This window comes from Pseudoduganella violacea, from assembly GCF_014191875.1.
GTDB lineage: Bacteria > Pseudomonadota > Gammaproteobacteria > Burkholderiales > Burkholderiaceae_D > Rugamonas > Rugamonas violacea_A.
Window position 1 is genome coordinate 230685 of sequence record NZ_JACHXD010000008.1, and the last position, 53159, is coordinate 283843.

The window sequence follows — 53159 nt, forward strand, 5'->3', positions numbered from 1 at the left end:
CATCGTGGGTGACGATGACGAAGGCCGTGCCGGAAGTGCGCGACAATTCCAGCATCAGCTCGAAAATCTGTTCGGCCGTGGAGTGGTCTAGATTGCCGGTCGGCTCGTCGGCCAGCACGCAGGCTGGTTGGGTAACGAGGGCGCGGGCCAGGGCCACGCGCTGGCGCTCGCCGCCGGACAGCTCGCCGGGCACGTGGGTCACTCGCTTGGCCAGGCCGACGCGCGCCAGCATTTGCTGCGCCTGTTCCTGCGCTTCGGCGCGTTTCACGCGACGTATCATCAGCGGCATGGCGACGTTGTCCAGCGCAGTGAATTCGGGCAGCAGGTGGTGGAACTGGTAGACAAAGCCCAGCGACTGGTTGCGCAGGTCGCCGCGCGCCGTTTCATTCAGGCTGGCGAAGTCCTTGCCGAGCAGCGATACGCTGCCGCTGGTTGGCGTATCGAGTCCGCCCAGCAGATGCAGCAAGGTGGATTTGCCCGAACCCGATGCGCCAACGATGGCAACGCGCTCGCCGCGCCGCACTTCAAAGTCGATGCCCGACAAAACCGGCACCGAATAACTGCCCTGGGTGAAGGTCTTGCCCAATCCCCGGCAAGCCAATACCGGCGCGCCGTTCATCATTTCATTACTCATAGCGCAGCGCCTCCGCAGGTTTGACCCGTGCTGCCCACCAGCTCGGGTAGATGGTTGCAAGGAAGGCCAGCGCAACCGACACCACGCCAATCACCGCTACGTCCGGCCAATGCATGTCCGAAGGTACGGTGCTGATGTAGTAAATATCGCTCGACAAGAACTGCACCCCCAATAGTTTTTCAATAAACGGTACGATGACATCGATATTCGTGGCGACCAGCACACCACCGGACACGCCTATCAGCGCGCCCAGCACGCCCACCAGCGCCCCCTGGATCACAAAGATCTTCATGATCGAACGCGGCGAGGCGCCCAGCGTGCGCAGGATGGCGATGTCGGCCTGCTTGTCGGTCACAGTCATCACCAAGGTCGATACCAGATTGAAGGCGGCCACCGCGACCACCAGCGTCAGCACCACGAACATCATGCGCTTTTCGATCTGCACAGCGCCAAACCAAGTGGCGTTCAGCTGCGACCAGTCGCGCACCGTCAGGCTGGATGGAACCATGCGCTGCAATTCCTGCGCCACTTCCGGCGCGCGGTGCATATCGGCCAGGCGCAGGCGCAAGCCGGCCGGAGCATCGATACGCAGCATTTTCTGCGCATCCTCGATATGGATGAAGGCCAGCGTGGCGTCGAATTCGGGATGGCCGGCGCGGAACAGCGCCGCCACCGTGAAGGAGCGCATGCGCGGCACCAGGCCAGCCGGCGTGACCGTCCCCTTGGCCAGCGCCATCGTCACCTTGTCGCCCACCGTCACATGCAGGGCACGCGCCAGATCGACACCCAGCACGATATTGAACTCGCCGGAACGCAAGGAATTAAAGCTGCCCTGTTTTACCTGCCCGGCCAGATCGGAGACATTCGGTTCCCGCTCCGGCAGCACGCCGCGCACCACGGCGGGACGCAGCTCGGAGCCGCCGTGCAGCAGCATGGCCTGGGTCTGCACGAAAGGCGCGTAGCCTTTCACTTCGGGATGCTTGCTCAGCGTCTTGGCCTGTTCCTGCCAGTCCGGCATGCTGCCATCCTTGCTGAATACCTCGACATGAGCCAGCACCGACAGCATATGGTCGGTCACGTCCTTGCGGAAGCCGTTCATCACCGACAGGATGATAATCAGCGCCGCCACGCCGAGCGCGATGCCGCTCATCGAAATCAGCGAGATAAAGGAGATGAAGCTATTGCGGCTGCTGCGTTTTCCGGCGCGCGTGTAACGCAGGCCGACCAGCCATTCATAAGGGAGATTGCGGATCATGCTCATGGGCTTATGCCTCTATTATTCGTAGCGCAGCGCGTCAGCCGGCTTGACGCGGGCGGCGGCCCAGCTGGGGTACAGCGTGGCGACCAGGGACAGCGCAACCGCCGTCACGCCGATCACCGCCACATCGGGCCAGCTCAGCTCCGATGGCACGGCACTGATGAAATAGATTTCCTTGGACAGGAATTTGAAGCCCAAGACCTGTTCGATGAATGGCACGATCACATCCACGTTCGCGGCCAGCAGCACGCCGCCCGCCACGCCGAAGACGGTTCCCAGCACGCCCACCATCGAACCCTGCACCACGAAGATTTTCATGATGGCGCGTGGAGAAGCGCCCAGGGTGCGCAGGATGGCGATATCCGCCTGCTTGTCCGTCACCGTCATCACCAGCGTGGCCACAAGATTGAAGGCCGCCACCGCCACGATCAGCGTCAGAATGATGAACATCATCTGCTTCTGCATGCGCACGGCGGCAAACCAGGTGGCGTTCACCTTGGTCCAGTCGCGTACCATGAAGTCGCCGTTCAAGGTCTGGCGCAGCTCGAAAGCCACTTGCGGCGCGCGCTGCAAGTCGGCTACACGCATGCGCAAGGCCATGGGGCCAGGCGTTTGCAGCAATTGCTGGCCATCTTCCAGGCTGATGAAAGCCAGACCAGAATCGAATTCGTTGTGGCCGGCCTCAAACACGCCCGCCACGGTAAAGCTGCGCATGGCGGGCGCCGCGCCGGACGAGGCCATCGCGCCCTGGGCCAGCGCCATGCCGACCTTGTCGCCGATTTTCACTTCCAGCGCTTTCGCCAGCTCCGCGCCCAACACGATATTGAAGGAGCCGGGCTTGAGTTCATTGAAACTGCCCTGCTTTACCTGGCGCGTCACTTCGGAGACGGTGCCTTCCAATTCGGGCAGCACGCCGCGCACGATGGCCGGGCGCAGATTGTCGCCGCCATGCACCAGCATGGCCTGCAGTTCGACGAAGGGGGCGGCGCCGCGCACCTCGGGATGCTGTTTGGCCTGGCGCGCCACGGCCTGCCAGTCCGGCATGGCACCGCGCATATCGTAGGCTTCCACATGGCCCAGCACCGACACCATGCGCTCCGTGACCACTTTCTGAAAGCCGTTGTAGACCGACAGCACGACGATCAGCGCGGCCACGCCCAGGCCGATGCCGCTCATCGAGATCAGCGAAATAAAGGAGATGAAGCTATTGCGTCCGCTGCGCTTTCCGGCGCGCGTGTAGCGCAGGCCGACCAGCCATTCGAAAGGCAGATTGTTAAAAATACTCATGAATCAGAGCCAGCTGAAGACGCGAAGCCCGCAGTGTGCCATATAAATGTCCGCCCATGGCTTAAAGTATAAAGTTTCACCAGAGAAACCCTGACAAAAGCGGTTTTCCGGCCCGGTGCTATCCACTACAATGGCGGGATGGCTTCTACCACCGTCGTACTTCCCTTCGCGCTTCCTCCCCCGGAACTGGCAACTGATCTGACCCGCGTTTTGCAGGCGCCCGCGCTGGCGGCCCTGGTTGCGCGCCACAGCTTGCGTAAATTACACGCTTTCGATCCGGCCGACCGTGTGCTGCCGCACGAAAGCTGGCTGGCGCGCGCGCTCGGCTCGGGCCAGGGCGCGGCGCCGCTGGCCGCCGCCGCGCTGCGCGGTTTTGGGCTGGAACAGAGCGAGGGCTATTGGTTCATCGTCCACCCGATCCATATCCAGCTGGCGCGCAACCATCTGCTGATGGCCGATCCACGCCAGTTGCGCCTGGACGAAGCCGATTCGCGCGCCCTGTTCGACGCGGCCCGGCCGTATTTCGAGGAAGTGGGCAAAACCCTGCTGTATGGCGACGCCGAAACCTGGTTCATGCGCGCCGACGAGTGGAGCGTTTTGCGTACCGCCTCGCCGGATGCCGCCGCCGGCGTCAATCTGAGCGACTGGATGCCGGAAGGGCCGAATACCCTGGCCTTCCGCAAGCTGCAAAATGAAATCCAGATGCTGTGGCATGAGCATCCGGTCAACCAGGCCCGCGAAGCGCGCCGCCTGCCGCCCGTGAACTCCTTCTGGATGTGGGGCGGCGCTGCCGCTCCCGCGCCGCAAGCGCCGCTGAAACTGGCAAGCTGCGAATGTCCGGCATGGCTGGCCGCGCTGGCGCCTGCCGGTGCGCGCGCCGCTTCCGCCGCCAACGTGCTGGCAGCGCCCGACAGCGTGACAGTCCTGGGCCAGCTTATCGCGCCCGGCCTGGGCGGCGACTGGTCCGCCTGGCTGCTGGAGATGCAACGCCTGGAACAGGAGTGGTTCGCGCCGCTGCTGGCGGGCGTCAAGGATGGCCGCATCGGCAATCTGACCCTGATCCTCGGCCGGCGCGACAGCTGGCTGGAAATCCGCACCAATAAACTGGCGCAGCACAAATTCTGGTGCGCGCCCAAGCTGAAGAATCTGCACACATGACCCGTATCGCCATTCGTCCCTGCCCTTTCCGCGAATCGGAAATGCTGCGCCAGGGCGGCATCCATCCCGTGCTCGCGCGCCTGTTTGCGGCGCGCGGCTTGTTCGACCCGAAAGAGCTGTCCAGCGAGCTGGCGGCCCTGATCGCCCCAGCCGGCCTGCTGCATATCGATGCCGCCGCCGCCTTCCTGGCCGACTCCATCGCCGCCAACAAACGCATGGTGATCGTGGCCGACTACGACTGCGACGGCGCGACCGCCTGCGCCACCGCCTTGCGCGGCCTGCGCGCCATGGGCGCCGACGTCGACTTCATCGTCCCTAACCGCTTCGAGTACGGCTATGGACTGACGCCGGAAATCGTGGCCCTGACCGCGCGCGAAAAGACGCCGGACATCATCATCACCGTCGATAACGGCATCGCCAGCATCGAAGGCGTGGCCGAGGCAACGCGGCGCGGCATTGAAGTCGTCATTACCGACCACCACCTGCCCGGCGATTCGCTGCCCGACGCGCGCGTCATCGTCAATCCCAACCAGCCGGAATGCGGCTTTCCGTCCAAGCATCTGGCGGGCGTGGGCGTGGTGTTTTACGTGCTGCTGGCACTGCGCGCCGAACTGCGCCGCCGCGGCGTCTTCGACGCGCAAACCCAGCCCAAGCTGGACAGCCTGCTCGACCTGGTGGCGCTGGGCACCGTGGCCGACGTGGTCAAACTGGACCCCAACAACCGCATCCTGGTGGCGCAAGGCCTGAAACGCATGCGCGCCGGCCGCATGCAGCCCGGCGTAGCCGCCCTGTTCCGCGTGGCGGGACGGCAGGCGCGCAGCGCCAATCCCTTCGACCTGGGCTTCGCCCTTGGCCCGCGCCTGAACGCGGCCGGCCGCCTGGAAGATATGTCGCTCGGCATTGAATGCCTGGTCACGGACGACGAGGACCGCGCCTGGCAACTGGCGCAGGAACTCAACGAGATCAATATCAAGCGGCGCGAGATCGAGGCGGATATGCAGGATACCGCCATGCTGCATCTGGACGATTTCAGTCCGGCCGACAGCAGCACCATCTGCGTCTTCGATGAATCGTGGCACCAGGGCGTGATCGGCATCGTCGCCTCGCGCCTGAAGGAAAAGTTTTACCGTCCCACCATCACCTTCGCTCCGGCGGGCGACGGCTGGATCAAGGGCTCCGGCCGGTCCATCCCCGGCTTCCACCTGCGCGACGCGCTGGACCTGGTGTCCAAGCGCGCGCCCAGCCTGATCGACAAGTTCGGCGGCCACGCCATGGCCGCAGGCTTGAGCATCCGCGCCGATGCGCTGGATGCCTTCACCCAGGCCTTCGAAGCCGTGGGCAGCGCCTGGCTCAGCGAGCAGCAGCTGGAACGCGTGGTGGAAACCGACGGCCCGCTGGATGACAACTGCTACACCACCCAGTTCATCGAGCTGCTGGATGGCCAGGTCTGGGGCCAAGGCTTCGCGCCGCCCGTCTTCTGCGACGAATTCCGCGTGGTCAGCCAGCGCATCCTCAAAGAGCGCCATTTGAAGCTGCTGCTGGAGAAGAACGGCGCGCGCTACGACGCCATCTGGTTCGGCCACATCGACTCGCTCGGCGACCGCGCCCGCGTCGCCTTCCGCCTGGACGCCAACGAATACAACGGCGTCACCAAGGTGCAGCTGCTGGTCGAGCATGCCGAACCTGCCTAATTAGGCAAGCAGATAGCGAACCTCTCCATACTCTGCACCGGAAAGGAATGAGTCCACACCCAAGCGACTTCCCCGTCCCAGCACTGCGCCGCGGATATCTTCGCGGCGCAAAGTCAACCTCATCTCACAGCTCAGCAAGCCAAGAGAGAGCTTGCGCACCATCGTTCGCAGAGCCGCCGCACCATCGCTGCCTGGCAGAAAACGATTGAAATCATCCTGCGTCAGCGGCCCAGCGTGCAGGCGTAAGCGCCGATCGCGGCGCCAGATGCGCTCTCCCAACGCGGCGTTTTCGCCAAGGACGCAGTTGTCCATGCCAAGACCGTTGCGTGTTTCAGCATTCAAGACTTCCCAACTGCCGGCAAACTGCTCAACACGAAGAGGGATGCCGAAATGCGCGCTTAGCATCTGGGCCATTGATGCCCCCGAGTTGGACGGCCGACGTAGGATCGCGGCGTAAAAAGCCTGGACTTCGTCTTTCTCAGTTGCGGCGGCCAGCGCCAGCATTATTTTCAGGAAACCGGTGTCGGATAGCGCTTCCGGGCGGTAGCTGCTCCAGGCCTTGAAGAATAGCGGCAATGCGCGGGCCGAGAATATCTCGATAAAGGCCTGCGCGCCGTCGTCGTCGTTCATGGCGCCGCGTCCAGCGGCGAGACGCTCGGTGTAGTGCAGCGGCAACGCCCCGCCGACACCCAGCATACTCATGAAGGCGGCTGTTAATTCAAGGCTGCCGTCGTCAGCTCGTTTCAGGACTTCGATTTCCGATCCTGGGAAAGCCAGCGATCTACTGCCCTTACAGTGCAGCGCTGGAGATCCGCAACGAAGCTTGCGGACTTCCAGCAGGCGCATGGCCTGGCTGAATTCATAACGCTGCGGCTCGCTCAGCAGGCACTCGATCAGCGCAGGCTCAGGTTTCCATTGCGGGGTGGGCATCGCAGCAGCTCCTCTCCGGTGGCGGCCGATACAACGGTCAATTGCGTAAAGCTGTTCAGGTGTACTTGCGTGGCGAGAAAGTGTTCGATTACCTGCGCGAATAAATGCAGGCCACTGCCTGCATAGGAACTTTGATCAAGCGTCATGCGGATAGCGAAACCTTGTACCGGCCACGCGCCGTGGCAGTCGCTCAAGGAAGCCTGCGCTGGCTGCCATTCGATGCTGACGATGCCTTCCACTAGCCGTCGCGTACTTGGCGATTGAACGGGATCGAACAGGGATAATATGGCGGCAAACTGCTGCGCATCCATCCGCTGCAAACCGCGCCCACTGCGGCTTAACAAGGCCAGCAAACGCCATTCGTTTTGCGCCTCCAGGGGCGCTGGACGCAGTGGCGACGGCTGGCCAAGTAGTTGCAGACGCTGGCCGGTATCATCGCGCAGGTCGCCGACCAGCCGTCGTGGCAAATCCGCATTGCAGCAGAGAAGATCGATGGAGGCTGCGGCGCAGCCCTCTCCATCAAGATCGATACTGCCGTCGGACAACGCGATGCGCATACCGGAGCGCCCTGCGCATCGATGGGCGATCCAGTACCGTCCTTTCGCCTCTTCCTCGCCATGGCTTTGGCGGAAGAATGGGCGGTAGATATCCACCTTGCCGCAGGCCGTCGCCATGCGCACCGAGTCAATGGCGAATATCTCGCCGGCCGATGGCGGCAATCCGCTCGGCTCAAGCTCATACTCGCTACGCATATGGGTCACGCTGATTGGGTTTGCCGCACGTGGAAAGAGATTGACGACAGGTGTGGCGCCAATTCGCAAATTGTCGGCCGACAGAGTTCCAAGCACCTGCGCCGGGCTCGCCTGGCGCTGCGCGTCGGGCAGCAGCAGATGCAAGATAAGGCGCCGGCCTGGATAGTGGCGCAAGGCGGCGATATCGAGATCGATGAAGTTGAACTTCTGCGGAAATGAAAAGTATTCCTTCAGGAGGCGTTCCCCCTCGTCCTCGCCGGGACAACGCGGCAGCAAGGCCTCATCCTCCGCGAAGCCTACCGAACGCAGGGGAATGGATGGAAGTGGGTGCCAAAGCCCGTCCCGGGTTTCCACGTAAGCCAGGCGCGCCTTGAGGAAGAAGGCATCGCGCAAGGCGGCGCAGAACGAAGCTTCTCCGTCCAGATATATGCGCAAGCACTCCTGCCCAGATCCCGGCAGCTCCTCGATCGTGATGCTGATGAGGGATGAGAATACCGGCAAATCTGGCTTGTCCGGCCGGGCCACGTAAGCGGCGGAAGCAATCCGCGCAGGGCTGACGCAAACGTCGTACACGGTGCGGAAGCAGCAAGCCACACTGTCCACCGGCGCCGACTGCAGCGTTGCGCCACGGGGGAGTGCGGCGCCCTGCCCGTCCAGGCAGACGATGGCGCAGGCAGGAAATGGACGCCAATGCTGTGGATACAGCATCTGAAACAAGGCGCTGATGAACCGTGGATAGTCGTCATCGAGGCGCTTGGCGATGCGGGCATTGAGCATGGCCACAGCCTGCGCCAGGCGGTCGGCATGGGGATCGACGGCCGCGCCATCATGCGCCAGAGCGCCAGCCAAGCCAGGATAGCGCGCGCCGAACAACGGGCTGGCGTGGCGCAGCGCCAGCAGTTCCCGCTCCAGATACGGCAGAAGTTGCTCCATAAGACGCCCTCGAAAGATATTCTGATTCAACATCTCCATACTGGCAGCTGGCGGCACTTAGAATATTGATTTACAGCAACAAGACACGCTTGCAGACACTCCGGATATGGAGTATAAAGAATTCAGAACCGGAGAAAATCATGTATTCCGCCTATTCCTACCCCAAGAGTGCCTTTGAACCCAGCTTCCCGGTGGATCTAAATGCCCGGGAAGAACGCGAAAGGCTGTCCAAAACCGCGCTGAAAGGCTTTTTCAAGCTGGTGGCAGCGTGGAAGCTGCGCGATGAAGATGCGCGCGAATTGCTGGGCGGCCTGTCCAGCAGCTCCTTCTACGAATGGAAGAAGAATCCCGACCGGGTGCTCGAAGTGGACCGCATCACCCGCATTTCCTACCTGGTCGGCATCTACAAATCGCTGCACATCATTTATGGCGACAAGCTGGCCGACGAATGGGTCTGCCTCGCCAACAAGAATACGATTTTCGGCGGCCGCACACCGCTGGCCTATATGCTGGCCGGCGGCCTGCTCTCGATGCAGACGGTGCGCAAGCTGCTGGACGCGCGGCGCGGAGGGCTGTAATTGCTGCGCGCCGCCACCCCGCCACTACGCCTGCTGCGGCAATTCGACACCTGCCGCCTGATCCCGTCGCGCTATGCCGATGTGGAGGATTCCGTTCTCAGCCCGCTAGCCGAGAACGACGCCGAACTCCAGGATCTGTTTGACCTCGATAACGCCACCAATGCGCGCCTGCTGGCCGAACATGGCGGCGCGCCCGGTATCGGCGTGGGCGAGCTGGTGGACCGGGTTCCCAACTTCCGCATCATCAACGCCGCCTTTACCTATGCGCGGCCGGAAGGCAGCCGCTTTAACGACGGTGAACGGGGCGCATGGTATTGCGCGTTTGAGGTAGAAACGGCGCTGTCCGAAGTCATCTTCCACAAGACAGTGGAATACGCCGAGATCGAGCGCTTCGACGACAGCGTGCGCTATCAGACCATGCTGGCCGATTTCACCGCCGAATTCCATGACATCCGCGGCGAGAAAGCGTATATCGCCTGCCTGGCGCCGGACAGCTATATCGATTCCCAGCATCTGGCGGCGCAACTGCTGCATGCCGGCTCGATGGGCATTATCTATCCCAGCGTGCGGCGCGAAGGCGGCATCAATCTGGCCTGTTTCCGTCCCGCGCTGGTGGGGAATGTTCGCAAAGGCCTCTCCTATCGGTTAACATGGGAGGGTTCGCCGACGCCGCGCGTCGAGGCGATTTAACCGATTCAAGAGCAAGCAATGCAAACCAAGCCAGAAAAAGACACCGAACTCCGCGACAAAGTTAACCGCGAAACCGCCCGCCTGCCATGGTCGGAGCTGATCAAACATTTCGCCGCCGGCACGGTGGTGTGGGTGGCCGACGAGCTGGACCTGGTCGATGTCGCCGTGCGCATCTCCCACGACGACAAGCAGAATATCGCCACCTGGATGGCCGAAGGCAAAATCGCCAAGGTCAATGATCAGCAGGCGCAGACCTGGCTGGAAACCAATGCCAATCTGTGGGCTTGCGTGGTCAGCCCATTTATCCTGGTGCAGCAGGAAAAGCGCAAGGTGCACTAGCCGGCGCTACAGCTAAGCGTTACGATTTCTTCTGCTTTGGCTGCCGGAAATTAGATTGTCGAACGTATTTCTCATACCCGGTGCCATCCTCAATCCCGCTTACCCAATGCCCACTGGATTCAAGAAAAGCAACCATGCAACCAGTTCCCCCATATGGGTAGCCATGAGGATGAAATACTAGCTTGCATCGACTATCTTCACATGGAATGGAGACAAGCTGGTAGTCTCCATTCAAGAAGGCATCGAGCATCGACTCAAGATGCCACTTCGGCGTAAGCATCGCGGGGGAATATCGAATTTCGATGGGCGTGGAAAACCACTCGTCATTCCATTCCTGCGCTTCCTCTGCGGATGGACTCCAGAAATAAGATCGGCCTATTCGGCATGAAGCTTCTCCAAGCGATACATCATTTCTTTTGCGACGCCAGCATTGGGAGATCCAGCGAACTTCCTGATGAGAGCAATAGCATCTGCTGTACCGATATCGGCCAGTGCATGACTGAACCATTTCGCGATGACCTCAGGCTCGGAACTGGTGTAGTCAAACATCTGAAAATCACCTTCCAAAATCTGTCGAATATACGGCACACTGGACGGACAACGGAGTTCTTGAATGTCCCGGGAATCTCCTGATGGAGTTCGTGGCCTGGCATCACCAATAATGTGTTGAGTGCCTCGGCTCTTACCAATGGGGCCTCAATCGCTCGTATAAATTCCAGCAGCGCGTACGAAGCCGCCCAATCATCCGCTTTTATTGCGGCCGCCATTTCTTGCGAAATATAGTCATTAACAGCATCAGGGGCAATGCCTGGAATCAGGTCTTGCTTCAACACGTCATTGCTGCGCTCATTCAGGAGTTCCCGTATTCGCTTTTCAATCATCTTTCACCAAATAAGCAAGTCAGTCCCGCTATCTTCATCACGGTTCGGGTGTTTGGTGGCGCAGGGCATGCGCCGCTTCCTTCATATAGATTTCGTACTGGGCTTCATTGCGCTCAAAACCCATGCTGCCTTCGCGCAGGGCCAGTGCCATTTGCAGCATGGCTCCGGGATGCTCCAGCGCTGCCGCTTGTTCGATCCAGCGCCGCGCCGCCGTTTCGTCGCGGCGGACACCTTCTCCGCTCAAAAGCATATTCGCGTATAGGAACATAGCCTGCGCCACCCTGCCCTGCGACGCTTTCTCCAGCCAGCGCGCGGCGGCGGCGCTGTCGCCCGCCACGCCCATGCCGTTGCGGTACATCAGGCCCAGATAGTAGGCTGCTGCGGCATCCCCCTCTTCCGCCGCAACCTTCAACAGGGAAAAGGCGCGCGGCCAGCCTGCGGGCGAAGCTGCCGGGCCGCGCAGCAGCGCCCGGGCTTCATCCAGCGCAGCGATTGCGCTTGGGGCGGCAGGTGCTGCAAGCGCGGTGGCATGGGCCAGACCTGCGCTGGCGGCAAGCAGCAGCGCTGCAATGCGCTCTTTCATTTCGACAGGTCGATAGCGTACAGGGCGAAGCCTTTGCCCATGCCGTCATCGGTTTGCAGCTGTGTGATGTGGTCCAGGCCTGCGGCGCGGGCCAGGTCCAGCTTCTCCGGCGCGGAATGGAAGACGACCGGGCCTTTGGTCTGCAGCTTGCTGAAGCGCCAACTGCGGGAGCTGCCGTTACTGGCTCGGTTCAAGCCTTTCGCCGCCTGGATATAGGCGATCAGGATTTCGCGGTTATTGTCCGGCGCGGCGAAGATGGTTTTGCTGCCGTCCAATCCGGGGAAGCCGCCACCGCCGCTGGCGCGGTAGTTATTGGTGGCGACCAGGAATTCCTGCGATGGATTGAGCGGCTGGCCTTGGTAGCTCAGCTTTTTCACGCGCTGGCCGGCGGGTTGGCTCAGGTCGATTTCGTAGCTCACATCGGGACTGCTCAATACGTCGAAGTTATAGCTTGGGTAGCCGGTGTTGACCAGCTCCTGCGGCGTCGCCAGCTTGGGATCGATGGTGTTGAAGCGCTCGGCGGAACGCTCCAGCCATGCTTTCAGGCCCGCGCCGTCGACCTTCACGCCGTATAGCGCGTTGGGATACAGGTACAGGTCAGCCGCGTTATTCAGCGCCACGCTGCCCGCCTTCACGTCCGTGTAGTCGCTGACGCCCGCCGTGCCGGCCTTGAATGGGGAGGACACCGACAGCACCGGCAGCCGCGCCAGTTCCGGCATATTCGCCTTCACATGCTTTTCCAGATAGGCGGCCTGCGCCTGATTCACGATCTGGATGGCGCTGACATCGCCCACATCGGCGAAATAGGTACTCATGCGGAAATCGGTCGTACCAACCGGCGTTTGCACATATTTGATGGTGGCGGCGTGTTCGGCGGCGATCAGCGGCGCGACTGCCGGATCGGCTTCCACATAACGCTTGTCGCCAGTCTGGATCGGACGCGCTTCCACCGTGGTGGCGCCGCGCTCGACGCTCCAGCCCTTGCCGTCATGGCGCAGACGCAGGGCGATCACGCCCAGGTGCTTACCCCACAGGTTCGCCATCACGGTCGGCACGCCATTGACCGTGCCCTTCACCTTATCCACGCCGGGCAGATTGAATTGCGGCACAGTGCTGGTGGCGTTGGGGAAGACTTGGTGCGAGTGGCCGATCAACATGGCGTCCACGCCCGGCACTTGCGACAGATACCAATTGCCGTTTTCCATGGTCGGAGAATAGGGGCTGTTATCCAGGCCGCCGTGCGAAATCGCCACCACCAGATCGGCGCCGTGGGCGCGCATCTCGGGAATGTATTTCCGTGCCGTTTCGCGCACGCCTTCGGTATAGATGCGCCCTTCCAGCCAGCGCTTGTCCCAGGTCAGGATGGTGGGCGGCGCAAAGCCGATGATGCCCACCTTCAGCGCCAGCTTGAGCGGCTTGCCATCCGGGCCGGTTGCGGTGATCTGCTTGTCGATGATGTGATAGGGCTTGAACAGCGGCTGGCGCGTTTTCACGCTATACACATTGGCCAGCACCTGCGGGAAGGCAGGACCGGCGCAGCGCGGCTTGGCCGGGTCCACGCTGTCCACGTCAAAGCGGTTGCCCGTCACCTGGCTCAGATACGCCAAACCGTAATTGAATTCGTGGTTGCCGATGCCGGCGCCCTCCACGCCCAACTGGTTCATCACTTTGTAAATCGCCAGCGTCTGATCGCAGGCCAGCGGCGCGACCAGCGCCTGGTAATCAGCCAGCGCCGTGCCCTGGATGGTGTCGCCATTGTCGAGCAGCAGGGTGTTGGCGAATTCGGCGCGCGCCTGGCGGATCAGCGTGGCGGTGCGTTCCAAGCCGATCGATGGTTCCGGCGCCAGCTTGTAATAGTCGTAGCTCGCCACGTTAGCGTGCAGGTCGGTGGTCTCCAGCAGGGCCAGCGTGGTTTCGCTGCCAGCCGGAACCGGCGATGGCGTCAGCGTCGAGCAGGCCGACAGGAGCAGGGGCAGAACGGGAAGGCAGGGTAGGAGGCGCATGCTTAATTAATAACAGCCGGTTACAGGATGGTCAGCATGATACGCAGGGCTGCGGGCCAGAACAAGGCGCCAGCCCCCTGCCCGACCGACAGTCAAGTATTTAGGACCGGAAACTACCATTTCTTACAGGTTTGATCCCGACTGTCGGAAAATCTTACATTTTATATGTAGGAAAAAATTACATTTTTATAAGTAGTTGATCCTAAAAAAGAGACATGCAGATGGCACGTCTCTTGCTCGGGAGGCCCCCGGCGCGTTGTTTAAAACGCCATCTTTCAGGCACATCTATTTCCGAGAGGGTTCCTTGTGACCATACTTAATCTATTACGCAAAAAGGCTTGTAACTATCTTTTACCAGCCGCGCTGATCGCTGCCGCCTTACCCGGGCAGGCAGCAGTAATCAATCTCTCCGCCGCCACCAGTTCCGTGGCGGTCGGCCAAAACTTCAATGTGGACTTCCGCATCAGCGGCTTGACTGGCGCCTTGGGCGACTCGCTCAGCGGCTTTGACCTGACCGTGCTATTCGACTCCAAAGTCCTGCAACTGACCGGTTTCAGTTTCATCGATTCCAATGGCGCGAATCAGCTCGACTTGGCCGAAGCCGCATCCTTCGGTTTTCTCGGCGATGCGAAGGTATCCGGCAACCTTATCGATGTCTTCGGCTTATCGGGCAATAGCGCCCTCGTGCTGGACTCCGCCCAAACCGACGCCTTCCGCTTCCTGAGCCTGAACTTCAAGGCGCTGGCGCCCAGCGCAGGCGCGGTAGTCAAACTCGACACAGTTGACCTTGATATGTTGTTCATCGATAGTGGAGCCGGCTACCTCCCTATCAGCTTTGACAACGAAGGACTGGAGATCGCCATCGGCCAGAACACCCAGGTGCCAGAACCCGGCACTTTGCTGTTGCTGCTGGCTGCCCTACCCGCATTGCTCCTGGCGCGCCGCCGTGGCGCGGCTGCTCTGGTCTTGAGCGCCGGTCTGGTCGCCACCGTGCCTGCATCGGCCAAGCAGCCAGCACCGGCCCAGGCCAGCAAAGACGCTTCCGCCCCCGCCGCCAAAGCCGGCGATGCCGTCAACGGGCAAATCCTGGAGATCAAGGGCCAGCGCGCCCAGATCCGCTTGAGCAATGGCAGCGTGCAGTGGGTGTCGCTGGATGCCCCGGTCGGCAATCTGCTGGTCGGCGCCAAGATCAGCGGCAAGCTGGTACAGGGCGGCGACACGCTGCGCCTGACCAATATCTCCATTTCCAACTGACGGCCATCCTTTTCGGAGCTAATAATGCGATTGAATATCACAGCGCTCTGGCTGGCGTTGGCGGCATCGTTTGCCGCCGCGCCGGCACTGGCGCAGACCACGTCCCCCTTCACCCCGCCCGAGGAAAAACTCGGCATCTATGTCGCCAATTCCGGCCCCGGCCTGGATACCGGCTGCACCTATCGCGGCGGCGGCCCCCTGCTGATCAAGATTCCCGTCCCCAAGGTCGTCAACGACAAGCAGTTGAACCCGGACGGCACCCTGGCCGACGCGGCCAAACTGGTGAGCAATGGCGTGCTGTCGGCCCAGGCCACGATCCGCTTCCCTGTGTACGATATCGATGATAAGGCGCAAAATCCCGGCATCGCGCCTGAACTGGACCGCGTAAGCTTCAACGGCAAGTTCAAGAAAACGCTGGAAGGCTTTAACAACACCTGGACCGACGACAGCATCATCGTGCCGATCGAAGAATTGAAGTTCGGCCAGGACAACGAGCTGCGCATCGATATCGACACCGGCAACACCACGGAGGAATGGTGCATGGCCGTGGACTGGGTTTCCATCGAATTCGAAGCCACGCCGCCCTATGTGCTGGCGCATGGCATCTGGGCCGACCGCGGCACCTGGGATGAGGGCGAGTCGCCCGGCGTGCTGGCCGCGCTGGAAGAACGCGGCGTGCTGGTTGACCGCTGGTCGCTGGGCGTGGCGCAGAACGGCAACGGTTCGGTGGCGGCCAACGCGGCCGAGCTGAATACCCATATCACCGACTACCTGAAACCGCTGAAAGCCGACAAGGTCCATATCATCGCCCACAGCAAGGGTGGCCTGGACTCGCAGGGCTTGCAGGCGCTGGGACCGGAGTTCGAGATCGTCTCTCTGTCCACGCTCTCCACCCCGCACCGCGGCAGCGTGGCGGCCGACCTCTCCATCATCCAGAAAACCACGGCCGACGACCTGGTCGCCCGGGGCGACGATCCCGGTGGCCTGGCTGCCGCCTACATCGATGGCTGGACTTTTGGACAAGGGCCGCAACTGCCCGGCCTGCGCGACCTGACCACCTATGCGGCAACGGCGGCCATCTCCACCGGCCAGCGCGGCAACATCCCCGGCACCTATACCTTTGGCGCCAACGCCGACTTGAATCACGATGACCTGCTGACCGATAACGAGATGGATCCCTATCCCGGCATTTCCCACCGCGCGCTGGAACGGGCATGGCGCGTGCTGCGCACTTTCCAGGAGGCGACCATGACGCTGACCACGGTGCCAGGCCATATCTGGGGCACGCGCACGGTGCTGACCTACACCACCGTGCTGACGCCCGAACCGCAGGCAAACGATATAGTCGTCACGGAGAATTCGGCCAATCCCGGCTACGGCACGCCGCTGGGCAATAGCGGGGCCAATCACAATACGGTACGCAGCGTGGGCAACGTCAATACCGCCCTCGACACCACGATCCCACTCAAATGAAGAGAACCGCGATGAAGACATTTATCACCTTGCTGTCAGCGGCACGATCGGCGCTTAGCCGCTTGTGGGCGCTGCTTTTCCTGTTTGCGCTGGCTTGCGGCCTGTCCGCCGCCCACGCGCAAAGCGTGCCGGTGGCGGTGAATACGCCGGTCACGGTCACGGGCAATATCGCGCCCGGCGCCACCTCGCTGGATATTCCCTTCAATGTCGGCGGCGCCGATGGCCTGCGCTTCGACCTGATCGTACCGGTCAATGGCGCCACCCTGAGCCTGATCGATCCGAACGGCAAAGTCGCCATCGGCCCGCAGGATTCGCGCCTGAGCTTTGAACCAGGCAGCGGCCGCACGCCGCCGTTGCCGGGCGGCGTGTTCACCGGTGCCGAACTGGCCAATCCCGCCGATGGCGTTTGGATTCTGCGCGTCAGCTTCCCGGCCGCGCCGGTCAAGACCGTGGCCCTGGGTACGGTGTTTGCCCGCTCGCGCTATCAGGTCGGCATCGCCATCGAACGCACTACCCTGCTGGCTGGGGAAGACGTGGGCGTGGGCCTGCTGGTGCTGGACAATGGCCAGCCGATCAAGGCGCTGACGCCAAGCATCGCCATCGGCTCCGCTGCGGCGCAAGCCGCGCTGGATAACGGCCAGGGCGCGGATGGACTGGCGAATGACGGCGTGTACAGCGTCGACCATACTTTCGCCGTCGCCGGCACGTTCGACATCGTCGGCAAGGTAACCATTCCCACTGCGAAGGGACCGATCCAGCGCAACGCCAGCGCCCAGGTCAAGGTGGTGCCGCCGCAACTGCAAAGCCAGGGCATCGACCTGCTGACTCAACGCGGCGCGAACAACTGCGTCAGCGGCCTGCAGGTGAATATCGGCTTCAATGTGCTGAAAGCGGCGCGTTATTCGACCCTGGTGCGCCTGGCCGCGTCGAACGGCAAATACATCGACGTGCGCAAGGCTGGCAGCTACCAGCTTGGTCCCGTCACCGTATCGGCCAGCTACAGCGCGGCCGACCTGAAGGCCAAGCTTGGCAGCGACGGTCCTTTCCGCGTCAGCCAGATCGATACCCTGGAACTGGGCGCCGACGAATTCACGCTGGCCTTCCGCAAGCGCGATGCCGGCGTGTTCAACGTCAATCTGTCCGACCTGTGCGCGGGCGCCATCGAACTGCAAAAGCAGCTCAGCGTGACGCCGGTGCTGCAGGACGGCTATATCGCCTCCTTCAAGCTGGCCTTCCCGGTCAAGGTGCGTTCGGCTGGCTTCTACCAGATCTCCTTCAAGGTGGTCGGCCCGAACGGCGAGGACATCGCCCTGCTCAACGCTTCGCGTTCGCTGCAGGCTGGCGACAATCTGGTGGAGGCGACCCTGGCGTCCGACAAGTTCCAGACCGTCGATGGCCCCTACCAGGCGATCTCGCTGGTGGTGGTGCAAGGCGCCAACAGCGCCCGCCTCACCAATATGGGCAGCACCGACAGCTACTCGCGCTGGCAGTTCTATCCGAAAAAGGCCGGTGATCTGGATGGGGATGGCGTGGTTGGACCAGCTGATGTAAGCTTGATCACGCAGCAGCGCGGCGCCGCCCTGAAACCGGGCGACCGCCGCGACATCAACCGCGACGGCGTCATTGACCTGCGCGACGCCCGCGCATTGCAGCAACTGCGCTGAAAGGATGAATGAGCCGCCGACATGCCCCAGCCATGGCCGCCATCGCCACCGCGGCCTATTTCGTGCTCAGTATCGGCGCGCTGCGCGCCTTCGCCCCCGATTTGCCGGCGGAACTGGAGCAGGTACTGGGCATGCTGGCGGCTCCCGCCTTAGTGCTCCTGCTGGTGTGGAACCCGATTCTGCATCCGCTGGGGCTGGCCTCCGGAGAATGGGTGATGGCGCCAAACGGCGCCATCACCCTGCTCATCATCGCCCTCTACTCCGCCCTTGCCTACGGCCTGGTGCGCCTGATCTGCGGCCCAGCGCCATCGCGCTGACCTGGGCAACTCTTCATATCTCAATGTCTTTTCAAGCCGGCCGCAATGGCTATCCGGACAATATGGCCTACTTAACAAGCGATGCGGCATGGCACCCCGGTCGTTTCCAGGCTGCGCAGCCCGCGGCGCTAGGGTATAATCCAAGGTTTGATTTCACCATAGAAGACTAGAAGATCATGGAAGCTGAACGCATCAATTCCCTCTCCGCCCTGCTCGCCGATCTGACGACGCGCGAAGCCGAACTTCGGAGGTATCTTTGACTTCGATAAGAAGTCGGAGAAACTCGAACAACTGAACGCCGAGCTGGAAGACCCGGCGGTCTGGAACGACCCGAAACGCGCCCAGGACATGGGCCGCGAAAAGAAAGCGCTGGAAGGCGTGGTCCTGACCCTGATCAAGGCCGATAACGACCTGCGCGACATGAACGACCTGTTCGCCATGGCCAAGGAAGAAGGCGACGGTGACACGCTGGAGTCGGTCGCGGGCGACGTGTCCGAAATCCAGAAAGTCATCGAATCGATGGAATTCCGCCGGATGTTCAACAATCCGATGGACCCGAACAATTGCTTCATCGACATCCAGGCCGGCGCCGGCGGCACCGAAGCCCAGGACTGGGCCTCCATGCTGCTGCGCCAGTACGTGCGCTATTGCGAGCGCAAGGGCTTCAAGGTCGAGATCATGGAACAGTCGGACGGCGAGGTGGCCGGCATCAAGACCGCCACCCTGAAAATCGAGGGCGAATACGCTTACGGCCATCTGCGCACCGAAACCGGCGTGCACCGCCTGGTGCGCAAGTCGCCGTTCGACAGCGCCAACGGCCGCCATACCTCGTTCACCTCGCTCTTCGTCTATCCCGAAGTGGATGATTCGATCGAGATCGAGATCAACCCGGCCGACCTGCGCATCGATACCTACCGCGCGTCGGGCGCCGGCGGTCAGCACATTAACAAGACCGACTCCGCGGTCCGTCTGACCCACGGCCCATCGGGCATCGTGGTGCAGTGCCAGAACGACCGTTCCCAGCACCGCAACAAGGCCGAGGCGATGGAAATGCTGAAGGCCAAGCTGTATGAGCAGGAACTGCGCAAACGCATGAGCGAGCAGCAGAAACTGGAAGACTCCAAGACCGATGTTGGCTGGGGCCACCAGATCCGCTCCTACGTGCTGGACCAGTCGCGCATCAAGGATCTGCGCACCGGCTTCGAAACCGGCAATACCAAGAACGTGCTGGACGGCGACCTGGACGACTTCATCTCCGCCTCGCTGAAACAGGGCGTTTAAACGATGAGCCAGACCGTACGCGCTTTCGTCTTCGATATGGACGGCACCATCGTCGATAATATGGCCTTCCACACCCAGTCGTGGCTGGCCTTTTTCGCGCGCCGCGGCCGCGCAGTCGACGCCGACGAGTTTTTCCGCACCACCGCCGGCCGTCAAGGCGGGGAAATCATGCGCAGCTATCTGGGCGAACACCTCAGCCATGAGGAAGTGGCCCTGCTCGCGCATGAGAAGGAAGAGCTGTACCGCGAGCTGTACGCGCCGCACCTGGCCACCGTGTCCGGTTTCGATGCGCTGATCGGCGCCGCCCGCGCCGAGGGCGTGAAACTGGCCGTGGCCAGCGCCGCGCCGCCGTCGAATATCGATTTCACGCTGGACGGTCTGGATCTGCGCCACCGCTTCGACACCGTGGTCTGCGCCGCCGATGTGGCGCGCGGCAAGCCGCATCCCGACGGCTTCCTGCTGGCGGCCCAGCGCTGCGGCGCCGCGCCCGAGCACTGCATCGTGTTCGAAGACGCGCCGCTGGGCGTGGAAGCGGCGCGCCGCGCCGGCATGCGCGCGGTGGTGCTGACCACCACCCTGCCGGCCGAAGCCTTTGCGGAGTTCGACAATGTGATCTGCATTGCGCGCGACTTCAGCGAACTGAATATCGCCGAGCTGTTTGCCAGCAGCCCGGCCACCAACTAAATAACACCCCTCAACACCACACTAGATCATGACTACGGAAATCCAAGAACAGGCAGCAGGCCCGGACGACAACAAAATCATCGCCGAGCGCCGTGCCAAGCTGGCAGCCATCCGCGCCCAGGGCGTGGCCTTCCCGAACGACTTCGTGCCCGAGCATAAGGCCGCCGACCTGCACCTGCAATACGGCGAGAAGACGCGCGAAGAGCTGGAAGCCAATCCTGTTTCCGTGGTCGTGGCCGGCCGCATGATGCTGAAGCGCGAAGCGGGCAAGAAAGCCGCTTTCGCCACGCTGCAGGACGCCTCCGGCGTCAAGGCCGACGGCCGCATCCAGATTTACGCGACCCTGGACCTGACCGGCGAAGCCGCCATGGAAGCGCTGCACCACTACGACCTGGGCGACATCCTGGGCGTGCGCGGCACCCTGTTCAAGACCAAGACCGACGAGCTGACCATCAAGGTCACGGAACTGCGCCTGATCACCAAGTCGCTGCGTCCGCTGCCGGATAAATTCCACGGCCTGGCCGACCAGGAAACCAAGTACCGCCAGCGCTACGTGGACCTGATCATGAACGAGGAAACCCGCCGCACCTTCAAGGCGCGTACCGCGGCCATGTCCTCGATCCGCCGCTTCATGGAAAAGAACGACTTCATGGAAGTGGAAACCCCGATGCTGCACCCGATTCCGGGCGGCGCGGCGGCCAAGCCTTTCATCACCCACCACAATGCGCTGGATATGCAGATGTACCTGCGTATCGCGCCTGAGCTGTACCTGAAGCGCCTGGTGGTGGGCGGCTTCGACCGCGTGTTCGAGATCAACCGCAACTTCCGCAACGAAGGCGTGTCGGTCCGCCACAATCCTGAATTCACGATGATGGAATTCTACGCGGCCTACACCGATTACAAATGGCTGATGGATTTCACCGAAGCCGTGATCCGCCAAGCCGCCGTCGACGCCCATGGCAGCGCCGTGCTGACCTACGGCGGCCGCGAGCTGGACCTGTCCAAGCCCTTCCACCGCCTGACCATCGTCGGCGCCATCAACAAGTACGCGCCGCACTACACCGAAGCGCAGCTGAACGATATGGACTTCATCAAGGCCGAGCTGCTGAAGTTCGGCGTCAAGCCTTTCGCCACCGCCGGCCTGGGCGCGCTGCAACTGGCGCTGTTCGAGGAAACCGCGGAAGCGCAGCTGTGGGAACCGACCTATATCATCGACTACCCGGTCGAAGTGTCGCCGCTGGCGCGCGCGTCGGACACCCGTCCAGGCGTCACCGAGCGCTTCGAGCTGTTCATGGTGGGCCGCGAAATCGCCAACGGCTTCTCTGAGCTGAACGATGCGGAAGACCAGTCGGCCCGTTTCCTGTCCCAGGTCGAAGCCAAGGATGCCGGCGATGAAGAGGCGATGTATTACGACGCCGACTACATCCGCGCGCTGGAATACGGCATGCCGCCGGCCGGCGGTTGCGGCATCGGCATCGACCGCCTGATGATGCTGCTGACCGACTCGCCAAACATCCGCGACGTGTTGCTCTTCCCCCACCTGCGCCGCGAAGACTGATCCCGCAGCGCAGCAAGTCAAAAAGCCGCCCGGCCACCCGCCGCGCGGCTTTTTTCATGCCGCTTGAGCCAGCTCAGTCCTGCGTGGAACAGGCCGGCATATCGCGCCTCAGCTCGCTTGACCCTGCCTGGGGGACGGCGCAAGATGAATGCATGAACTCCAATAACCGTGATGAAATCGAGGGTGTGCGTTCGCGGCTTGAATTGCTGATTGCCGCCAATCACGCTGAACTGAGCAAGCGTATCGAACGGCTTGAGGAGCGGCTCGCGTCTTCCATTGCCGAACTGAAGGCCATCATCGCCGGGCTGGATCAGCGCGTTTCCGTATTAGAAACAGGGTTCGTGGAACTGAAGGAGAAGTTCACCAGCCTAAAGATCACCGTCATCGTTACCGGCCTCAGCGCCACGTTGACCATTATTCTGGGCGTGGGCGCGATCAATGTTTCCCTGCTGTCAGGCATGATCGGCGCGTTCGAGTCGGGCCGGGGCATGGGTTCGGAGGGCATGGAAATACGCCATCAGCTGCAGGCGCTGCAGCAGCAAAGCAGTAGATCACAGCAGCAAACCGAGGCCATCCAGCAGCAGACGGTGAAACTGCAACAGCAGACCGATGCCATGCAGCTGCAAATGCGGGAAATGCAGGAACAGACCCGCAGCCTGCAGAAACAGACGGATAGCTTGCAGCAGCAGACCAGCGGCCTGCGTGAGGAGATGCGCGAGGTGAAACGGCTGGTCGAACGCCGCAACGCGTCCGACCAGCCGCCGCGCTAGGCTTACTGCACGATGCGCTAGGCTTACTGCACGATGCGGTAGCAAGGCGTGTACGCCTTGCCAGCCAGCTTCATGCGGCTTTGCGCCACAAACGATGCCAGCAGCGCATCCATCGGCCCCATGATCTCGGCATCGCCGTGGATTTCGAAATGGCCGTACTTCTCGATGGCACGGATGCCGTCATCCTTCACATTGCCCGCCACCACGCCCGAGAAGGCGCGCCGCAGCTGGGCCGCCAGCAGGTGGGTCGGCTGGTTTTTATGCAGGCTCAGATTGCGCATATTCTCGTGTGTCGGCGTGAAGGGACGCTGGAACTCCTCGTCGATCTTCAGCGCCCAATTGAAGTAATACGCATCGCTGCGCGCCTTGCGGAACTCGCGCACCAGCTTGATGCCGTCAACCATCTCCTTCGCCACCAGCTCGGGATCGTCGACGATGATCTTATAGCGCTGCTGCGCCTTCTCGCCCAGCGTACGGCCGATAAAATCATTGATCTGCACGAAGTATTCGCGCGAAGATTCCGGCCCGGTGAAAATCAGCGGGAAAGGCAAGTCCTCGTTATCCGGGTGCAGCAGAATGCCCAGAATATACAGGATTTCCTCCGCCGTGCCCGCGCCACCCGGGAAGACCACGATGCCGTGACCCGTGCGCACAAAGGCTTCCAGCCGCTTTTCGATGTCCGGCATGATGACCAGATCGTTGACGATGGGGTTGGGCGACTCGGCCGCGATAATGCCGGGCTCCGTGATGCCCAGATAGCGCCCGGCCCCAAAACGCTGCTTGGCGTGGCCGATGGTGGCGCCCTTCATCGGCCCCTTCATCGCGCCCGGCCCACAGCCGGTGCAGATATCGAGCGCGCGCAAGCCCATCTGGTAACCCACTTCTTTCGAGTAGTTGTACTCGGCGCGGTTGATCGAGTGGCCGCCCCAGCACACCACCAGGTTCGGATTGAGCTGCGGCTGCAGCACATTGGCATTGCGCAGGATATGGAAAACGGCATCGGTGATGCCTTCCGAGCGCGCCAGGTCGAACTTGGGATTATCAGTCACCTCATTGCTGACGAAAACAATGTCGCGCAGCACGGCAAACAGGTGCTCATGGATGCCCTTGATCATCTTGCCATCCACAAAAGCGATGGCCGGCGCGCCCTTGATCTCCAGCTTGATGCCGCGCTCGCGCTGCATGATATTGATATCAAACGAAGTGAAGCGTTCCAGCAATTCCTTTCCATCGTCGATCGTGCTGCCGCAATTGAGCACCGCCAGGGCGCAGTTGCGAAACATGGTATAAAGCCCGCCCTTGCCGGAGTCGAGCAGTTTATTTACTTCGGCCTTGGACAGTACTTCCAGCTTGCCTTCAGGCGAAATCAGGGTATCGACAACGTCATGTTCCATGGTGCGAATAATCCTTTTTTGTTGCGGGGCACAACAGCTGTGTCCACAGCACCAATATACGACATCTAAGGGTTTCGTGGTGGAATGTATATATTGCAAACGAGTCAATAAAAAGTTCACAATGCTGCAGGGCAGCATGTGAATTTGGTGACATTTCCAAACGGTGGATTACAATGGCGGCTTTTTTAGCAGGAGAAGCCGCATGAGCGGTGCAAGCAACCCTACCACGGAAGTCGCAATCCCTGAGTTCAAGCAGATCATGGGTCACCCCAGTCCGCTCTGGATGTTGTTCATGTCCGAATTCTGGGAACGCTTCGCGTTCTACGGCATTCGCTGGGCGCTGGTGCTCTACATCGTGTCGCAGTTCTACGGCGGCGATGCGGCGGGCCAATCGGCGGCCAACCTGACTTACGGCTCTTACCTCGCGCTGGTGTATGCCGGCGCCCTGTTCGGCGGCTTCGTCGCCGACCGCGTGCTCGGCTACCAGCGTTCGATCCTGGTCGGCGCCAGCTTCATGGCTGCCGGCCTGTTCATGATCGCCCTGCCCGATCCGAGCATCTTCAAGCTCGGCCTGGCCACCATCATCGTCGGCAACGGCATGTTCAAACCGAACATCTCGACCATGGTCGGCAAGCTGTACGGCATTCATGACACCCGCCGCGACTCCGGCTTCACCATCTTCTACATGGGCATCAACGTCGGCGGCTTCCTGGCCCCGATCTTCACCCAGCTGCTGGCGCAGAAAATCTTCGCCACCGGCGACACCCCGGCCTACAAGATCGTGTTCATTTCGGCCGGCATCGGCATGCTGATCAGCCTGTGCTGGTTCTACGTCGGCCGCCGCTCGCTCAAAGGCATCGGCGAACCCGCGCCGGAAGCCCGCAGCCCGATGCGCATCGTCTACGTGGTGCTCGGCTCGCTGGCCGTGATCCCGGTCGTGTACTCGCTGCTGGCCCTGGGCGCCGACGCCCTGCAAGGCATCCTGACCGTGATGTTCCTGATCCTGGCTGTCATGCTGATCGTCGAAGGCGTGCGCAACGGCAAAGTGGCGCGCGACAAGGTCATCGCCATGATGCTGATCTTCGCCTTCAACATCCTGTTCTGGTGCTTCTTCGAGCAGGCTGGCAGCTCCTTCACCTTCCTGGCCGAGAACATCGTCGACCGCAAGCTGGGCGAATTCATCTTCCCGACCGCCTGGTTCCAGAGCGTAAACTCGATCGCCATCATCTTCTTCGCGCCGGTCGTGGCCGCGATCTGGGTGATGCTGGGCCGCCGCAACATGAACCCATCGATCCCGCGCAAATTCGGCCTGGGCCTGCTGGGTAACGGCCTGGCCTTCGGCCTGCTGATGTTCGCCCTGTCCTCGCTGGTGGACGACAGCGGCAAGGTGCCATTCTGGACCCTGTTCATGGTCTACGTGATCCAGTCGATTGGCGAGCTGTGCCTGTCGCCGATCGGCCTGTCGATGGTGACCAAGCTGGCGCCGACGCGTCTGGTCGGCATGGGCATGGGCGGCTGGTTCCTGTCCACCGGCATCGGCAACAACCTGTCGGGCATGTTCGCCTCCCACGTCAGCGGCGAAAGCGGCATGTCGGTCGCGTCGGCCCTGTCCGGCTACACCTTCGGCTTCTACTCGCTGGTCGGTGGCGGCATCGTCCTGTTCCTGATCGCACCGCTGATCCAGAAACTGATGCACGGCGTGAAATAAGCGCGGCGCACAGCGCAAACACAAAAGGGCAGCCTGCGGGCTGCCCTTTTTCATTGCCGACTCCGTGTCCGATTGGGGTCTGCCCCCAATCGGACACGGGCTGGACTGTAGTCAGCGGATGGGGGGCTGGGCGGCGAGCCAGGCGGCGAGGCGGGCCTCGGCGCCGGGGGCGAGGTGCAGACCGAGCTTGGAGCGGCGCCAGAGGATGTCGGCGGCGCTGATGGCCCATTCATAGCGGCGCAGGTAGTTCACTTCGGCGGCGTAGAGGCCGGGCAGGATTTCTTCGCCCATATCGGCCATGCCGTGGCAGTCGGCCAGCAGGGTGTGGAGGCGGGTGCCGTAGGCGCGGGCGTAGCGCGCGACCAGGGCCGGCGCGAGCCAGGCGTATTTGAGCTGGCTGGCGGCGATCCATTGGCTGAATTCGCGCACGGAGCGGTTTTGCGGTTCGGCGCCGTACAGGTCGCCGCCGGGCAGGCAAACCTTGCCGGTCCAGCCCCGCTGGGGACAGCCCAGGCTGTGGCAGATCTTGTCCACCGCCTCTTCGGCCAATTTGCGGAAGGTGGTAATCTTGCCGCCAAAGACGCTCAGTACCGGCGGGCCATTGCTGTCGATCTCGAAGCGGTAGTCGCGGGTGACGGCCTTGGCGTCGGCCGCCTCGTCCTCCACCAGCGGGCGCACGCCGGCATAGGTCCACACCACGTCGGCAGGCCGTACCGCTTCGCTGAAATAGTGGCTGGCGACCTGGCACAGGTAGCCGATTTCGCTTTCGCCGATGGCCACCTGGCCTGGATCGCCTTCGTAGGTGACGTCGGTGGTACCGATCAGCGTGAAATCACGTTCGTAGGGAATGGCGAAGACAATGCGGCCGTCGTTGTGCTGGAAGATGTAGGCGTAATCGTGTTCGAAAATGCGGCGTACCACGATATGGCTGCCCTTGATCAGACGCAGCTGGCCGTCCATCGGCTTTTGCAGCACATCCTGGACCAGGTGCGCGGCCCAGGGACCGGCGGCATTCACCAGATAGCGCGCGCTCACGGACTGCTCGCTGCCGTCCTGCAGGCGCAGCCTCGCTTGCCAGCGTTCGCCGACGCGGCGCGCACCGAGGAAGGTAGTGCGCGTCATGATGCGCGCGCCCTTCTCGCAGGCGTCGCGGGCATTCAGCACCACCAGGCGGGCGTCGTCCACCCAGCCGTCGGAATATTCGAAGCCGCGCGTAAATTCGCGCTTGAGCGGGCGTCCGGCGGCGTGGCAGGAGAATTTGATGCCGCGCGAGCCAGGCAGCAGCTCGCGCCGCGCCAGCGCGTCATACAGCATCAGGCCCGCGCGAATCAGCAGCGCCGGGCGCTGGCCGCGCGCATGCGGCATCACAAACCGCATCGGCCACATGATGTGGGGGGCGCTGCGCAGCAGCACTTCGCGCTCGATCAGGGCTTTGCGCACCAGGCCGAATTCATAGTATTCGAGATAGCGCAGGCCGCCATGTATGAGCTTGGTCGAGGCTGACGAGGTATGCGAGGCCAGGTCATCCTTCTCGCACAGGACGGCGCACAGCCCGCGCCCCGCCGCATCGCGCGCAATGCCCACACCGTTGATGCCGCCGCCTACGATCAATACATCGCAATCGATGTCCTGTTCCGCCGCCATACCTTCCCCAGCACTGTCAATACGCACAAGATACGCTAAATTGTATGCAGTAAGCAACTATCATCCCTGCGCCGCGTCCCATTCGCTGAGCATGACGCCCATGGCGGCCATTTCTTCCTCCAGCCATTCGCGCAGCCGGCGTATGCGCGGCGCGGCCTCCTTGCCGCGCGCCGTCAGGAAGCGGTAGCCCGAGGCATAGGGCGCGCTGCGCGCCCGCAGCAGGCGCAGGACGCCGTTCCGCACATCCTCATGGACCATGGCGAAAGCCACCACCGCCACGCCCTGGCCCGCCGCAGCGGCCTGCGCCAGCAAGCCGGAATGACTGAAGCTGCGGGCGAACTGCAGGCGGGGATTGCGCACGCCGTTGGCCTGCATGAAGCGCATCCATAGTTCGCTGTCACCTTCGCACAGCAGCGGCAGCAGCGGCAGATCGTCCAGCTCAAGACTGTCGCGGCCGGGCGGCAGCAAGCCGGGGCTATACACCGCGACCAACCTTTCGCTGAATATCAGATCGGGATCGCCAGGCTGGAAGGGGCCGTGGCGGATGGCGACATCGATGCCGCCCGCATCCAGGTTCACTTGCCTGTCGTTGGAATCGACGCGGATATCCAGCTCGGGATGGAGGCGGGTAAAGCGCGGCATGCGCGGCACCAGCCATTTATAGGCAAAGGAGTGGGTGCAGGAGATGCGCAGCAGCGCGGCGTCTTCGTCCTCCTGCAAGGCGGCGCATTTGTCGCGCAGCTCGGTCAGCACCTGGGACACGGTGGCGGCGAATTCGGCCCCCTTTTCCGTCAACTGGACCTGGCGCGTCTGGCGCACGAACAACGGAAAGCCCAGCTCCTCCTCCAGCGTCTTGATCTGCTGGCTGATGGCGGCCGGCGTCTTGTGCAGCTCTTCCGCCGCGCGCTTGAAACTGCCCCATCGCGCCGCGCTATTGAAGTCGATCAGCCCCGAGAGGCTGCGCAAAGGCCTGCCCATGCAATCCTCGTGAATTAGAAAAACTTACTTGTTACCGGTAATATTTCTCGTTTGCCGACGCCCCGCTCCCGAAGGAACAATACATGCATCTGACAGGAGAATAGCATGACAAAGAATATCTTGATTATTGGCGGAACGCGTTTCTTCGGCAAGCTGCTGGTGCGCCGGCTGCTGGCCGAAGGTCACCAACTGACGCTGGCGACGCGCGGCAGGACCGGCGACGACTTTGGCAACGCGGTGCAGCGCATCCACGTCGACCGGCGCGATGCGGCCGCCATGCGCGCCGCCTTCGCTCGCGCCAGCTACGACGCCGTGTATGACCAGATGTGCTACAGCCCTTTGGACGCGGCCATTTCCAACGAAGTCTTTGCGGGCAGGACGGCGCGCTACATCATGTCGTCCACCATCGAGGTCTACCGCCACCTATGCGGACTGGCGCTGGCGCCGTTCGCCGAGTCGGCGCTGGACCTGGATGCGGAACGCATCGATATGGTCTATCCCTGGCACGATCCGGCCTACGCCGAAGAGAGCTATGCACCGGGCAAGCGCCAGGCCGAAGCCCTGCTTTACCGCAGCGCCGCCCTGCCCGCGGTCAGCGTGCGCATCGCCCACGTGCTTGGAGGCCGCGACGATTTCACCGGCCGCTTGCGGCACTATGTTGAACTGGCGCGTCGCGGCCAGCCTTTGCCGCATAGCTCCAGCGCTGCAGCCAGCTCCTTCCTGCATCCGCAAGCGATCGCGAACTTTCTAGCCTGGACCGGCACGCAGGATTTTCTCGGGCCAGTCAATGCCGCCAATATCACGCTGTCGGCTACCGAGCTGCGGCAACGTATCGGCCAGGTGCTGGGAGTGAGGGCGTATGCGCAAGCGGCGGCGCCCGGCGCGGTCCAGCCAGGCCCCTTCGACTATGCCCAACCCTACACGATGGATACGGCGCGCGCGGCGGCTCTGGGCTACCGCTTCGAGGGCGACGGCGCCTGGTTGGACACGTTGATACGCGAACATGCGTCAGCAGCGCAGGGGGCGGCGGCATGAGCGGCCTGGTTCATCTCCCCGCCTTTATCGCCGCCGCCCTGATGGTGATCTTCTCTCCCGGCCCCGGCACGCTCTATGTGGCAGGCCAAGTCCAGCATTCGCTGCCGCGCGCCTGGCAGGCTACGGCGGGCGTGGTGATCGGCGATCTGCTGCTGATCGCCTTGTCGGCACTGGGCTTTGCGGCCCTGATCGCGCGCTGGCCCGTGCTGCTGGATATATTCAAGATCGGCGGCGCCCTGTATCTGCTATGGCTGGGGATTGCGATGTACCGCACGCCGCCGCGGCTGGATGGCCGCAGCGCGGCGCCGGGCAGTCTGCTGCGCGCCGTGCTGATTACGGTGACCAATCCCAAGCCCATCCTCTTTTTCGGCGCATTCTTCCCGCTCTTTATCGACCATGGCGCCGGCGGCACGCTGCGCAGCTTCATGCTGCTGGGCGTACTGTTCGAGATCATGAATGTGCTGTACTTCGCAGGCGTGATCGCCCTGGTGGCGCGCTTGCGCGGCTTGCGCGCGCCCGGCAGGCTGGGTAGGCTGCCCTTGCACAAGCTCAGTGGCGGCGGTCTGATGCTGTGCGCCGCCTTTGTGCTGCTGGCTTAATCCAGAGTGGCGGGGCGTTTGTAGACCACGCCGTCCTTCATCACGAAACGCACCTGCTGCAGGACGCTGATGTCGCGCAGCGGATCGCCGCTGACGGCCACGATATCGGCCGCGAAACCCGGCTCCAGCGAGCCAAGACGGTTGGACTGGTTGAGCAGCTCGGCCGCCGACAAGGTCGCCGAGCGGGTCGCCTCCAGCGGAGGCATGCCCGCTTCCACCATATAGGCGAACTCCTTGCCGTTCAGCCCATGCGGGAAGACGGCGGCATCGGTGCCGAAAGCGATCTTCACGCCAGCCTTGTAGGCTTTGGCGAAAGTCTCCAGCATATGCGTGCCGATGGCGGCGGCCTTGGGGCGCACCAGCGGCGAATAGTAATCCGCCTCCTTGGCCTTCTCGGTCACGTATTTCCCGGCCGAGAGGGTCGGCACATACCAGGCGCCGGTCTTCTTGAACAGGGCAATGGCTTCATCGTCCATGAAAGTGCCGTGTTCGATCGAATCGACGCCGGCGCGCAGAGCGCGCTTCATGCCTTCCGTGCCATGGGCATGGGCGGCAACGCGATAGCCGTAATCCTTGGCCGTGGCGACGATGGAGCGCAGCTCCTCATCCGAAAACTGCGAGTTCTGGCCGCTGGCGGCCTGGCTCAGCACACCGCCGGTGGCGGTGATCTTGATCAGGTCCGCGCCTTCCTTGTAGCGGGCGCGCACCGCTTCGCGCGCTTCCTGCGGGCTGTTGACCACGCCCTGCTCCGGTCCCGGCACGCCTTTCAGGCGGCGCAGCTCGCGCGACAAGCCATTGGTGGGATCGGCATGGCCGCCCGTGGTGGCAATGGCCTGGCCTGAAGTGAACATGCGCGGTCCCGGCACATGGCCGGCGTCGATGGCGCGCTTCAACGCGATATTCAGGCCGTCGGATGCGCCCATATCGCGCACCGTGGTGAAGCCCGCCTTCAGCGTGCGTTCGGCGAAAGGCACGGAGCGCAAGGCCTGGTCGGCCACATCGCCGCTCAATTGGGAGCGCAGCTCCTCGATCTGCTTGCGGCTTTCGCCGCTCATATGGACATGCATATCGATCAGTCCCGGCAGACAGGAATAGGCGCTCAAGTCCACATCGCCCTTGCCCTGGGTGGGCGCCAGCGACTTGACGGCGCCGTTTTCGATGGCGACCGTGACCTTCTCCCGCCATACGCCCGCCTTCACATCCAGCAAGCGGCCGCAATCGACCGTTTGCGTCGCGGCGCCGGCGCCATTCATGACCAGTAACAGACTTGCCAGGGACAGCTTATGCATGCACTCCTCCTTGAGTTTAGGTTTGCTTCTTCTCCCTTGCCACCCACAACAACAGACCCATGATAAACGCATACGGCAGCAGCGACAGCGCATCGGCCGACGCGCCGTTGTAGAACGGATTGCTGTGCTCGGCCCAATTGCCCATCATGGCGTCGAAATTGGTCAGCACGCCCGCCGTGATGGCGATGACGATGCCGGCCAGCGCGCCGCCAGCGATATAGCCGGAAGCCAGCAGCACGCCTTCGCTGCGGTCGCCCGCCGCCTGCTTTTCTTCCTCGTTCAGCTTAGCGTACTGCGGCAGCTGGTTGTTGCGGCGGTCGGCCAGCCAGCGCAGCACACCACCGATCGCCACCGGCAGCGTCGCCGACAGCGGCAGATACACGCCCACCGCGAAAGACAGCGACTGAATGCCCGCCAGCTCCAGCACCACGGCCGCCATCACGCCCAGGATCACCAGCGTCCAAGGCAGTTGCTGGTCGAGGATACCTTTGATAATGTAAGACATCAGCACCGCCTTGGGCGCGTCATATTTTTTCACCTCGGTGCCGTCCGGACGCTTGCTGTGCGTGCCGTTGATGCCCGGATCGACCAGGTATACGGCCTTGCCCTGTTCGTCGATCAGGTATTTGCCGGCCGGGCCGCCCTCGGCATCGGTTTTCTGCCACACCTTGTATACCTTGCTGTCGCTGGCAGCCTGCGGACCGTGCAGCTGCGCCGTCGCGCTCAACTTCGAAGCGTCCGTGCTCAGGCCCGGCGCCACCTGGGCCGCAGGCACATACACCGTGCTCGATTCGTTCAACTGCAGCAGGATAGGACCGAGCAGCAGGGCCGAAGCCAGCGAACCGGCCAGAATCGCGTACTGCTGCAGGCGCGGCGTGGAGCCGACCAGGAAGCCGGTTTTCAAGTCCTGCGACGTGGTACCCGCATTGGCCGAGGCGATGCAGACGATGGCGCCGACGGAAAGCGCGGTCACGTAGTACTGGCCGCCGGTCCAGCCCATGATCAGGAAGATCAGGCAGGTAAACAGCAGCGTCGCCACCGCCATGCCCGAGGTGGGATTGGACGAGGAACCGATCTCGCCCGTCAGGCGCGAGGACACGGTCGAGAACAGGAAGCCGAATACCAGAATCAGCAGCGCGCCCAGCACATTCATATGCAGCGGCGTGGCGGCGGTGATCACGGCGATGATGCCGAGGCAGCCGATCACCACCCATTTCATCGGAATATCGCGCTCGGTGCGCTTGCTCGTGTCGGCCTTGCTGCCCTTGCCGATGCCGGCCAGGCCCGCCGCCAGGCTGTTCCAGATCATCGGCATGGCGCGGCACAGGCTGATCAAGCCGCCCGCCGCCACAGCGCCCGCGCCGATATACAGGATATAGGCGCTGCGCACCTCGTTCGGCCCCATTTCGGAAATCAGCATGCTGCCAGGCGCCAGGATGGTGGTCAGCGGGTCGCCGAAGAACTTGATCATGGGGATCAGCAACAGATAGGACAGCACGCCACCCGCCGCCATCGTCAGCGCGATGCGCGGGCCGATGATATAACCCACGCCCAACAGCTCGGGCGACACCTCGGCGCCCACGGAACCGCCCTTGAGCGGCGCGCCGAACACCACTTCCGGCGTGTCTTTCCAGCCCTTGAAGGAGACGTTCAGCGCCTTGTACAGCAGGCCAATGCCAAAGCCGCCGAAGATGATGCGCGCGCGGCGCTTGGCATCGCACGCCGCCTCCGATTCGGCTTGCAGGCTTTCGCCCGCGGCCAGGCGCGAACTGTCGGTGGCGGCGGCCTTGAGCACTTCGGCGCATGCCGTCCCTTCCGGGAATTTCAGCTCGCGGTGCTGGTCCACGATCATGGTGCGGCGCATCGGGATCATCATCAGGATGCCGAGCAGGCCGCCCAGCACGCCCACCAGCATCACGCGCGAGATTTCCAGGTCGAAGCCGAGAATGAGGATGGCGGGCATGGTCACGCCCAGGCCAAAAGCGATCGACTCGCCGGCCGAACCGGCGGTCTGGGTGATGCTGTTCTCCAGAATGCTCGAATCCTTGCCGCCCAGCTTCTTGGCCAGGCCGAAGACCGTAATGGCAATCACCGCCACCGGAATCGAGGCGCTGACGGTCAGGCCGACTTTCAGCACCAGATACAGCGAGGAGGCGCCAAACACCATGCCCAGCAAGGTGCCGAGGAACAGGGCGCGGAAAGTCAGCTCCGGCAGCTTGGCCTCGTCCGGGATATAGGGACGAACCGGCGCGGGGTGGTGATCGAGGGGCATTAAGGGAATCCTATAGTGACATTGCTGCAAAAATGCAGCCGGAACTATGGCACAAAGCGCACTCCCGTGAAAAGTATTTTTCCCGCCCTCCCGCGGCGCGGGAGCGGCCTGGCGCTTGGTCTATAATTGCCCGACTTCGCAACCGTGAGAACGCGTCTTGACTGCTCCCTCCCCTGCTTCGCCCAAGCTGCTGAACCGCCGCAATCTGAAAATCGCACTGATCGCCACCGCCGTTGCCGGCGCGCTGGGGGCAGCGGCAGTGGCAGGCTATATGACCCTGTACATCGCTCCCGGCCTGCCCTCGCTGGAAGCCATCACCGATTACAAGCCCAAGATCCCGCTGCGCATCTACACGGCGGACAAGGTATTGATCGGCGAATTCGGCGAGGAGCACCGCGACTTCGTCAAGGTCAAGGACATGCCGGAGATGATGAAGAAGGCGCTGCTGGCCATCGAGGATACGCGCTTCTATCAGCACGGCGGCATCGACTGGATACGCGGCGCGGGTGCCGCCGTCGCCAATCTGCGCGGCGGCTTCCGCCAGGGCGCCTCCACCATCACCATGCAGGTGGCGCGTAACTTCTATCTGAACCGCGACAAGACCCTGGCGCGCAAGCTCAGCGAAATCATGCTGGCCTATAAGATCGAAGCGGCGCTGAGCAAGGACGAGATTCTGGAGCTGTATATGAACCAGATCTACCTGGGTCAGCGCTCCTATGGTTTCAGTGGCGCGGCGCGCACCTATTTCAGCAAGTCGCTGCAAGAGCTGTCGGTCGCCGAAGTGGCCATGCTGGCCGGCCTGCCGAAAAATCCGGCACGCCACAACCCTGCCGTCAATCCCAAGCGTGCAAAAGAGCGCCAGCATGTGGTGCTGCGACGCCTGCGCGACCTGGATTACATCAGCGAGGCCGACTACCAAAAGGCCTTGCACGAGCCGTTGCGCGTCAACGCGCGCGGCCAGGAATACGACACCCACGCCGAATATGTGGCCGAACTGGCACGCCAGGCAGTGGTAGCCGAGTACAAGGACGAAGCTTACACGCGCGGCATCAACGTCTACACCACCATCCTGCACGCCGACCAGGACGCGGCCTACGAATCGCTGCGCCGCAACGTGATTGCCTACGACCAGCGCCACGGCTATCGTGGTCCGGAAGCGTTTATCGACCTGCCCGCCGAGCAGGAAAAGCGCGACGACGCCATCGATGAGGCTCTGGGCCGCCGTCCGAGTATCGACCGCCTGATCGCAGCCGTGGTGCTGCAAGCTTCGCCCAAGTCGGTAAAAGTGGAAACGGCCGACGGCGAGGAAGTGGAAATCAGTGGCGACGGCCTGAAACTGGCCGCAGCGGCGCTGAGCGACAGCGCCAAGCCGGCCATCAAGCTGCGCCCCGGCGCCGTGATCCGCGTCGCCCGCAACGAGAAAAAAGCCTGGGCTATCAGCCAGGTGCCGAAAGTGGCGGCGGCCTTCGTCTCCCTGGACGCCAATACCGGCGCCTATCACGCCCTGGTGGGCGGCTTCGACTTCGGCCAGCAGAAATTCAACCACGTCACCCAGGCCTGGCGCCAGCCTGGATCGGCGATGAAGCCCTTCATCTATTCGGCCGCGGTGGAAAAAGGCTATGGCCCTGCCACGCTGATCAACGACGTGCCGCTGGAAATGCCCGGCTCCGAAACCGGCGGCGAGCCATGGCGTCCGCAGAACGACGACGGCAAATTCGATGGCCCGATCAGCATGCGCCGCTCGCTGGCCGTATCCAAGAACGTGGCCTCGGTGCGTCTGCTGCGCGCCATCGGTGTGCCGTATGCCCACGAATACATCGGCAAGTTCGGTTTCGACGGCGCGCGCCAGCCGAAAAACCTGACCATGACCCTGGGCACCGGTTCGGTCACGCCGCTGCAGATGGCCGGCGCCTACGCCGTCTTCGCCAACGGCGGCTACCGCGTCCAGCCCTATCTGATTGCGCGCATCACCGACGCCAAGGGCGCGCCGCTGTCCGAAACCAAGGTTCCGGCGCCAGCCCAGGAAAGCGCGCGCGTGCTCGATGCGCGCAATGTCTTCATCACCGACAGCATGCTGCGCGAAGTGACGCGCAGCGGCACCGGCGCCGCCGCCACGCCGCGCGTGGGCCGCAGCGACCTGGCCGGCAAGACCGGCACCACCAATGACGCCGTGGACGGCTGGTTCGCCGGTTATGGCGGAGGCATCGTGGGCGTGGCCTGGATGGGCTACGACGATCCCAAGTCGCTGGGCGGCCGCGAGTTCGGCGCCACGCTCGCCATGCCGATCTGGATCGACTATATGCGCGTGGCCCTGGCCAAGCGCCCGCCGGTGGAACGCGCGGCGCCGGAAGGCGTGGTGCAACTGAACGGCGACTGGATCTATGAGGAATACATGAACGACGCCACGGCGCGCGGCATCGACCTGGAAGGCGAACCGCCCGGGGAAACCGCGCCGGAGACGGCGCCGGAGTCCCCAACTGCGCCGCCTACAACACCTGCACCAGCGCCGGCAGGGACTTGACTAGACAAGTCCCACCATAGCGGTGATAGAATCCCGGTAAATACTCACAAATAATCACCATTGCAATTTTGACCAGCCTGGCCGGGACCGGGAAATGAGAAGAAGAACAATCCTTCATAGCGCAGCCGCCGCCATGGCGCTAGCCGCCCTGCCGGGCGCGCTGGCCCAGGCGCGCCCGCCGCGCATCTATATGATCCTGTACCGCGGCGAAACCGGCGTGGAGCGCGGCTTCCGCGACTACTTCACGCTCAACCGCATTCCGGCCGAGTTCATCATCCGCAACGTGGACTTCGATGCGAGCAAGGTGCCGGCCCTGATCGCCGAGGCGCGCGAACTGAAGGCCGATCTGGTCTACACCTACGGCACCGCCGTCACCATGGCGGTGGCGGGCAAGGAAGGCAGCGCCGATCCGGTCCGCAATATCACCAACATCCCTATCGTGTTTACCATGGTGGCCGCGCCCCAGGCCTGCGGCATCGTCAAGTCGCTCGCCTCCTCGCGCCGCAATGTGACGGGCGTATCCCATGTGGTGCCGGTGCGGCAGCAAATGAACGCCATCCGCGCCTACCGCCGTTTCGAACGCATCGCCGCGCTGTACAACCCGGCCGAACCGAATGCCGTGGTCAATATGCGCGAGTGGCGCGCCCTGGCGGCGCAGGAGCATTTCCAGCTGATCGAAAAACCGGTGCCGCTGGACGAGCAAGGCAAGCCCTTGGCCGAAGCCCTGCCCGGCATCATCGAGGAATTGGCGCAGCAGGCGGACCTGCTGTACCTCGGTCCGGACAGCTTCCTGATGGCGCACCGCAAGCAGCTCACCGAAGTCGCGCTGGCCCAGCGCCTGCCCACCTTCAGCGCGGTGGAAGCTGGCCTGCGCGAGGGCCGCGCCCTGTTTGGCCTGGTTTCCGGCTATGAAAACCTGGGCCGGCTCGCCGCCCACAAGGCGGCGCAGATCCTGCGCCACCGCGTCAAGCCGGCCGCCCTGCCGATCGAAACCCTGCCGCGCTTCAGCTATCTGGTGAATATGTCGGTGGCCGAGGAACTCAAACTCTATCCGCCCGCGAAGGTGCTGCAATACGCCGAACAGATACGCTGACCAGCCATTAGAATAGCGCTTTAGGCTGCTAATTTAAGTCCTTCAATGACATCGCAAATCCAGTACCAACTTCAATACAAGCAGTGGGCGGATAAGCGCACGCTTGACGCGGCCGCACTGATCGATCCCATACACTTTCCATCCGAGATCGCCTTCGCCCGCCAGCAGCTGAACCACATGGTTCGCGTGGAAGAGGTTTTTCGCGCAAGGCTGCTCGGAACGCGGGAACCCCATTCGGCGTCCAATTCCGAAGCTGTCCCCGAGCTGAGGGAGTTGAAAGAACGCTTGTCGGCATCAAATGATTGGCTGCTGAAGTTTGCCCAATCAACACCACCTGAAACCATGACCGGAAAAATCCGCTTCCGCTTTTTTGACGGACAGGATGGAACGATGAGCCGCGAAGAAATCCTCTTCCATCTCGTCAATCACGGCACCTACCACCGCGGCGCCATCGGCCGGGCATTGGACCTTGCGGGAGGTCTTCGTCCTGCCGATACGTACACGGTCTTCGTTCACGCCATGGAGCCAGAGCGGCGCTCGCTTCGCGGCAACCTTGGAACCGTTCCCTTATGACGCCGGACACACTTCAATTCAAGAAGCAGGAAATCATCGAAGTGCTCAGGAACATCGAAGGCATTGTCGTTTCCTTGGACCGCCTTACGATGGCCCACGCCGATATGCCAGAGGATTTGTGGAAAGAGGCGGTGTTTGAATACTTCTTGAAGTCCAAGGCCTTGATGGCCCTTCCCTCATGCCGGGCAATTCTGTCAGCGCCATTTTGCACGGAACTGGAAGATGATGATATGGGTGAGCTCGAGCGCGCAATGGATGGCGCTGAGTACTGGTCTTACAAAGACTTCATGTCCAGGCATCCAGAAAACTCCAAGCCATAAAAAAAGAGCCGCTTGCGCGGCCCTTAAAAGCGCTCCCTGTGCGCTCCCTTAAAACTCTTCCCATCCATCTTCCGAAACGGTGGCCGCCACTTTTGAAGAGGCTTTGCTGCCGGACGACAGGTCCGGGCGTTTCAGTTCGGCGCGCGCCGCTGCCGGCTTGGCACGGCTGGCCGCAGCGGGCTTGAGCGCTGGCGCGGCGGGCGCTTTCAGTGCGGCGACAGTCGCCTTGGGCGCGGCCGCCGACATGGCCGGCGCGGCATTGTGATCGAGACGGAACACGCTGACCACCTGCGCCAGCTTGCCTGCCTGCTCTTCCAGCGACGCGGCGGCGGCGGCGGCTTCCTCCACCAGTGCGGCATTCTGCTGGGTCACCGTGTCCATCTGGCTGACCGCGGTGTTGATCTGGTCGATACCGCTGCTCTGCTCCTTGGTCGCCATCGTGATTTCGGTCATGATGTCGGTCACGCGCTGCACGCTGGTGACGATCTCGCCCATGGTCTCGCCAGCTTCGGCCACCAGCTTGCTGCCCGCGCCCACGGTTTCCACCGATTCGCTGATCAGCTGCTTGATTTCTTTCGCGGCCGCCGCCGAGCGTTGCGCCAGATTGCGCACTTCGGAAGCCACCACCGCAAAGCCGCGCCCCTGTTCACCGGCACGTGCCGCTTCAACGGCGGCATTCAACGCCAGGATATTGGTCTGGAAGGCGATGCCATCGATGACGCTGATGATGTCCACGATCTTGTTGGACGAGGCGTTGATCGATTCCATGGTCTGCACCACGCGCGACACCACTTCGCCGCCTTTCATCGCCACGCCCGACGCCGACGCCGCCAACTGATTGGCCTGCGATGCGTTGTCGGCGTTCTGGCGCACGGTGGAGGTCAACTCTTCCATCGAGGACGCGGTTTCTTCCAGCGAGCTGGCTTGCTCTTCGGTGCGCGAAGACAGATCCAGGTTGCCGGTGGCGATCTGCGAAGACGCGCAAGCGATCGTATCGGTGCCGGAGCGTACCTGGCCGACGATGCGGATCAGGCTTTCATTCATGTCTTTGAGCGCGCCCAGCAGCTGGCCGGTTTCTTCGGTGGTCTGGACCTCGATGCGGCTGGTCAGGTCGCCCGAAGCCACGGTTTTCGCCACCTCCACCGCCTCGTTGATGGGACGGGTGATCGCCAGCGTGATGTACCAGGCGCAGGCCACGGCCACGGCGATCGCCAGCAGGGCCGAGATCACCATCGTGCGCTGCGAGCTGACGGTGGCGTCCTGGCCGGCTTTCACGGCGTCGGCCGCCACATGCTTGTTCAGGTCGAGGATCTTCTTCAGCGTGGTCTCGGCCTTGGTGAACAAGGGGCCGGCCGCGTCGAACTGGGTGTAGAAGTCCGTGAAGAGTTTTTTCTGGCCTTCCTCGTCTTTGTTGGCCGCCAGCGCGCCAATGATGGTGGCCAGCTTCTGGTCGGCGGCCTTCCAGGCATTCCATTCCTCGACAAACTGCTTCCACAGCACCGCTTCATCGGCGGTCTGCGGCAGCGGCTCATAGGTCTTTAAACCGGCTTCCGCGCTGGCCCAAGCCTTCTGGCGCAGGGTCAACACCTCGGAGAAACGCGCCTGCGACTTGTAGTCGTTTTCCCAGATCGCGGTACGCAGCGTGGCCAGCGCCACGGCAGTCTGGCCTTCGCTCATCACGAGCAGGCCTTCCACGGAAGGCATGCGCACTTTGCCGATTTCCTCGACCGAGTTGCCGACCTTATTAATGCCGCTATAACCGCTGATACCGATGATGCTTAAAGCTACTAACATAATAGCGACAAGGGTAGCCAGCTTCCATTTGATCATTAAGTTCTTAAACACGGGAGCCTCTTGCAGTAGGGAGAAAGGGATTGTGATAATTGGTGAGTATTGCCACACGGCCAGAATATGTCTGCGTGCTTTATTGCGTCAATTGTTTTCTGCTTGTTCTGCACAAAGCGTGGCGCAAAGCACTACTCGACAGCAAGAATGATTGGCAACGCGGAATGATTCCCTGTTTTCCGCTATAGTCCGGGAAGAAAGCTTCACCAAAACCCAAGCATAAAATGGCCTATCCGATTGAAAACAAGCTGGTGATCGGCATCGCCTCCAGCGCCCTGTTCGACCTCAGCGAATCGCACCGCGTGTATCTGGAAGAAGGCGAAGACGGCTACCGCAGTTACCAGGAAGCGCATGCCGGCACAGTGCTGGCGCGCGGCGTGGCCTTCCCCTTCATCCGCCGCTTCCTCGCCATCAACCGCCACTTCCGCAAGCAGTCGCCGGTGGAGGTGGTGCTTTTATCCCGCAACTCGCCAGAGACCGGCCTGCGCGTGATGAACTCCATCGCCCACTACGGCCTGGATATCTCGCGCGCCGCTTTCCTGACCGGCAGCGCGCCCTACGTCTATCTGCCGGCCTTTAATGCCGCACTCTTCCTCAGCGCGAACGAGGACGATGTGCGCAAGGCGCTGGCGGCCGGCCAGCCCGCCGGCCTGGTGCTGCCCGCGCCGCACAGCGGGCCGCACGACGATCCGGATGACGCCGAGCTGCGCATCGCCTTCGACTTCGACGGCGTGCTGGCCGACGATGAATCTGAAAGCGTCTTCAAACGCAATAACGATGTGGCCGAATTCCATGCCCATGAGCGCCGCAACGCGGACGTGCCGCATCAACCAGGGCCGCTGGCCAATCTGTTCCGCCAGCTGCATGTGATGCAGCGCTTCGAGACCCTGCTGGCGCGGCGCCGTCCCGGCTACCGCAAGCTGCTGCGCGTGGCCATCATCACGGCCCGCAACGCGCCTGCGCATGAGCGGGTGGTGACCACGTTGAAGAGCTGGGGCGTCTCGGCGCACGAGACTTTTTTCCTGGGCGGCATGGACAAGGCGCGCGTGCTGGGCATCTTCAAGCCGCATATCTTCTTCGACGACCAGCTCAGCCACCTGCAGGCGCCCGGTCTGAGCACGCCCATGGTGCACGTACCGTTCGGCATTGCCAATCTGATTACAACAGCGTCCGACGTCCAGCCATCGCTTGGACTATAATTCGTGGTCTGATCGTCTCCCCCAGCGCTCCAGCACCGCATGTCATTCGACTTAAAAAAATCCCTTCCCAAGTCCGGCAACCGCTTCGTCTTGCCCACCCTGTATGGCTCTTCGGACGCCTACGCCCTGGCGCAAGCCGCGCTTGAACTGAAACAGCAAGGCCAGATGCTGGCCGTGATCGTGGCCCAGGCCAGCGACGGCCAGCGCCTGCTGGACGAATTGCCCTGGTTCGGCGGCGCGCAGCTGCGCTGCCACCTGCTGCCCGACTGGGAAACCCTGCCCTACGACGCTTTTTCGCCGCACCAGGATCTGGTATCCGAGCGTCTGGCCACCCTGCATGAAATCCAGAACGGCCAGTGCGATGTGATGATCGTGCCCGCCACCACGGCCCTGGTGCGCATGGCGCCGCCCTCCTTCCTGGCCGCCTACACCTTCTTCTTCAAGCAGGGCGAGGTGCTGGACGAGGCGCGCCTGAAGTCGCAGCTGACGCTGGCCGGCTACACCCATGTGAACCAGGTGATGTCGCCCGGCGAATACTCGGTGCGCGGCGGCCTGATCGACCTGTTCCCCATGGGTTCGGCCCTGCCCTACCGCCTAGACCTGTTCGGCGACACCATCGAAACCATCCGCACCTTCGACGCCGATACCCAGCGTTCGCTGTATCCGGTGCGCGAAGTGCGCCTGCTGCCGGGCCGCGAGTTTCCGATGGACGAGGCGGCGCGCTCGACCTTCCGCAGCCGCTGGCGCGAGACGTTCGAAGGCGATCCTTCGCGCTCCGTGATCTACAAGGATATGGGCAGCGGCATCGCCTCGGCCGGCATCGAATACTATCTGCCGCTGTTCTTCGAAGAGACGGCCACCCTGTTCGACTACCTGCCGCAAGGCTCGACCCTGGCCATGGTGGGCGATATCGAAGCCGCCATCAAGCGCTTCTGGGCCGACACCGAATCGCGCTACAAATTCCTCAAGGCCGACCGCGAGCGCCCGATCCTGCCGCCGCAATCCATCTTCCTCGGCGACGAGCAGTTCTTTGTCCTGGCCAAGCCGCATGCGCGCCTGGCCCTGAGCCGCGAAGGCAATGGCGAGGCGTCCGAGCTGTCGGCGCCGGTGCCGAATATCGCCGTCAACCGCCACCTGGACGATCCGCTGACCAATCTGCGCGCCTACCTGCTGCAATCGGGCCGGCGCGTGATGATCTGCGCCGAATCGGGCGGCCGCCGCGAAACCCTGCAGCAGTATTTCAGCGAATTCGACCTGGCGCCCGCGCCGGTGGAAGGCTTCGAAGGCTTCCTCGCCAGCGACGCCAAGGTCACGCTGGGCGTGGCGCCGCTGCACGCCGGCTTCGAGTTGGCCGCGCCGCAAGGCCGGCTGGTCTTCATCACCGAAACCGAGCTGTATGCCGGTTCCGGCCGCCGCGTCGGCAAGAAAAAGCAGGAGGCCGTCACCCAGGTCGAGTCCATGGTGCGCGACCTGTCCGAGCTGAAGATCGGCGATCCGGTGGTGCACATCAACCATGGCATCGGCCGCTATATGGGCCTGACCAGCATGGACCTGGGCGAAGGCGAAACCGAATTCCTGCACCTGGAATACGCCAAGGACACCAAGCTGTATGTGCCGGTTTCGCAGTTGCACGTGATCTCGCGCTATTCCGGCGCCTCGCCGGACGATGCGCCGCTGCACACACTCGGCTCCGGCCAGTGGGAAAAAGCCAAGAAAAAGGCCGCCGACCAGGTGCGCGACACCGCCGCCGAGCTGCTGAATCTCTACGCCCGCCGCGCCGCGCGCCAGGGCCACGCTTTCGAGTACTCGTCCCAGGATTACGAGCGCTTCGCCGACAGCTTCGGCTTCGACGAAACGCCGGACCAGGCGGCCGCCATCATGAACGTCATGAAGGATATGACCTCGGGCAAGCCGATGGACCGCCTGGTGTGCGGCGACGTCGGCTTCGGCAAGACCGAGGTGGCGCTGCGCGCCGCCTTCATCGCCGTCATGGGCGGCAAGCAGGTCGCCATCCTGGCGCCCACCACCCTGCTGGCCGAACAGCATGCCCAGACTTTCGCCGACCGCTTCGCCGACTGGCCGGTGCGCATCGCCGAAATGTCGCGCTTCCGCACCGGCAAGGAGATCGGGCAGGCCATCAAGGGCATGGCCGACGGCACGCTCGACATCATCATCGGCACCCACAAGCTGCTGTCGGACGACGTCAAGTTCGAGCGCCTGGGCCTGGTCATCATCGACGAGGAACACCGCTTCGGCGTGCGGCAGAAAGAGGCGCTGAAATCGCTGCGCGCCGAAGTCGACGTGCTGACCCTGACCGCCACGCCGATTCCGCGCACACTGGGCATGGCGCTGGAAGGCTTGCGCGACTTCTCGGTGATCGCCACCGCGCCGCAGAAGCGCCTGGCGATCAAGACCTTCGTGCGCGGCGAGAACGATTCCATCATCCGCGAAGCCGTGCTGCGTGAGCTCAAGCGCGGCGGCCAGGTCTACTTCCTGCACAACGAGGTGGAAACCATCCAGAACCGCCTGGCCGCGCTCACCGAACTGCTGCCGGAAGCGCGCATCGCCGTGGCCCACGGCCAGATGCACGAGCGCGACCTGGAAAAAGTCATGCGCGACTTCGTGGCGCAGCGCTACAACATCCTGCTGTGCACCACGATCATCGAAACCGGCATCGACGTGCCGACCGCGAACACCATCATCATGCACCGCGCCGACAAATTCGGTCTGGCCCAGCTGCACCAGCTGCGCGGCCGCGTCGGTCGTTCGCACCACCAGGCTTACGCCTATCTGCTGGTGCATGATGTGCAAAGCCTGAGCAAACAGGCGCAGCGTCGGCTGGACGCGATCCAGCAGATGGAAGAGCTGGGCAGCGGCTTCTATCTGGCCATGCACGACCTGGAAATCCGCGGCGCCGGCGAAGTGCTGGGCGAAAACCAGTCCGGCGAAATGCTGGAGGTGGGCTTCCAGCTCTACACCGATATGCTGAACGAAGCGGTACGCTCGCTGAAAGCGGGCAAGGAGCCCGACCTGGCGGCGCCGCTGGCCTCCACCACCGAAATCAATCTGCATGTGCCGGCCCTGCTGCCGTCCGACTTCTGCGGCGACGTCCACGAGCGCCTGTCGATCTACAAGCGCCTGGCCAACTGCGGCACGCAGGATGCTATCGACGGCCTGCAGGAAGAGCTGATCGACCGCTTCGGCAAACTGCCGGAAGCGGCCAAGGCGCTGGTGGAAACGCATCGCCTGCGCATCGCCGCCAAGACCGTGGGCATCATCAAGATCGACGCCCACAGCGAAGCGGCCAATCTGCAATTCCTGCCCAAGCCGCCGGTCGATCCGATGCGCATCATTGAGCTGATCCAGAAAAACCGCCACATCAAGCTGAATGGACAGGATAAACTGAAGATCACGGCCGCCATGCCGGATCTGGCAGCCCGCGTCACCCAGATTAAAACCGCCATTAAACACCTGACTTCCTGAGAATGAAAGCCGACGATTACACGATGAACCTGGTCCTGCAGGGACTGGGCGACTGCCAGCAGCGCCTGGAGCGCATTGCCGCCCTCACCGCGCCGGAACGCGTGGTGCAGCTCTCCGCCACCGCGCTGCGCTGCGAAGGCATCAGCTATTCCCCGGCCCTGCGCCAGACCATCGAAGTCGCGGCCCACGCGGCCCAGCTGGACGCCACCTATATGATGGGCATCCACAAGCTGGATGAATTCAAGCTGGTGGCCATGGATATGGACTCCACCCTGATCACCATCGAATGCATCGACGAAATCGCCGATATGCAGGGACTGAAGCCGCAAGTGGCCGAGATCACCGAAGCGGCCATGCGCGGCGAGCTGGATTTCTCGGAAAGCCTGAAGCGCCGCGTAGCCCTGCTGGAAGGCCTGGAAGCGTCGGCGCTGGAACGCGTCTACGAAGAACGCCTGCGCCTGTCGCTGGGCGCGGAAGAGATGCTGCAAGCGGTGCAGGCTGCGGGCCTCAAAACCCTGCTGGTTTCCGGCGGCTTCACGTATTTCACCGAGCGCCTGAAACCGCGCCTGGGTCTGGACTATACCCGCGCCAACGAGCTGGAAATCGTCGACGGCAAGCTGACCGGCCGCGTGCTGGGCGAGATCGTCGACGCCGACGTGAAGAAGCAGACGGTGGAGCATGTATGCGCCGCCATGGGCATCCGCCCCGACCAGGCCATCGTCATGGGCGATGGCGCCAACGATCTGAAAATGATGAGCGTGGCCGGCATATCGGTCGCCTTCCGCGCCAAGCCGGTGGTGCGCGAGCAGGCCAGCGTGGCGCTCAACTTCGTCGGCCTGGATGGCATCCTGCACCTGCTGGGCTGATACACTACCCTTTTCGATAACGGAATTAAGGTTCCACTTTGGCCCAGAACAGTTCCATCGCCGGCATTGTCGCCCTGCCCGAACCGGGGCAGGAACGCAGCCGCCAGGCCTTGGAGCGCCTGCTGCTGGCGAGCGAAAAACTGCTGGCCGAGAACCGTTTCGAAGATGCCGGCGTGGCCGAGCTGGCGCGCCTGGCCCAGACCTCGGTCGGCACCTTTTACCGCCTGCTGGGCGATAAAGAGACCCTGAGCGGCCTGCTGCTGCAGCGCTTTTTCAGCGAACTTGCCGAGCGCATCGAAGCACTGACCGAGCTGCGGCAATGGCAGGGCCGTAGCCTGGAAGATTTCGTGCGCGCCGCCGTGGCGCTGTTTGTTTCGATCCACCGTGGCCGCCAGGGCGTGCTGCGCGCGCTGATCACGCGTTCGTCGCGCGACCTGGAATTCCGCGACCGCGTCCACCGCGTCAACCAGTTGATCTCGCAGCGCACCATCGCCGTCCTGGCCAGCAAGTCGGCCGAAATCCGCCATCCCGACCCGGCGCAAGCCATGATGGTGCTGCCGCCGGTGCTGCTGGGCATACTCAACCATCACACCCTGACCGGCTCCCTGGCCTTCCTGTCCGATGCGTCCCTGGAAAATGAGCTGACCCGCATCGCCATGAAATATTTGCAATAACAACTTGAAATCGGAATTCTGATTCCGTATTATGTCTTCCAGAGCGAGGGCGAACGACCCGCGCCGCGACCACCCGTGAGGAGATGGAATGCGTACACTGGAGACAGGCCGTGGCCTGCATTGTCTGGACATCGGCCAGGGCGAAGCGGTGCTGCTGCTGCATGGTCTGGGTTCCTGCGGTCATGACTGGGAACCGCAGATTCAAACGCTGGCCCTGCACTACCGCATCATCGCGCCCGATCTACGTGGTCATGGACTGAGTCCCGTACCGCATGGGGGCAAACCATGGCGCATGACCGACCTGGCGCAGGACGTGGCCGAGCTGCTAAGCGCCCTGGAGCTGGACAGCGTGCATATCGTCGGCTTCTCGCTGGGCGGCATGGTGGCGCTGGAGCTGACCCAGATACAGCGCGCCGACCTGCCCCGCATCGCTTCGCTGTGCCTGATCAATTCCCTGCCGCTGGACGCGGCGCGCCCGCCCTCCCTGGTGTTCACCTACTGGCTGCGGCGCGCCATCATCGCGCTGTTCGGGCTGGGCGCCGTGGGCCGCATGGTGGCCGGCAAAATCTTCCCCCGCCCCGACCAGGAACGCCTGCGCAACAGCTTCATCACCCAGATGCAGCAGATGTCCAAGTCCGCCTACCTGGCCGCGCTGGACGCCATCTATCACTGGCATTGGCGGCCGCGCGCCGATGCGCTCTCCCTGCCCGTACTGATCCTCGCCGCCGACCAGGATTACACCCCGGTCGAAGCCAAGCGCGCCTTTGCCGCGCAGCTGCCCGACTGCCGTCTTGAAGTCATTGCCGATTCCCGCCATGGCACGCCGCTCGACCAGGCGTCCAAGGTGAACGCCTTGCTGTTGTCCTTCCTGCGTCAAAACATAACCAGTACGGAGACAAGATGAGACTCAAGCCCCTCGCATTCGCCATCGCATGCTGCTGCGCCCAGGCCATGGCGGCCGATCCGGCGCCCGACGGCGAAGACGCGCCGAGTGCCGAAAAGGCCGGCAAGAACGGTCAGATCGAGTCCGTCACGATTTCCGCGCGCCGCCGCGACGAACGCCTGCAGGACGTGCCGGTGGCAGTGACCGCCTTCTCGGCCAAAGCCCTGGAAAACCAGAATATCCAGAACCTGGGCGACCTGCAGACCCGCGTTCCCAACCTCACCGTCTACGCCTCGCGTGGCACCAACAGCACGCTGACCGCCTTCATCCGCGGCGTGGGTCAGGCCGACCCGTTGTGGGGCGTCGATCCCGGCGTCGGCATCTACTTCGACGATGTGTATATGGCGCGCCCGCAAGGCGCCCTGCTCGATGTCTTCGACGTGCAGCGCGTGGAAGTGCTGCGCGGACCGCAAGGCACGCTGTACGGCAAGAACACCATCGGCGGCGCGATCAAATACGTCTCGCGGCCGCTGAGCAAGGAGAACGGCGGCAGCGCCGAAGTCTCCCTCGGCAATTACGATCAGCGCAATGTCAAAGGTGCCCTGAATCTGGCCAGCGCCAGCGGCAAACTGCGCGCCCGCATCGCCATGGCCGCCCTGCGGCGCGATGGCTTCGGCCGCAACACATTCAACGGCGAACCGGCCAGCGACCAGGACACCGATGCCGCCCGCGTCTCCTTCGGCTACTTCCCGGCCGGCCTGCCCTTCACCCTTGTGGCCAGCGCCGATGCCGCCAACGACAACTCGCATATGCGCGGCTTCCAGCGCATGGGCACCAGCGCCTACGATCCGCTCAAGCGCCCGCCAAGCACCGACCGCTACGACTTCGCCAGCGCCATGCCCAGCCAGAACCGCACGCGCAACCGCGGCGCGGCGCTGACGGCCACCTACTTCGCCAGCGCCGACTGGACGCTGAAAGCCATCGGCGCCAAACGCCGCTCCTCGTCGGGCCAGACCATCGACTTCGACGGCCTCTCGCTGCCGATCGGCGACGTCTCGGGCGACGCCCACGACCGGCAAAAGACCCTGGAACTGCAAGCGCTGTACGCCGCCAGCGGCGGCATGTCCGGCGTGATCGGCGCCTATTACTTCGACGGCGACGCCGGCGGCCGCATCTTCAACAACTTCCTTGGCCGCCAGTTCACCGGCAGTGACAGCACCGTCTACACCAAGAGCACCGCGCTATATGCCGACTGGACCCTGCCGCTGGCCGAACGCTGGGAACTGAATGCCGGCCTGCGCCACACACGCGAAAAGAAACGCGCGGCGGTGCTGAACCGCGCCTTCGCCGACGCCGCCTTCCTGCGTCCCGCGATGACTCTGGCGAACTTCGACAAGGAACTGAGCGTCAGCAATACCGCGCCCAAGCTCACGCTGCGCTACCAGGCGCTGGAAAGCACCAATCTGTACGCCAGCACCTCGCGCGGCTTCAAATCGGGCGGCTACAATATCCGCGCCAACAATGTGGCCGTGCCCGAGTCCTCGCGCCCCTACCGCGACGAGAAGCTCGACTCGCTCGAATTCGGCGCCAAATACGCGCGGCCCGACGGCAGCTTCGATGTGAACGCGGCGCTCTTCCTCAACAAATACAAGGATATGCAGCTCTCCGTCTTCACCAGCTACGTGCAGGCGGATGGCACACCCTCGTTCTACGGCGACTTCACCAATGCCGGCAAGGCCAAGGTCAAGGGCGCGGAGCTGGAATTCGTCTGGCGTCCCAACCACCAGTGGAATGTCAGCGGCTTTGCCGCCTGGCTGCACGCGAGCTACGACGAGTATCTGAGCGGCGGGCGCAATATCGCCTCCGAACAAAAATTCAGCAGCACCCCGCGCGGCCAATACGGCTTGAACCTCGAACGCGTCGACCAGAATGTGGGCGGCGGCACGCTGCGCACCATGCTCGGCTACAGCTACCGCAGCAAGGTCTATCCCACCACCGACCTCAGCGAAACGCTCGCCCAGCCAGGCTACGGCCTCTGGAGCGCCGGCATCGTGTGGGAAGCCTCGCGCCAATGGACCTTCAGCCTGCACGGCGCCAACCTGGCCGACAAGCACTACCGCACCGACGGCTACAACATCCCCGCCCTCTACATCCTCGACGGCTTCTACGGCCCGCCCCGTCAAATCACCGCCCGCGCCGCCTACCGCTTCTAACAGCGGAGTCCGTGTCCGATTGGGGTCTGCCCCCAATCGGACACGGACTCAGCAATATCACCCCAGCTGGACGGCGTCTTCGTCGGCCAGGCGCTGGATTGCCGCGGCATCCAGCCCGAGGCTGGCCAGGACTTCGGCGGTGTGCTGGCCCAGCGTCGGGCCTTGCCAGCGCACCGCGCCAGGCGTCTCCGACAGCTTGGGCACGATGCCGGGCATCTTGACCTGTACGCCATCCGGCAAGGTCGCTTGCAGGATCATCTCGCGCGCCTGGTAATGCGGATCGGCCACGATGTCGGCCACCAAATAAATGCGCCCTGCCGGCACCTCGGCCGCTTCCAGCGCGGCCAGCACGGCGTCGATGCCGTTGGCCGAGGTCCAGCCGGCGATGGCCGCGTCGATCAGGGCCGATTTGGCGGCGCGCCCGTCGTTGCGGGCGAATTCCGGATCGTCGCCGAGGTCGGGGCGGCCGATCACCTGCATCAGGCGCTTGAAAATCGGATCGCTATTGCCCGCAATGACCACATAGGCGCCATCCCGTGTCGAATAGGTATTGGACGGCGCAATGCCAGGCAGCGCGCCGCCGCTGCGTTCGCGCACATAACCCAGCAGATCGTATTCCGGCACCAGGCTTTCCATCAGATTGAACACGCTTTCAACCAGCGAGACATCGACCACCTGCCCCTCGCCCTGCCCCATCTTCACGCGCAGCACCGACATCAGCGCGCCGATCACCGCATGCAAGGAAGCCAGCGAATCGCCCAGGCTGACGCCAACCCGCGCCGGCACGCCGCCCGCCTCGCCCGTCGTATAGCGGATGCCACCCATGGCCTCGCCGATCGCGCCGAAACCGGGACGGTCCTTATACGGCCCGCTCTGGCCATAACCGGAAATGCGCACCATGGTCAGCTTCGGATTAAGCGCATGCAGCACATCCCAGCCCAGGCCCAGCTTTTCCAGCGCGCCCGGCTTCAGGTTCTCGATCAGCAGATCGGCATCGGCCAACAGGCGCTTGGCGATATCGATGGCGGCAGGCGACTTCAGATTCAGCGACACCGATTTCTTATTGCGCGACTGCAGATACCACCACAGCGACGTCCCCTTATGCAGCTTGCGCCATTTGCGGATGGGATCACCCTCGCCCGGCGCCTCGATCTTGATGACTTCCGCGCCAAACTCCGCCAGCAGGCGCGCCGCGAACGGCGCCGCGATCAGCGCCCCGATTTCCACCACTTTGATGCCCTTCAACGGTCCACTCATGCCAAGGCTCTCCTTTCAACGGCCTATCAGCATAGTAAAACGCGGGACAGCAGTCCAGGGCAGGAATGGAAATCATGCTAAAGTCATACACATAATTTTCTTATAAGGAGACACGCTGATGAAATATCGTGGAAGCTGCCACTGTGGTCATGTGGCCTTTGAAGTGGAAGGCGACATCGGCACCGCCCTCGCCTGCAACTGCTCCATGTGCCAGCGCAAAGGTTCGCTGCTGTGGTTCCTGCCGTACGAGAAGCTGCACCTGCTCACGCCCGAAGAAAATGCGCAGACCTATGAATTCAACAAGCACGTGATCAAGCACCGCTTTTGCCCGAAATGCGGCATTCACCCCTATGCCAAAGGCGTGGACCCGCAGGGCAATACCGTGGCCGCCATCAATGTGCGCTGCCTGGACGATATCGATCTGACGACGATCCCCGTCCACAATTACGACGGCCGCAAGATTTAAGAAGGAGATTGTATGGCGCAAGAACTTGTTTTCGATGAACGCACCGATGCCCAGAAGACCTGGGTGCGATGGCTTTACCTGCTGCACGGGGCCAGCTTTGTTTTTTCGCTGGGCGCGTTTTCCTTCATCCCGCTGATTCTCAACTATGTGAAGCGCGACGAAACCACCGGCACTTTCCTCTACAGCCACCATGGCTGGCAAATCCGCTCCTTCTGGTGGTATCTGGTATGGATGGTGGTCGGCTTTGCGCTCTTCCTGACCATCATCGGCATTCCGTTCGCGTGGCTGATCTGGTGCGGCGCTTGGCTGTGGAAGGCTTACCGTCTGATCCGCGGCTTTGTGGCGCTCGGCAATAACGAACCCGTTTGATTGATATCTAGTTGTATTATGCGGAGGGCGGCGGATATCTCCGCCCGCCCATCAGTCGAAATGTACGCGGTACGTGTATTACCAGCAGTGCTTTAACCTGTTGGGTAATACTGCCAAGCATGCGATTTACGACAACCAAGCCTTTCGTACTCCCTTGGTCGATCTATTACACGACGCCGGATACGATTTTTCTGAAGCTCAGCTCCTGTTGGAAGAATCTAACTAGACGCGCGCCTTCAATAAAAATCGGTACCCACCTAACTGAAGAATTCCTCGCAATGCTTGAAGAAGCAATGTCAATGCGAAGCTCATCACTACACCATCTTCGACTAAAAATGAGATAGCGAGCACAATGCTGAAATACACCAATTCGAGGAGTACCGACTGGCTGTTCGGATAAAGCATATATTGGTTTGGATATCGCGCCCCCGCCAACTGCATTGTATTGAAGTGATCGGCAACGCCGATGGTCAGACTGAGGCGGAGGGTTTCGACCTGCCTGACGTTGACATGAAAGCTCCACTGCTGAACGCAGCCGTATTGAAGAGTCGAAAGCCGAGCAATTCAGCATGTCCTATTTATATCAAAAAATAGTCTCACGCTACTATTATGTCAAAATATTTTTTGACAAATAAGAGCAAATTATGAAAAATGCTCTTTTGCCAATCCAAAGAAAATGAAAGCATATATTCTCACCTTATCCCTAGTATTGCTATCCGCCAATGTTCATGGGCAACCCATTGAGCAAAAAAAAGAAATGGCGAAAACAGAAAAAAGTAAATTGGAGGGAAAAGGAGAAATACTAAGAAGTGAAATAAATGCGGAGGCGAAACGTGTAGAAAAACTTCAAATGCCTGAAGTTTCTAAGGCAATGAAAAAAATTATTCTAAAACACATTCCAATTGGCCTCGATTTCGATAGCGCGGAACAAATCTTGCGTAGCGCCGGCTTTGCAATCAACCTAATGGGAAAGCAACTTAATGTATCAAAAAAAGAAGATGCAGTTTATTTAAGTACCGCTCTGTTCAAAGTTACAGAAAGTGGCTTCATATTAAAAGTTCCACTTAATGTATATGCTCAATTCCATCCTGAAAAGGAAGGAAAATTTGACAGTGTGAGTAGAATTGAAGTTTTCGCTGATGCCCCACTTCCTTAAATTAATTGCAGTTATAAAAATTTTCATTTTCGCGACATGAAAAAGCAAAAAATTCTTCTGCTTATCATTTTTGGTGCAGTATTCTTATTTGTCAACGCAAAAAATACCGAAAACAACTCAAACAATTCAAAAAAAATTGCAGTAAGAAAAGGAGAAATTCTTAGCAAAGAGCTTGAGCTTGGCGCATTAAAGGCCATTAACCTACCTATGCCGGAAGCATCGATTTTTATTAAAAATATAGTTTCAATGCATCTCTCTTTAGGTTTGGAAATTGGCGACGCGATTGAAATTTTGCAAGAAGCAAAATTCAACATTAAACCAATTTATGAGAAAATAGGCGATGAAAATCACGGTAACCCATCATATATTTTCGCAATGAAAAAATTGGAGAAAGCGGCTCAATATTCAAGGTTGCACTGAATGCCTATGTTGGAATTTATACAAAAAAGAACATATCAAATGAAGCAATTTCAAAAATTGATGTATTTGCAGATTCCCCCTTGCCCTAGGGAAGCGCTGATCAATTCACCCTTTTAGCGAGATTGGTGCGCAAAAAAGGTGGAACTATGAGCCGATCAAGCATATTTCCGTTCGATTTGACGCG

45 protein-coding genes (1 of these 45 only partly in view) are annotated in these 53159 nt (G+C 62.0%); 30 read left to right on the forward strand and 15 right to left on the reverse strand.

Features of this window, described 5'->3' with window-relative positions; all coding sequences use genetic code 11:
- The 3 genes in view from lolD to FHS03_RS15745 are tightly spaced (at most 15 nt apart) and all read right to left on the reverse strand, a layout consistent with a single transcriptional unit that may run on beyond the window.
- Nucleotides 1-634, reverse strand: the 5' portion of a protein-coding gene (lolD, locus tag FHS03_RS15735; RefSeq protein WP_183441890.1) for a lipoprotein-releasing ABC transporter ATP-binding protein LolD. It extends 65 nt beyond the left edge of the window; only the first 634 of its 699 coding nucleotides appear in the window; it begins with the start codon at nucleotides 632-634; its stop codon lies off the left edge, out of view.
- Complete coding sequence (locus FHS03_RS15740) at nucleotides 627-1895, reverse strand: lipoprotein-releasing ABC transporter permease subunit (RefSeq protein ID WP_183441891.1); 1269 nt, start codon at nucleotides 1893-1895, stop codon at nucleotides 627-629. Before FHS03_RS15740 ends, lolD begins: the two co-directional genes overlap by 8 nt.
- A 15-nt stretch (nucleotides 1896-1910) precedes the next feature.
- Nucleotides 1911-3179: a lipoprotein-releasing ABC transporter permease subunit gene (locus FHS03_RS15745; protein WP_183441892.1), complete on the reverse strand. Its 1269-nt coding sequence runs from the start codon at nucleotides 3177-3179 to the stop codon at nucleotides 1911-1913.
- A gap of 138 nt (nucleotides 3180-3317) precedes the next feature.
- Here FHS03_RS15745 and FHS03_RS15750 point away from each other — a divergent pair, with 138 nt between their 5' ends.
- Both FHS03_RS15750 and recJ read left to right on the forward strand, forming a co-directional pair.
- Nucleotides 3318-4337 (forward strand): hypothetical protein, encoded by a 1020-nt coding sequence (locus tag FHS03_RS15750; protein WP_183441893.1) that lies wholly within the window; start codon nucleotides 3318-3320, stop codon nucleotides 4335-4337.
- Nucleotides 4334-6028, forward strand: a complete 1695-nt coding sequence (gene recJ, locus FHS03_RS15755) for a single-stranded-DNA-specific exonuclease RecJ (RefSeq protein ID WP_183441894.1) — start codon at nucleotides 4334-4336, stop codon at nucleotides 6026-6028. The genes FHS03_RS15750 and recJ overlap by 4 nt, the downstream gene beginning before the upstream one ends.
- Here the strand turns inward: recJ and tssG are convergent, their stop codons facing one another.
- Both tssG and tssF read right to left on the reverse strand, forming a co-directional pair.
- Entirely contained in the window at nucleotides 6029-6958 is a 930-nt protein-coding gene (gene tssG / locus FHS03_RS15760) for a type VI secretion system baseplate subunit TssG (protein ID WP_183441895.1), read from the reverse strand.
- Nucleotides 6922-8643, reverse strand: a complete 1722-nt coding sequence (gene tssF / locus FHS03_RS15765; RefSeq protein WP_183441896.1) for a type VI secretion system baseplate subunit TssF — start codon at nucleotides 8641-8643, stop codon at nucleotides 6922-6924. Before tssF ends, tssG begins: the two co-directional genes overlap by 37 nt.
- A gap of 140 nt (nucleotides 8644-8783) precedes the next feature.
- Between tssF and FHS03_RS15770 the strand changes: the two genes are divergently transcribed.
- The 3 genes from FHS03_RS15770 to FHS03_RS15780 are packed head-to-tail and all read left to right on the forward strand — an operon-like array spanning nucleotide 8784 to nucleotide 10250.
- A complete protein-coding gene (locus FHS03_RS15770) occupies nucleotides 8784-9221 on the forward strand; it encodes an MbcA/ParS/Xre antitoxin family protein (protein ID WP_183441897.1) in 438 nt (145 codons plus the stop codon).
- Complete coding sequence (locus tag FHS03_RS15775) at nucleotides 9222-9911, forward strand: RES family NAD+ phosphorylase (protein WP_229426237.1); 690 nt, start codon at nucleotides 9222-9224, stop codon at nucleotides 9909-9911.
- Between the two features lie 18 nt (nucleotides 9912-9929).
- Nucleotides 9930-10250 (forward strand): DUF2288 domain-containing protein, encoded by a 321-nt coding sequence (locus tag FHS03_RS15780; protein WP_050408115.1) that lies wholly within the window; start codon nucleotides 9930-9932, stop codon nucleotides 10248-10250.
- A 375-nt stretch (nucleotides 10251-10625) separates the two neighbouring features.
- Here the strand turns inward: FHS03_RS15780 and FHS03_RS27940 are convergent, their stop codons facing one another.
- From FHS03_RS27940 to FHS03_RS15795, 3 genes are all read right to left on the reverse strand, one after another.
- Complete coding sequence (locus FHS03_RS27940) at nucleotides 10626-10799, reverse strand: hypothetical protein (protein WP_221208159.1); 174 nt, start codon at nucleotides 10797-10799, stop codon at nucleotides 10626-10628.
- A gap of 369 nt (nucleotides 10800-11168) precedes the next feature.
- Entirely contained in the window at nucleotides 11169-11714 is a 546-nt protein-coding gene (locus FHS03_RS15790; protein WP_183441898.1) for a tetratricopeptide repeat protein, read from the reverse strand.
- The gene (locus FHS03_RS15795; RefSeq protein WP_183441899.1) at nucleotides 11711-13717 is read right to left on the reverse strand and encodes a bifunctional 2',3'-cyclic-nucleotide 2'-phosphodiesterase/3'-nucleotidase; all 2007 of its coding nucleotides are present in this window, start codon (nucleotides 13715-13717) and stop codon (nucleotides 11711-11713) included. The genes FHS03_RS15790 and FHS03_RS15795 overlap by 4 nt, the downstream gene beginning before the upstream one ends.
- Nucleotides 13718-14143: 426 nt before the next feature.
- On the opposite strand from FHS03_RS15795, the gene FHS03_RS28660 reads away from it, so the two are divergent.
- The 8 genes from FHS03_RS28660 to FHS03_RS15835 all read left to right on the forward strand — a co-directional run bounded on the left by FHS03_RS28660 (nucleotide 14144) and on the right by FHS03_RS15835 (nucleotide 22718).
- Complete coding sequence (locus tag FHS03_RS28660; RefSeq protein ID WP_183441900.1) at nucleotides 14144-14971, forward strand: PEP-CTERM sorting domain-containing protein; 828 nt, start codon at nucleotides 14144-14146, stop codon at nucleotides 14969-14971.
- A gap of 24 nt (nucleotides 14972-14995) precedes the next feature.
- Nucleotides 14996-16444 (forward strand): esterase/lipase family protein, encoded by a 1449-nt coding sequence (locus tag FHS03_RS15805; protein WP_183441901.1) that lies wholly within the window; start codon nucleotides 14996-14998, stop codon nucleotides 16442-16444.
- A gap of 11 nt (nucleotides 16445-16455) precedes the next feature.
- Complete coding sequence (locus tag FHS03_RS15810) at nucleotides 16456-18108, forward strand: choice-of-anchor X domain-containing protein (protein ID WP_183441902.1); 1653 nt, start codon at nucleotides 16456-16458, stop codon at nucleotides 18106-18108.
- An 8-nt stretch (nucleotides 18109-18116) separates the two neighbouring features.
- Nucleotides 18117-18425, forward strand: coding sequence for a hypothetical protein (locus FHS03_RS15815; RefSeq protein WP_183441903.1), 309 nt, complete (start codon nucleotides 18117-18119; stop codon nucleotides 18423-18425).
- A gap of 176 nt (nucleotides 18426-18601) precedes the next feature.
- A protein-coding gene (prfB, locus tag FHS03_RS15820; protein WP_150119043.1) for a peptide chain release factor 2 occupies nucleotides 18602-19706 on the forward strand; the annotation gives its coding sequence in 2 pieces (ribosomal slippage) (nucleotides 18602-18682 and nucleotides 18684-19706; 1104 coding nt in all).
- A gap of 3 nt (nucleotides 19707-19709) precedes the next feature.
- Entirely contained in the window at nucleotides 19710-20390 is a 681-nt protein-coding gene (locus FHS03_RS15825; RefSeq protein ID WP_183441904.1) for an HAD family hydrolase, read from the forward strand.
- 28 nt (nucleotides 20391-20418) lie between these two features.
- Complete coding sequence (gene lysS, locus FHS03_RS15830) at nucleotides 20419-21948, forward strand: lysine--tRNA ligase (RefSeq protein WP_183441905.1); 1530 nt, start codon at nucleotides 20419-20421, stop codon at nucleotides 21946-21948.
- 152 nt (nucleotides 21949-22100) lie between these two features.
- Entirely contained in the window at nucleotides 22101-22718 is a 618-nt protein-coding gene (locus tag FHS03_RS15835) for a hypothetical protein (protein WP_183441906.1), read from the forward strand.
- Between the two features lie 23 nt (nucleotides 22719-22741).
- Here the strand turns inward: FHS03_RS15835 and ppnN are convergent, their stop codons facing one another.
- Nucleotides 22742-24112 (reverse strand): nucleotide 5'-monophosphate nucleosidase PpnN, encoded by a 1371-nt coding sequence (ppnN, locus tag FHS03_RS15840; protein ID WP_183441907.1) that lies wholly within the window; start codon nucleotides 24110-24112, stop codon nucleotides 22742-22744.
- A gap of 259 nt (nucleotides 24113-24371) precedes the next feature.
- Here ppnN and FHS03_RS15845 point away from each other — a divergent pair, with 259 nt between their 5' ends.
- A complete protein-coding gene (locus tag FHS03_RS15845; RefSeq protein WP_443094294.1) occupies nucleotides 24372-25820 on the forward strand; it encodes a peptide MFS transporter in 1449 nt (482 codons plus the stop codon).
- Between the two features lie 111 nt (nucleotides 25821-25931).
- On the opposite strand, the gene glpD is transcribed toward FHS03_RS15845, so the two are convergent.
- Together glpD and FHS03_RS15855 are read right to left on the reverse strand one after the other, a co-directional pair.
- Entirely contained in the window at nucleotides 25932-27464 is a 1533-nt protein-coding gene (glpD, locus tag FHS03_RS15850; RefSeq protein WP_183441909.1) for a glycerol-3-phosphate dehydrogenase, read from the reverse strand.
- Nucleotides 27465-27524: 60 nt separating this feature from the next.
- Nucleotides 27525-28442: a LysR substrate-binding domain-containing protein gene (locus FHS03_RS15855; protein WP_183441910.1), complete on the reverse strand. Its 918-nt coding sequence runs from the start codon at nucleotides 28440-28442 to the stop codon at nucleotides 27525-27527.
- Nucleotides 28443-28547: 105 nt separating this feature from the next.
- Here FHS03_RS15855 and FHS03_RS15860 point away from each other — a divergent pair, with 105 nt between their 5' ends.
- Both FHS03_RS15860 and FHS03_RS15865 read left to right on the forward strand, forming a co-directional pair.
- Nucleotides 28548-29477, forward strand: coding sequence for an NAD-dependent epimerase/dehydratase family protein (locus FHS03_RS15860; RefSeq protein WP_183441911.1), 930 nt, complete (start codon nucleotides 28548-28550; stop codon nucleotides 29475-29477).
- The gene (locus FHS03_RS15865) at nucleotides 29474-30076 is read left to right on the forward strand and encodes a LysE family translocator (RefSeq protein WP_183441912.1); all 603 of its coding nucleotides are present in this window, start codon (nucleotides 29474-29476) and stop codon (nucleotides 30074-30076) included. The genes FHS03_RS15860 and FHS03_RS15865 overlap by 4 nt, the downstream gene beginning before the upstream one ends.
- Here the strand turns inward: FHS03_RS15865 and FHS03_RS15870 are convergent.
- Entirely contained in the window at nucleotides 30073-31365 is a 1293-nt protein-coding gene (locus FHS03_RS15870) for a metal-dependent hydrolase family protein (protein WP_183441913.1), read from the reverse strand. The genes FHS03_RS15865 and FHS03_RS15870 overlap by 4 nt on opposite strands.
- 16 nt (nucleotides 31366-31381) lie before the next feature.
- Nucleotides 31382-33637 (reverse strand): OPT family oligopeptide transporter, encoded by a 2256-nt coding sequence (locus FHS03_RS15875; protein ID WP_183441914.1) that lies wholly within the window; start codon nucleotides 33635-33637, stop codon nucleotides 31382-31384.
- A gap of 157 nt (nucleotides 33638-33794) precedes the next feature.
- Here FHS03_RS15875 and FHS03_RS15880 point away from each other — a divergent pair, with 157 nt between their 5' ends.
- The 4 genes from FHS03_RS15880 to FHS03_RS15895 all read left to right on the forward strand — a co-directional run bounded on the left by FHS03_RS15880 (nucleotide 33795) and on the right by FHS03_RS15895 (nucleotide 38144).
- On the forward strand, nucleotides 33795-36158 hold the full coding sequence (locus FHS03_RS15880) for a penicillin-binding protein 1A (protein ID WP_371871720.1): 2364 nt from the start codon (nucleotides 33795-33797) through the stop codon (nucleotides 36156-36158).
- A 133-nt stretch (nucleotides 36159-36291) separates the two neighbouring features.
- Entirely contained in the window at nucleotides 36292-37251 is a 960-nt protein-coding gene (locus FHS03_RS15885) for an ABC transporter substrate-binding protein (protein WP_183441915.1), read from the forward strand.
- 45 nt (nucleotides 37252-37296) lie between these two features.
- Complete coding sequence (locus tag FHS03_RS15890; RefSeq protein ID WP_183441916.1) at nucleotides 37297-37824, forward strand: DinB family protein; 528 nt, start codon at nucleotides 37297-37299, stop codon at nucleotides 37822-37824.
- Nucleotides 37821-38144, forward strand: coding sequence for a hypothetical protein (locus tag FHS03_RS15895; RefSeq protein WP_183441917.1), 324 nt, complete (start codon nucleotides 37821-37823; stop codon nucleotides 38142-38144). The genes FHS03_RS15890 and FHS03_RS15895 overlap by 4 nt, the downstream gene beginning before the upstream one ends.
- Before the next feature lie 48 nt (nucleotides 38145-38192).
- Here FHS03_RS15895 and FHS03_RS15900 read toward each other — a convergent pair whose 3' ends face one another.
- On the reverse strand, nucleotides 38193-39938 hold the full coding sequence (locus FHS03_RS15900) for a methyl-accepting chemotaxis protein (protein ID WP_229426238.1): 1746 nt from the start codon (nucleotides 39936-39938) through the stop codon (nucleotides 38193-38195).
- Between the two features lie 275 nt (nucleotides 39939-40213).
- Here FHS03_RS15900 and FHS03_RS15905 point away from each other — a divergent pair, with 275 nt between their 5' ends.
- The 6 genes from FHS03_RS15905 to FHS03_RS15930 all read left to right on the forward strand — a co-directional run bounded on the left by FHS03_RS15905 (nucleotide 40214) and on the right by FHS03_RS15930 (nucleotide 49307).
- Nucleotides 40214-41188 (forward strand): 5'-nucleotidase, encoded by a 975-nt coding sequence (locus FHS03_RS15905; RefSeq protein ID WP_183441918.1) that lies wholly within the window; start codon nucleotides 40214-40216, stop codon nucleotides 41186-41188.
- A 39-nt stretch (nucleotides 41189-41227) separates the two neighbouring features.
- Entirely contained in the window at nucleotides 41228-44671 is a 3444-nt protein-coding gene (gene mfd, locus FHS03_RS15910; protein ID WP_183441919.1) for a transcription-repair coupling factor, read from the forward strand.
- 23 nt (nucleotides 44672-44694) lie between these two features.
- Nucleotides 44695-45537, forward strand: coding sequence for a phosphoserine phosphatase SerB (serB, locus tag FHS03_RS15915; protein WP_183441942.1), 843 nt, complete (start codon nucleotides 44695-44697; stop codon nucleotides 45535-45537).
- 38 nt (nucleotides 45538-45575) lie between these two features.
- Complete coding sequence (locus FHS03_RS15920; protein WP_183441920.1) at nucleotides 45576-46211, forward strand: TetR/AcrR family transcriptional regulator; 636 nt, start codon at nucleotides 45576-45578, stop codon at nucleotides 46209-46211.
- An 88-nt stretch (nucleotides 46212-46299) separates the two neighbouring features.
- On the forward strand, nucleotides 46300-47115 hold the full coding sequence (locus FHS03_RS15925) for an alpha/beta fold hydrolase (protein ID WP_183441921.1): 816 nt from the start codon (nucleotides 46300-46302) through the stop codon (nucleotides 47113-47115).
- Nucleotides 47112-49307 (forward strand): TonB-dependent receptor, encoded by a 2196-nt coding sequence (locus FHS03_RS15930; protein ID WP_221208160.1) that lies wholly within the window; start codon nucleotides 47112-47114, stop codon nucleotides 49305-49307. Before FHS03_RS15925 ends, FHS03_RS15930 begins: the two co-directional genes overlap by 4 nt.
- 57 nt (nucleotides 49308-49364) lie before the next feature.
- On the opposite strand, the gene FHS03_RS15935 is transcribed toward FHS03_RS15930, so the two are convergent.
- Complete coding sequence (locus tag FHS03_RS15935) at nucleotides 49365-50564, reverse strand: CaiB/BaiF CoA transferase family protein (RefSeq protein WP_183441922.1); 1200 nt, start codon at nucleotides 50562-50564, stop codon at nucleotides 49365-49367.
- Nucleotides 50565-50682: 118 nt separating this feature from the next.
- Here FHS03_RS15935 and FHS03_RS15940 point away from each other — a divergent pair, with 118 nt between their 5' ends.
- From FHS03_RS15940 to FHS03_RS15955, 4 genes are all read left to right on the forward strand, one after another.
- Complete coding sequence (locus FHS03_RS15940; RefSeq protein WP_183441923.1) at nucleotides 50683-51030, forward strand: GFA family protein; 348 nt, start codon at nucleotides 50683-50685, stop codon at nucleotides 51028-51030.
- Between the two features lie 12 nt (nucleotides 51031-51042).
- Entirely contained in the window at nucleotides 51043-51399 is a 357-nt protein-coding gene (locus FHS03_RS15945) for a DUF4870 family protein (protein ID WP_183441924.1), read from the forward strand.
- Nucleotides 51400-52075: 676 nt separating this feature from the next.
- Nucleotides 52076-52555, forward strand: coding sequence for a hypothetical protein (locus FHS03_RS15950; RefSeq protein WP_183441925.1), 480 nt, complete (start codon nucleotides 52076-52078; stop codon nucleotides 52553-52555).
- 36 nt (nucleotides 52556-52591) lie between these two features.
- Nucleotides 52592-52975, forward strand: coding sequence for a hypothetical protein (locus tag FHS03_RS15955; protein WP_183441926.1), 384 nt, complete (start codon nucleotides 52592-52594; stop codon nucleotides 52973-52975).
- Nucleotides 52976-53159: the final 184 nt, after the last annotated feature.

Coding starts and splice junctions, on each gene's coding strand:
- FHS03_RS15950 (WP_183441925.1), top strand. CDS start 52,076: ATGAAAGCATATATTCTCACCTTATCCCTAGTATTGCTATCCGCCAAT.
- tssF (WP_183441896.1), bottom strand. CDS start 8,643: ATGGAGCAACTTCTGCCGTATCTGGAGCGGGAACTGCTGGCGCTGCGC.
- FHS03_RS15865 (WP_183441912.1), top strand. CDS start 29,474: ATGAGCGGCCTGGTTCATCTCCCCGCCTTTATCGCCGCCGCCCTGATG.
- FHS03_RS15790 (WP_183441898.1), bottom strand. CDS start 11,714: ATGAAAGAGCGCATTGCAGCGCTGCTGCTTGCCGCCAGCGCAGGTCTG.
- ppnN (WP_183441907.1), bottom strand. CDS start 24,112: ATGGAACATGACGTTGTCGATACCCTGATTTCGCCTGAAGGCAAGCTG.
- FHS03_RS15770 (WP_183441897.1), top strand. CDS start 8,784: ATGTATTCCGCCTATTCCTACCCCAAGAGTGCCTTTGAACCCAGCTTC.
- FHS03_RS15860 (WP_183441911.1), top strand. CDS start 28,548: ATGACAAAGAATATCTTGATTATTGGCGGAACGCGTTTCTTCGGCAAG.
- FHS03_RS15945 (WP_183441924.1), top strand. CDS start 51,043: ATGGCGCAAGAACTTGTTTTCGATGAACGCACCGATGCCCAGAAGACC.
- FHS03_RS15895 (WP_183441917.1), top strand. CDS start 37,821: ATGACGCCGGACACACTTCAATTCAAGAAGCAGGAAATCATCGAAGTG.
- FHS03_RS15745 (WP_183441892.1), bottom strand. CDS start 3,179: ATGAGTATTTTTAACAATCTGCCTTTCGAATGGCTGGTCGGCCTGCGC.
- FHS03_RS15900 (WP_229426238.1), bottom strand. CDS start 39,938: ATGTTAGTAGCTTTAAGCATCATCGGTATCAGCGGTTATAGCGGCATT.
- FHS03_RS15935 (WP_183441922.1), bottom strand. CDS start 50,564: ATGAGTGGACCGTTGAAGGGCATCAAAGTGGTGGAAATCGGGGCGCTG.
- FHS03_RS15940 (WP_183441923.1), top strand. CDS start 50,683: ATGAAATATCGTGGAAGCTGCCACTGTGGTCATGTGGCCTTTGAAGTG.
- FHS03_RS15835 (WP_183441906.1), top strand. CDS start 22,101: ATGAACTCCAATAACCGTGATGAAATCGAGGGTGTGCGTTCGCGGCTT.
- glpD (WP_183441909.1), bottom strand. CDS start 27,464: ATGGCGGCGGAACAGGACATCGATTGCGATGTATTGATCGTAGGCGGC.
- FHS03_RS15890 (WP_183441916.1), top strand. CDS start 37,297: ATGACATCGCAAATCCAGTACCAACTTCAATACAAGCAGTGGGCGGAT.
- FHS03_RS15825 (WP_183441904.1), top strand. CDS start 19,710: ATGAGCCAGACCGTACGCGCTTTCGTCTTCGATATGGACGGCACCATC.
- FHS03_RS15870 (WP_183441913.1), bottom strand. CDS start 31,365: ATGCATAAGCTGTCCCTGGCAAGTCTGTTACTGGTCATGAATGGCGCC.
- mfd (WP_183441919.1), top strand. CDS start 41,228: ATGTCATTCGACTTAAAAAAATCCCTTCCCAAGTCCGGCAACCGCTTC.
- tssG (WP_183441895.1), bottom strand. CDS start 6,958: ATGCCCACCCCGCAATGGAAACCTGAGCCTGCGCTGATCGAGTGCCTG.
- FHS03_RS15815 (WP_183441903.1), top strand. CDS start 18,117: ATGAGCCGCCGACATGCCCCAGCCATGGCCGCCATCGCCACCGCGGCC.
- FHS03_RS15810 (WP_183441902.1), top strand. CDS start 16,456: ATGAAGACATTTATCACCTTGCTGTCAGCGGCACGATCGGCGCTTAGC.
- FHS03_RS15885 (WP_183441915.1), top strand. CDS start 36,292: ATGGCGCTAGCCGCCCTGCCGGGCGCGCTGGCCCAGGCGCGCCCGCCG.
- FHS03_RS15930 (WP_221208160.1), top strand. CDS start 47,112: ATGAGACTCAAGCCCCTCGCATTCGCCATCGCATGCTGCTGCGCCCAG.
- FHS03_RS15905 (WP_183441918.1), top strand. CDS start 40,214: ATGGCCTATCCGATTGAAAACAAGCTGGTGATCGGCATCGCCTCCAGC.
- FHS03_RS15740 (WP_183441891.1), bottom strand. CDS start 1,895: ATGAGCATGATCCGCAATCTCCCTTATGAATGGCTGGTCGGCCTGCGT.
- FHS03_RS15925 (WP_183441921.1), top strand. CDS start 46,300: ATGCGTACACTGGAGACAGGCCGTGGCCTGCATTGTCTGGACATCGGC.
- FHS03_RS15805 (WP_183441901.1), top strand. CDS start 14,996: ATGCGATTGAATATCACAGCGCTCTGGCTGGCGTTGGCGGCATCGTTT.
- FHS03_RS15750 (WP_183441893.1), top strand. CDS start 3,318: ATGGCTTCTACCACCGTCGTACTTCCCTTCGCGCTTCCTCCCCCGGAA.
- lysS (WP_183441905.1), top strand. CDS start 20,419: ATGACTACGGAAATCCAAGAACAGGCAGCAGGCCCGGACGACAACAAA.
- FHS03_RS27940 (WP_221208159.1), bottom strand. CDS start 10,799: ATGTTTGACTACACCAGTTCCGAGCCTGAGGTCATCGCGAAATGGTTC.
- FHS03_RS15855 (WP_183441910.1), bottom strand. CDS start 28,442: ATGGGCAGGCCTTTGCGCAGCCTCTCGGGGCTGATCGACTTCAATAGC.
- FHS03_RS15955 (WP_183441926.1), top strand. CDS start 52,592: ATGAAAAAGCAAAAAATTCTTCTGCTTATCATTTTTGGTGCAGTATTC.
- recJ (WP_183441894.1), top strand. CDS start 4,334: ATGACCCGTATCGCCATTCGTCCCTGCCCTTTCCGCGAATCGGAAATG.
- serB (WP_183441942.1), top strand. CDS start 44,695: ATGAACCTGGTCCTGCAGGGACTGGGCGACTGCCAGCAGCGCCTGGAG.
- FHS03_RS15795 (WP_183441899.1), bottom strand. CDS start 13,717: ATGCGCCTCCTACCCTGCCTTCCCGTTCTGCCCCTGCTCCTGTCGGCC.
- FHS03_RS15845 (WP_443094294.1), top strand. CDS start 24,372: ATGGGTCACCCCAGTCCGCTCTGGATGTTGTTCATGTCCGAATTCTGG.
- FHS03_RS15875 (WP_183441914.1), bottom strand. CDS start 33,637: ATGCCCCTCGATCACCACCCCGCGCCGGTTCGTCCCTATATCCCGGAC.
- FHS03_RS15780 (WP_050408115.1), top strand. CDS start 9,930: ATGCAAACCAAGCCAGAAAAAGACACCGAACTCCGCGACAAAGTTAAC.